The sequence below is a fragment of the uncultured Salinisphaera sp. genome (assembly GCF_964012375.1).
Taxonomy (GTDB): domain Bacteria; phylum Pseudomonadota; class Gammaproteobacteria; order Nevskiales; family Salinisphaeraceae; genus Salinisphaera.
In genome coordinates, this window is record NZ_CAXGSH010000008.1 from 1 (window position 1) to 57,671 (window position 57,671).

Below are 57,671 nucleotides of genomic sequence, written 5' to 3' on the forward strand. Positions count from 1 at the left end.
CGGCTGGCTGTTCGACGAAATCACCGCCTCCTCGCTGGTCAAGGTCGACGAGGACGGCCAGATCGTCGACCCGGGCGCGACCAACCGCGTTAACCCGGCGGGCTTTACCATTCATAGCGCCGTGCATATGGCACGCGAGGAAGCCGGCGCGGTGCTGCACCTGCACGCCGCCGATGGCGTGGCCGTCAGCGCGCATCCCGACGGCCTGCTGCCGCTGAGTCAGACCGCCATGCTGTGTATTCCGCATATCTGTTTTCACGAGTACGAAGGCGTGGCGCTGAACCTGGACGAGCGCGAACGTCTGGTCGCGGACCTCGGCGATCACGACATCATGCTGCTGCGCAATCACGGCACGCTCACCGTCGGCAAGAACGTGGGCGAAGCCTTCACCTATATGTATTTTCTGATGAAGGCCTGCCAGATCCAGGTGCGCACCCTGGCCATGGGCCCTGGGTACATGCCCTCGCAAGAGGCGTTGGATACCACCGCCCAGCAGGCCCAGAGCCTCGGCGCGGGCCATAAGCTGGCGTGGCCGGCACTGATTCGCAAGCTCGAGCGCATGGGCAGCGACTACGCGACCTGAGCGTTAACCGCGCACACGAAACGCAAACCCCGGCTCGGCGACGAGGCGGGGTTTTTTTATGGGCTAAGCGGCGGCTAGCGCATATCGCGCTCGGCAAAAACCTGGCGCAGACGCGTGCCGCAGGCTTCGAGACAGTCGCGGGCCGTATCCACAACGCCCGGCATGTTGATGAAGCCGTGGATCATGCCCGGATAATGCAGATGTTCCGCTGCGTTGCCATGCGCCCGTAGTTTTTCGTAATAGGCGATATCCTCGTCGCGCAGCGGGTCGTAACCGGCGGATACCACCAGCGCCGGCGGCAGGCCGCTGAGATCGTCGGCATGCAAGGGCGAGGAGTACGGGTCGTTTGGATCCGCCGGCGCGCCCTCGAAGTAGTGGTTCATGAACCAGTCCAGCAGCGAACGCGTGAGCCGATAGCCATCGGCGAGCTCGTTATGCGAAGGCTGACTGCGGGTACGGTCGGTGCCGGGATAGATCAGCATTTGGTAGATGAAGTCCGGCCCGCCTTCGGCACGGGCCTTCAAACAGGTCACCGTGGCCAGGTTGCCGCCCGCGCTGTCGCCGCCGATGGCGATCCGGTCGCGGCGCACGCCCAGCGCCTCGGCCTGATCGACGATCGCGTTCACCGCGGCCCAGCAGTCCTCGAGCGGGCCGGGATAGGGGTATTCCGGCGCCAGACGGTAATCCACCGATATCACCATGCAATCGCCGTTCAAGGCCAGATGGCGGCACGGAATATCGTGGCTATCGAGGCTGCCGATGACATAGCCGCCGCCATGGATATAGATCAGCAGCGGCATGGCCTCGCCGGCCGGATCGCGCGGCGTATAGACGCGCAGGCCGATATCGCCGCGCGGGCCGGCGACCGCGATATCGCGCACCGAAAACAACTGCGGGGCCCGCCCGCCCACCACGGCCGAGCCCTTCTCGTACTGGGCCCGGGCGGCTTCCGGCGACAGGGTTTCCAGCGGCGGCAGGCCGCTGTGGTCGGCGGCCTGCAATACGCGTGCGACTTGAGGATCCAGTGTCATGAGCAGTCTCGATGCGGCCGCACAGAAGCTGCGCTGCCGGTATGGAACAAATACGATTAGTCGATACGCTTGAGGAACGACTCGATCGCGGCGTTGACCGGCTGCGGATGGGTCAGGTTCGCGGCATGCCCCGCGCCCGGCACCGCGACCAGCTCGGCATCCGCGAGACTGCCGGCCAGCTGTTCGGCGCGTGCCATGGGAATGGCCATGTCGGCATCGCCGTGCACGACCAGCGCCGGCTGTTCGATCTCGCCAAGCCGGTCGCTGATGTCGTCGCGCGTGGTCAGGGTATGGAAAGCGGCCAGCAGGTTATGCGCCTGCCAGCCGCGCCACTTGCCCTGCCATTGCGCGGTTTGCTTGGCATCGGCGCCGAGGATGATGCCGGCGATGGTATCGGCGATCTCGTCGGGCAGGCCATGCGTGGCCCAGGTTTCGATCATCTGCGTATAGCCAGGCAGATGGTCCGGGTTTTCCAGCCCCGCCTGGGTATCGAGCAGAATCAGCGCGCGCACCCGATCGGGGTGGGTCAAGGCACAGCGCAGAGAAAGAAAACCGCCCTGGCTCATACCGGCCAGAATCGCGCTTTCGATGCCCAGATGATCGAGCAGGCCGGCCAGATCGTCGGCCGAGTCGTAGTAGCTGAAAGGCGCTGGGGTTTCGTCGCCCGCGGTACGCCCATGCGCGCGTTCGTCCCAGACGATACAGCGATAGCTGTCCTGAAAAGCCGCGACTTGGGGCGCGAACATTTCGTGGTCCATCAGCAGCCCGTGCGAGAACACGATCGCCGGCGCATCGCCGCCGCTGTCCTGATAGAAAATCTGCTGTCCGTTGATCGAAGCAAAAGGCATAGGGCTCTCCTCGTTGGTATCGGTTTTACTCGGGCGCGCGGGCATTGGCGCCCTGCTTGTAAGCCTGCTTGCAGGCCTGGCTGCAAAAACGTATTTCCGGCCAGGCGCGTGCCCATTTTTTGCGCCACGAAAACGGCCGCTGGCAGTAGAGACAGGTCTTGGACGGCAGATCCGCCTTTCTGCGCATTCGAGCCACGTCAGAGACCCTGCCCTCGCGCCGGTTTCATGGATAGCGCAATACGTCTTCGCCGTGAAAACGCTGGCCGGTATCGACAAAGCCGTAGCGTTCGTAAAGCCGGCGTGCGGCAGTATTGTCCGGCGTGAGGCTGATCAGAATCGGCGCCTCGGGGCGTTCATTCTTGAGCGTGTCGATGATGGCCTGCAAAGCCAGTCCGCCATAGCCGACGCCCTGCCAGGCGACATCGATCATGAAGCGCGGGATGTTGTAGGCCTCGTAGCCGGGCAGATATTCCGCCATGACGAAGCCGATGAGCGTTTCGTTGGCATAGATCGCATAAGGCGCACAGCGCGGCTGGACATAGGCTTCGGCCAGCGAATACAGGTTGGAGGCCACGCGCGTGGCCTGTTCGGGCGACAGGCGCAAATGAATGACCTGTTGCCAGTTGTGCAAATCCACGGCGCGCAGGGTGACGACGATTTCGGGGGTGTCGGTACGCATGCCTGGCTCATTCCATGTCGGCAAAAGCCGACCGATGGAATTCCGCGATTTCGGCGACTTCCTCGACCCCGGGCTCGCGCACGGTCGCAGGCGGCGCACCGGCCATCACCTCGAGCACGCGATGGGTGCAACGCGCCAGCGTATCCGGGTTGTAGCCACCTTCCAGCGCCATCACCAGCCGCCCATCGCAGTATTGATCGGCGAGGCGTTGCACGATGCCGGTCATCGCGCTGTAGCCGTCGTAGCTCATGTTCAGGCACAGCTCGGTACGGTGGGCGTCCATACCCGCCGAGACCAGAATCAACTCCGGCTGGAACCATTCGGACGCGGGCACGAGAATGTTCTCGAAGGCGTTGATGACCGCCAGATCGCCGGCGTCCTCGGGCAGCGGCACGTTAACCGTGGTGCCCTCGCCCAGGCCTTCGCCGATTTCTTCGAGATCGCCGGTGCCCGGGTAGAACGGCGCGGCGCGATGGGTATCGAAGAACATCACGCTCGGATCGGCGGCGAAGATATCCTGGGTCCCGTTGCCGTGGTGCGCGTCCCAGTCGATGATCAGCACGCGCTCGATATCCCAATGAAACTGCGCATGCGCGGCCGCCACCGCGATGTTGTTCAACAAACAGAAGCCACGTGCACGCACCGCGTTTGCGTGGTGCCCGGGCGGCCGGCAGATCACGAACGCCGACTGCGCCTTCTTTTCGAACACCGCGTCCACCGCGGCAATGGTCGAGCCGGCAGCCACCACGGCGGCTTCCAGGCTGCCGGCCGAAACGGCCGTGGTATCCACGTCGAGCCATGCCTGCTTGCCTTCCAGCTCATGCAGGCTTTCGAGGTAGGAGGTGGTATGCACGCGGTTGAGCTGCTCCTGCGTGGCGGGCTGGCCGGCGGCGATACGCACGCCGGCAATCGGCTCGGCCTCGAGCAGCTCCCTGACCGCGATCACCCGGCCGGGGTGTTCGGGATAGCTCCATTTGGCTTCCACGCCCAGGCCGTCAAGAATGCCGCGAATCCGTTTGTCCATGCGGCCCGGAAGAAACTCTTCGTTGGCCTCGGGCCGATGCGAAAGCACCCGCTCGTCATATATCACCAGCACATCACGATCGCCCACCACTATAGACACTCCTTGGCATACATCGCCTCAGACTAGCAGCCGCAGCAGGGAATTTAGCGTTTTCGGGCCCATACGCAAAAATATTTCGCTGTAACCACGCCTGTTTATCCGCGCCTATACGGCAGACCACGGCAAAACCATCGAATGCCGGGCAAGCCGACGAATCCGCGCCCGATCTCACTGTATCGCAGCCTTACGTCGGCATGGACAGCCTTATACGGGCTTTCATACTCAAGGTCGTAGGTAAGCGCCGACCTCGTCCGGCGACACCGGCCGGCTCAGATAGAAGCCCTGTGCCAGATCGCAGCCATAGCGGTTGAGCAGATCGAGCTGTTCCGCGGTTTCGATGCCTTCCACCACCACGGTCTTGCCCAGGCCATGCAGCATGTCGATAAGCGAGCGCATCACGATCGCTGCATCGCTGCCCGGCGTTTCGATGCCGTCGACGAAGCAACGGTCGATCTTGACCGTCTGCACCGGCAACTGACGCAGATAGCTGAACGAGGAATAACCGGTACCGAAGTCGTCCATCGACATCCGAACGCCCAGCGCGTTGAGTTCCCGTATCCGCGCGCTTGCCGTCGCCATATCGGTCAGCAACAGGTTTTCGGTGATTTCCAGCTCCAGACGTTCGCCCGGCAAACCGGTCTGTACGAGCGTACGTTGCACCATCTCGACAAAATCCTCGGTCCAGAACTGTTTGGGCGAAACGTTGACCGCAATACGTTCCGGCCGGGCCGACGCCGGGAACGCATGCAGATACTGGTGACAGGCCTGACGCAGTATCCACGCCCCGGCCGCGACGATGAGCCCCGAGCTCTCAAGCGCCGGAATGAACAGCCCCGGCGGCACGATTCCGCGCTCCGGATGGCGCCAGCGCACCAGCGCCTCCACCGCGCCCAGCCCGCCGTTGTCCATGCGTACCAGCGGCTGAAACTGCAGGAACAGCTCTTCGTTGTCGATCGCGTGACGCAGTTCCGCCTCGATCTGCACACGTTCGCGTATGCGCTCATTCATGCGCTTTTCGAAAAAGACATGCCGGCCGCGGCCGCCGTCCTTGGCCTGATACATCGCCGCATCCGCGTGCGCCAGTAGCGCTTCGGCGTCGCGACCGTCGGCGGGATACAGGGCCAGGCCGATGCTGGCACTGACCCGGTGTTCAAGACCGTTGATCACATACGTTTCAGACAGGCGATCGATAAGGCGTCGAGCACAGCGATCCAGGGCCGCGACATCGTCGGCACGCGGCAACAGGACTACGAATTCGTCGCCGCCCCAGCGGGCCACGGTGTCCATGTCGTCGAGCGCGTCAGCAAAGCGCTGGGCTGCCTCGACGAGCAGCGCATCACCGGCGCTGTGGCCTACCGAATCGTTGACGTTCTTGAAATGATCGAGATCGATGAACATGAGCGCGAGCGCCTGCTCGACGCCGGCGGCCAGCGCGATCTGGTGCTCAAGGCGGTCGATGAACAGCTGGCGGTTGGGCAGGCCAGTCAGTCCATCGTAGTGCGCCTGGCGATAGAGTTCCTTTTCGCGCCCCGAAGCGGCCAGCGCCACCGCCAGGCGATCGGCGACCGCCAGCGCCTGCTGTTCGTCCTCCGCGCTTGTATCCGTGCCGCGATAACCTGCGAACAGCGCCGCCCACAGGCGACCGTGCTCGCGTACCGGCGCTACCGTGACCCGGTCGATGTTGAGATCGCGTAACTGCTGCGTGTAGGACAACTCGGCCAGCGCGTCGTCGTCGAGATACAGCAGCCGCTCGTGGCGATCCAGCGCCTCGCGCTCGGTGGCGCCGGGCTGCACGCGATAGCTTTTCACGTGTTCGGGCCGGGCCAGCTCGACGACGTGCAAATGCGCGACCTGCGGCAGGTCGGGGTCGAACAACAGAATCGCCGCGACATCGGCCTGCATGATGCGGTGCAGGCTCTGCAGCATGTTCTCGACCACGGTTTCCGCACCCGCCGAGGTGAGAATGCCGCGGTCGGTCGCCGCCAGGACGTCCAGGGTATGAAACTGCGTGCCCAGGCGTTTCGCCATCGTATTGAAGGCGTCACCCAGCTCTTCGAATTCGTCGCTGCTGTCGATCTCGACCCGGGTCGCGAATTCGCCCTCGGCGATCCTTTGGACACCGGTACGCAGGCGCCGTAGCGGATCGCTGACCCGTCGAATCTGGCTCATTCCGAGCATGCCGGCCGCGATCAGGCTCAGCAGCACCACGAACGGCAGCAGCCGGTAGAACGTCACGGCCGGCTGAGCGGCAGCGGCCCAGGGCTTGAAGCCGATCACCCGCCAGCTCACGCCATCGAAATGGCTGGGAATGAACACGTCCCAGTAAGCCACCAGCGTATCTTCGCCGTCCACCGGTATCCGGCCCGGGGCGGTCAACGTGATAGCCCCGCCCTGTATACGTTCATCATAGACAGACTGCAGATTCGGGCAGTCGAGCATCCGCTGAGTCTGCTGTTCCACTACGCAAAAGCGCGTGTCATTGGGCCAGCGATCGGCGTTGCCGATCACATAGTCGGGGTCGAGCCGCCCCGCCACCATACGCGGCCGACCATCCACCGTCGTCAGCGCACGCAGCATGACCATACCGCCTTTGTTGAGCGGCTGGGCAACCAGGCGGGTCCGCGGCGGCGTCTTTGCCAGCGATGACGGCGACTCTTCGGCGAACGAAACCGGCAACAGCCGCGCGTCGCCGTAGAGCATACGGCGCTCGCCGTCCGAATACAGCGCGACTGCCTCGAAGGCGGGCACGCCGTTTTCAGTATGCCCCCGCGCGGCCGAATCCTCGGCAATGCGTATCAACAGTGCCTCGGCCACCTTGAGCCGGCTGAAAATGTCCAGCCCCTGGTTCTGGCTGTCGTTGGCCAGCCGCTGCGCGGCCTGCTGCGCCACCACACGGCTCGTGTTGAACCAGGCCAGTACGGCGACCGCCACCACCGGCACGAACGCCGCGAGCAGAAAGCGCAGAAAAAGGCGCCGCGCGAACGCGCCGCGGAACGGCCCGATGGTCAAACGCATCAACTGCGGCCCGCCAGCTCGGAGCCCATGCCGATGAATTCACCGTTGAGCCCGCGCACGATATCGTCGTGGCTGGCCTTTGCGGTCAACGGGCGCTGACTCTGTCCGTCCTTGCCCATGCTGTAGAGGTCGTAATCGGTATTGATGGGCACCGTACCCTTGTAGGAACGGAACTGACCCTTGCCTTTGGCGTTGGCGTGGTTGAGAAACTGGTATGGATTCCCCCAGGGATCCTGCTTGCCAGCCATACCGATATCGGCAAGGCTGTCCGGCAGCCGCTGGGTCGCGACGTAGAACCGCTCGATGAGGTTTTCCATCTCGCGGATATCGGCCATTGCCTGGGCACGATCGGCGCGGTCGGTATAGCCCACATACGCCGGATAGGCGATACCGGCGAGCAGGCCGAGTATCGCGAGCGCCATGAGCAATTCCACCAGGCTAAAGCCGCGGCCGCGCCCCATGCGTAGCTGGCGCCGCAGCAAGATATGGCGAAAAACGCGGCGCATGGCGGATCCGAAAATAGGCCTGGGTTTCTTTATCGACCGAACCGGCCAAAACATCAGCCCCCTTGCCTTGCGGCCGGTCGGCCAGCGTTAACTGCGCCGCGGGTGGAAAGTGCCGCCCGATTACGCCGGCATTCGCTGCGAATGCCAGCCGCGCCGGCAGTGGCGAGATTCGACCTACTCGCCACGGCTCGGCAGACCGGGCGAACGATGCGACGGCGACCGATTGAACGCATCATTCGCGAAGACAACGACTGGCCCTAGCCGGAGGCAGCCGCCAGCCGATCACGCATCGCCAGGGCGACCTGCATCGTGGTCAGCCGCGGCGTCGATACCCCGTGCTGTTCCGCGAGGGCCACGACGTTGCCCAGAATGGCCTGGATTTCCATCGGCCGCCCGTTGAGATAATCCAGCGCCATGCTATTGATATAGGCCGGCATCTTGCGCGTGCCGGCAATATTCTTGTCGATGGCGTCTTCGGGCATGGGATGGCCATCGGCCGCAGCCACCGCACAGACTTCGGCCATCATCGCCCGCGCCAGCGCCTCGCCGCCGGGCGTATCCAGCAGGGTCACGGTATCGGCGCCGCCCGCCAGCACCGACAACGGGTTGAACGGCGTATTCCATAGGCTCTTGCGCCAGCGCTCGCCGACCACGGCATCGGAGAGCTTCACGTCGATGCCGCCGGCTTCGAAGCGTTCGGCAATATCACGACACGCGTCGGTAATGCCCTCGGGCCAGGCACCCATCGTCAGCGAGCCGAATGCCTTGTGCTCGATCTTGCCCGGCGCGACACGGCTGACCGCAATGAACGCCAGACAGCTGATAATCGGGTTGTTCGGCAGCGCATCGGCGACTTCGCGTTCGATATCGATACCGTTTTCGATGAGCACGATGCGCGTGTGCTCGCCCACCCACGGCTTGATCAGCGCGCCGCGATCGATCGATGGCAGCACCTTCACACAGCAGATCACGTAGTCGGCTTCGCCCTCGGGCGTATCGCCGTCGCGATAGACCGCATCGGGGCGGTACGACAGCTCGCCCAGCGGGCTGTCGATCTGAAAGCCGTCGGCCTTGACCGCCTCGTATTCCGAACGCAGGACCACGCTCACATGACAGCCGGCGCGCTTGAGAATCGCGCCATAGAAACTGCCGATCGCGCCGGCCCCGACCACCACCACCCGTGTGCTCTGACTCATCGCAAATTCCTTGTTCAATAACGCCCGGCCAGATACCGGGCATCGGCCCTGACCGTCGGCTTACCCGTTCGACCCGGCCGAAAATCTAAAAAAAACGGGCTGCCAGCACCAGCCGACAACCCGTATCGAGCTAATCCGGCATCCGGATCACGCGGCCGCGTTCTCCTCGACCAGCAGGTCGATGAGACGGTCGGTGTGATAGTTGCCGTCGCCCAGGTAGTGGTCGATGAGCACGATCCGCTTGGCGTAATGGGAGATGGAGGATTCGTCCATCATGCCCATGCCGCCGAACAGCTGGATCGCCTCTTCGGCCACGTGCCGGCCGGCCTTGCTGACCATGGCCTTGGCCGCGGCCAGACGCTGGCGACGCTCGGCGTCGGGCGCATCCAGCGAACAGGCCGCCCACAGGGCCAGCGAACGCACCTTTTCGAGCGAGATACGCATATCGACCATGCGATGCTGCAGGGCCTGGAAGCTGCCGATCGGCACGCCGAACTGCTTGCGTTCCTTGATGTAGTCCAGGGTCAGATCGCAGGCCACTTCCATGGCGCCGGCGGCTTCCGCGCACAGGGCGATGATGCCGCGATCCAGCGCATACTGAAGCGGTGCGGCCGCGCCGCCCTCTTCGCCTACCAGCGCATCGGCACCGACCTTGACGTTATCGAGCACGATTTCGGCGGCGCGATGGCCATCGAAGGTGGTGTAACCGTCGCGCGACAAGCCATCGGCGTTGCCGTCGACCAGGAACGCGCTCAGGCCGTTCTTGCCCGGGTTGTCCCCGCTGCTGCGGGCAATCACCAGCAAGCGATCGGCGCTGTCGCCGCCGAGCACCACGGCCTTCTTGCCGGACAGCACGTAGCTGTCGCCGTCCTTCTGGGCGGTGGTTTCGATCCAGAACGGATCGTAGCGGCCGTTCGGCTCGTAGCAGGCCAGCGCATACTTCTGCTCGCCGGAGATGATCGGCTCCAGGGCCTCGGCCTTGGCATCGTCACCGAGGGCGGCGTCCAGGAAGGTGCCAGCAAGTACTACCGTGGACAGATAAGGCTCGACCACCAGACCGCGGCCAAAGCCTTCGGCCACCACCATCAGCTCGGCGCCACCGCCGTTGAAGCCGCCCGCGGCTTCCGAGAACGGCACCGCCAGCAGGCCCAGTTCGGCGAACTGCGACCACACCTCGGGCGAGTAGCCGGTGTCGGATTTGATGATCTTTTCGCGCTGCTCGAAGCTGTACTGGTCGGCCACCACGCGGTCGACCATGTCCTTGAGCATGCGCTGCTCGTCGCTATAGGAAAAATCCATTGTCTATTCCTTTTCCTGCGTACCGGACTACAGTCCGAGGATCGCCTTGGAAATGATGTTCTTCTGAATCTCGTTGGAGCCGCCGAAGATCGACAGCTTGCGCAGATTGAAGTACGTGGAGGAGGCCGAGGCCGAGAACTCGGGGCCGAAGGCGTCTTCGCCCACGTCGAGATCGGGGAACGGCAGCGCATAGGGGCCGGCCAGCTCGCGATAGAGATCCGAGATCTTCTGGCGCACTTCCGTGCCCATGACCTTCAGAAACGAGCTTTCCGCACCCGGCACGCCGCCGGCTTCAGCCGCCGACACCACGCGCAGGTTGGTCATTTCGACCGCCATCAGCTCAAGTTCGAGCTCGACCAGACGCTCGGCCACGCGCGGATGCTCGATCAGCGGCTTGCCTTCGGCCTGCTCGTTGCGTGCGATCTGCTTGAGGTGTTCGAGCGCAGCCTTGGAAATACCCACGCCGGCAATGCCGGTACGCTCGAAGGTGAGCAGGTACTTGGCACAGGTCCAGCCCTTGTTCTCTTCGCCGACGAGGTTCTCGACCGGCACCTTGACGTTGTCGAAGAACACTTCGTTGACTTCGTGCGCGCCGTCGAGGGTGATCAGCGGGCGCACGGTCACGCCGGGGGTGTTTTCCATGTCCACCAGCAAAAAGGAAATACCTTCCTGCTTCTTGACCGTGGTGTCGGTACGTACCAGCACGAAAATCATGTTCGCGTGCTGGCCGAGCGTGGTCCAGGTCTTCTGGCCGTTGACGATGTAGTGATCGCCATCGCGCTCGGCGCGGCACTTGAGGCTGGCCAGGTCGGAGCCGGCGCCCGGCTCGGAGTAACCCTGGGCCCACCAGTCCTCGCTTTTGAGGATACGCGGCAGGTAGTAGTCCTTCTGTTCCTGGGTGCCGAACTTGATGATCACCGGCGCGACCATGTTCAGACCGAACGGCAGGATCCGCGGTGCACCGGCTTCGGCGGTTTCTTCCTCGAAGATATGCTTCTGAATCGGGCTCCAGCCCGGGCCGCCATGCTCTTCGGGCCAGTTGATCGCCAGCCAGCCTTTTTCATACAGCGCGCGCTGCCAGGTGATCATGTCCTCAGGCGAGACGTGCTCGGAGGACTTCACCTTGTCGGAAATTTCCTTCGGCAGCTTCTCTGCCACGAAGGCCCGGACCTCGTCGCGGAATGCGAGTTCGGCTTCGTTATATTGAATATCCATTATTTACTCCGTAATACCCAGCGTTACAGGTCGCCGAACTTGCGGCCTTCGCTGGCCAGCTTTTCCAGCAGGGCCGACGGCTGCCAGACCGGGTCGCCCGATTCGTCGTAGAACTGTTTTACCTTGGCATGGATGGTGTCCAGACCCACCTGGTCGGCCCAGAACATCAGACCGCCGCGATAGACCGGGAAACCGTAGCCATAAATCCATACGATATCCACGTCCAGCGGACGCATGGCGATGCCTTCCTCGAGAATCTTGGCACCTTCGTTGACCATCACGTAAAGGCAGCGCTCCAGGATTTCCTGATCGCTGACTTCGCGGGTCTCGATGCCCTTCTCGGCGCGGTACTTCTCGATCTCGGCCATGGCCGTGTCGGACGGACGCGGGGTACGATCGCCTTCGGCGTAATCGAACACGCCGCCGCCGGTCTTCTGGCCCCAGCGTTCCTGCTCGGCCAGGGCGTCCATCCAGTCGCGCTCGGGTGCGTTTTCCGGATCGTCCTCGCGCAGGCCTTCACGAATACGCCAGCCCACGTCCAGGCCGGCCAGATCGGCCATGGCGAACGGGCCCATCGGCAGACCGAAGTCGAACAGCACCTTGTCGACCTGCGACGGCGTTGCGCCTTCATTGACCAGCTTGACGGCCTGGGCCTGGCGCTTGTGCAGGATGCGGTTGCCCACAAAGCCGTTGCACACACCGACCAGCACGCCGACCTTGCCGATACGCTTGGACAGATCCATCACCGTGGCGATGACTTCATCCGACGTGGCTTCGCCGCGCACGTTCTCGAGCAGCTTCATGACGTTGGCCGGCGAGAAGAAGTGCATGCCGATGACGTCTTCGGGGCGCTTGGTCGACTGCGCAATTTCGTCGACGTCGAGCGTGGAGGTGTTGGTGGCCAGGATCGCGCCGTCCTTGCAGACGCGATCAAGCTCGCCGAACACCTGCTTTTTGACCTTCATGTTCTCGAACACGGCCTCGATGACCAGATCCACATCCGACAGGTCGTCGTAGGACAGCGAGGTGCTGATCAGCGACATGCACTTTTCGACCTGCTCCTCGGTCATGCGGCCTTTCTTGGCGGTCGCTTCGTAGTTCTTGCGAATCAGGGCCACGCCTTTGTCGAGCGCTTCCTGCTTCATTTCCAGCATCTTCACGGGGATGCCGGCGGACAGGAAGTTCATGGCGATGCCGCCGCCCATGGTGCCGGCACCGATGATGCCGACCTGCTTGATTTCGCGCTGCGGCGTCTCCTTGGAAATGCCGGGCACCTTGCCCACTTCACGCTCGGCAAAGAACACGTGGCGCTGGGCCGCGGATTCCGGCGAATTCAGCAGTTCGGTGAACAGCTCGCGCTCGCGCTTCATGCCGGCCGCGAAATCCAGCTCGGTCGCGGCCTGGACGGCCTTGATGCAGTGGAACGGCGCCAGGAAGCCGCGCTTCTTGCGCGCGATCGACTGCTCGAACTCGGAGAAGACGTTGTCGCTTTCCTTCTCGACCGCCAGCTCGCTGACCTTACGCCGCGGGGCGCCGTCGGCAACCAGCTTCTCGGCATAGGCAATGGCTTCGGCCTTGAGATCGCCGGAAACGACTTCGTCGACCACGCCCATGTCCTTGAGCTTGGCCGCCTTCATCGGCTTGCCTTCGACAATCGCCTGCATGGCGGCCTTGGCGCCGATCAGGCGCGGCAGGCGCTGGGTACCGCCCGCGCCCGGCAGCAGGCCCAGGTTGACCTCGGGCAGGCCCATCTTGGCCGAATCCAGGGCCACGCGATAATCGCAGCCGAGGGTGATTTCCATACCGCCGCCGAGTGCGGTGCCGTGCACGGCCGCGATCAGCAGCTTGTCGCTGTTTTCCAGCGTCTGCACCACGTCGGGCAGGCTCGGTTCCTGCGGCGGCTTGCCGAATTCACGGATGTCTGCACCGGCGGGGAAGGTCCGGCCACCACCGATGATCATCAGCGCCTTGGCACCGTCATCGGCCAGGCCCTTGTCCAACGCATCGACGATGCCCTGGCGCACGGCATGCCCGAGGGCATTGACCGGCGGGTTATCGACGGTGATCACGCCGATGTCGCCATCGCGTTCGTAGGAAACCACTTCACTCATAACTACTCCTTGTCCAATTCGTGGGCCGCGCGCTCGGGCGCGGCGTGTTTATTCGTTGTCGAACTCGCCGGCCTTGCCCTAGCCGGTGGCCTGCGGCCACTCCTGTTCCTGTAGCGCGCGCCACATCAGCTTGCCGGTGGGCGAGCGCGGCAGGGTCTCGCAGATTTCGATCACACGCGGCACTTTATAGGCCGCCATGTTTTCCCGACACCATTCCCGAATGTCCTCGGCGCTGGCCGCGTCGGCACTGTTGAGTACCACGCAGGCCTTCACGCTTTCACCGCGGCGCGGATCGGGCGTGGAGATCACGCAGGCCTCGCGAATCGCCGGATGACGATACATCAGGCTTTCCACCTCCGCGGGCCATACCTTGTAGCCCGAGGCGTTGATCATGCGCTTGACCCGGTCGACGATGAAGAAATAGCCCTCGTCGTCGTAATAGCCGATATCGCCGGTACGAAAGAACGATTTGCCATCGAGGTCGATGAACGCGGCCTTGGTTTCCTCGGGCCGGCGCCAGTAGCCCGAAAACACCTGGGGCCCGTTGCTCACAATCTCGCCGACCTCGTTGGGCCCGAGTTCGGTCAGCGTTTCGGTATCGATGATGCGCGAATCCACATCGAACACCGGGATGCCCAGGCACTGGGCCTTGGGCGCGTCGAAGGGGTTGATATGGGTCGCCGCGATCGTCTCGGACAACCCGTACCCTTCGATGTAGTGCAGGCCGGTGAGCTTGAACAGCTTGTCGGACACCGCCGCCGGCATCGCTGCACCGCCGCCGCCGATGTTCTCCAGGCTCGACAGATCGTACTTCTCGATCTCGGGGTCGGAGAGCATGTCGATCGCCATGGTGACGATATTGGTCCAGCGGGTGATCTTGTACTGCTCGATGAGCTTCGCCGCCGTGCGCCGTTCCCAGCGCGTCATCAATACGACCGTGCTGCCGATGAAGATGGGCGCGTTCATGCCGTTCTGCATGCCCGTGACATGAAAATACGGCAGCGTGGCCAGGGATTTGCCTTCCGAGGTGCTACGGCTCCAGTAGACGCTGTGTACCGCCGAGGCCATGACCGTGCGATGGGTATGCACACAGCCCTTGGGCGCGCCGGTGGTACCCGAACTATAGGGCAGCACGCACAGATCGTCGGGCCCGGCCTCGTGGGCGCTCGGCGTGTGGCCGGCGTTCAGGGCGTCGGCCCAGAGCACGGCGTTGTCGCGACCGGTAGCCTGGGTTTCGGCCTTCACTTCGGCCGGCAGATCGAGATCGGTCGGAGCGCTCGCATATTCGCCGTAGTTGGCCACAATCGCGTGGCCAAGCTTGCCGCTATCCAGCAGCGGCGCCACCGCTTCGTAGCGCTCCTGACCACAGATGCATACGGTAGCCTCGGTGTCCTCGACATAGTGTTCGAGTTCGACGCTGCGGTTCATGGGGTTGACCGGCACCACCGCCGCATCGGCACGCAGAATGGCGTAGTAGCCGATCACGAACTGCGGCGCGTTCTGCATGAACAAAAGCACGCGATCGCCGCGCTTGACGCCCTGGGCCTGCAGATAGCCGGCCAGCGCACAGACCTGTTCATCGAGTTCGCGATAGCTCAGCGGCGTGTCGTAATAAACGATGGCCGGTCGCTCGGGATAGCGCCGCGCCGAGATTTCGAGGTTGGTGTAGAGGCTGGTCTGTGGCAGCCCCAGCGAATGGGGCAGGTTGGCAGGCCAGGCGGCATAATGCCGATCGAACATAGCAGTGGTCTCCTCGCTTTCCAGCGTTTGGCGCTGCCCCACTCTTGATCGGTGTTCGACAGGCCACGGTTTGCGTTGCCGGTGCCGCAACGCCGCCTGCGTCACGAATGATCGGTCGCAGGCGAGGCAGCAGCGTGGCGTCTTTAACTTGAAATACTATTTCGTTTTTTGAAGCCGCTTTTTTACTCCGCGCGTTGACTGATGTCCAGTCGCCAAGCGTCGGTCAGCGCTTGCTGTTCAAGCAGGGCTTCGTCGCAGCGGCTGCCGTGCAACGGCGTGGCCGAGACATAGCCGTCACGCAGCGCCACCACATCCGACGCTGGATCAGCGACGGTGGTGATATCGCGTTCGAAACTCAGCCAGTGATAAGCCAGTCCGCGACCGTCCGCTCCCGCGATCAGTCGCGGGCCGACGATCGTGCCCGTGGACTGGCGGGTAAAGCGTAGCCCTTGGATCGACTCCGCGGCCTGCATGGGGAAATTCAGGTTCCAACAACAGCGGCCGACTTCATCGCGCGCGCTCCACAGGCGTCGTATCGTCTCCGCTGCATAGGCTTCGGTGGCCGAAAAGTCGAGCGCGCCGCGATCGTGAAAGACCTGGCTCAGGGCGATCGCCGGCAAGCCCAGATGATCAGCCGCCAATACCGCGCCCACCGTGCCGGAATACATCACCGAGTCGGACAGATTCGCGCCCCAGTTGACCCCGGACAGCACCAGGTCCGGCGGCTCGTCGCGCAGCCAGTCGGCCATGGCGACCATCACGCAATCAGCGGGCGTGCCGGTCAGGGCGTAACGCTGGCTGCCGTATTCGGTCACCCGTAGCGGGTGGTGCATGGATATGCTCTGCCCCACGCCGCTCTGGTCGGCCATGGGGGCGACCACCCAGACGTCCTCGGCGAGCGCGGCAGCGATGCGTTCGGCCACGGCCAGCCCCGGCGCCTCGACGCCGTCGTCGTTGGTCAGCAGTATTCGGCGAATCGGCTTCATGGCGTTCTATGGCTGTCGGATATCGGCCCCGCCAGTCTCGCACGCGCCTGTAACCTTCGTTCAATCATGGGCACGCGCGACCGCCCAGCCGCGTTCGGCGATCAGGCCGGCACGGCGGCCAACGTTCAAGGCATCGCTGTTGCTCGCATTGCCCTGCAACGCCCGCGCATACACACCCTGCAGAATCGCCGCGGTACGAAACAGCGAGAACGCCACGAATACCGGCCAGTCGTCGATCGGCGCGAGCCCGCGAGCCTGGCGGTAGCGCTCGAGCTGTTCGGCTTCGGTGGGAATACCGTGGGCGGCCAGATCCAGCCCTTCGACCCCGCGCACACCGGCCACACCGTGCGGCAGGTGGTACGGCATGCAGGCATAGGCCAGATCCGCGAGCGGATGACCGATGGTGGCCAGCTCCCAGTCGAGCACCGCGGCCACGTCGGTCGAGTCCGGCGCAATCAGCAGATTGCCGATACGGAAGTCGCCATGGGCGATCGCCGGGGTGGTGTCCTCGGGAATATGGTCGGTCAGCCACTGGCCGAGCGCATCCATATTCGGGTCGGTCTCGGTCGCCGAGGCCTCGTACTGGCCGCGCCAGCGCTTGATCTGGCGTTCGACATAGCCGTTCGGCCGTCCGAACTCGTTCAGCCCGACGGCATCGACGTCCACGTCGTGAAGTGCGGCCAGCGCATCGATGAGCCCGCGATAGATCTCGCCGCGCTCGCTGGCCGCCAGTTCAGGCATGGCCGGATCGCCGAACACCCGGCCCGGCACATAGTCCATGACGTAGAACGGCGTGCCGATAACGTCGGCATCCTCGCAGTGCACGTGCATGCGCGGCACGGGCACGCCGGGCGCGTCGACCAGGGCCGACATCACCTTGTACTCGCGATCGATGCGATGCGCCGACGGCAGAATCTTGCCCGGCGGCTGTTTACGCAATACGTAGTGGCGCGGCGCGTCGGCGCTGCCCGTGGTCAGAAAATAGGTCGGGTTCGACTGACCGCCCTGGAACTGGCGAACCTCGAGTCCGCCCTCGAGGAGCCCATGGTCACGAAGATACTGTTCGAGCGCACCCTCATCGAAGCGGTGCGCCTCGCGCACCGCGACGATTTCCGGCGCGCCGGCCTGACTCTGATCCACCATGTTCAGCTGATCGTCTCGCCGCCGTCGGCGACGAGCGTCTGCCCGGTGACATAAGCACTGGCATCGGTGGCCAGGAACATCGCCACGCCGGCGATATCCACCGGCTCGCCGATACGGCGTACCGGCGTACGCTTTTCGGCCTGTTCTAGGCGTTTCGGGTCTTCGACCAGCGCCTTGGCGAAATCGGTACGCACCAATCCCGGTGCGATGGCGTTGACGCGAATATTCTGCGGGCCCCACTCGACCGCCAGATTACGCACCAGCGCCGCTTCGGCCGCCTTGGATACGCCATAGGCGCCGATCACGGTGTTGCCGCGCAAACCGGCGATCGACGACAGCACGATGACGTTGCCGCCGCCTTGCTCGGCCATGCCGGGCAGCACCATGTTGCACAGCCAGAACGTGCCGCGCACGTTGGTTTCCATGATCTTGTCCCAGGCCTCGTCGGACAGTTCCGCCGTGGTGCCATAGACCGGGTTGGTGGCGGCATTGCACACCAGCACGTCGATCTGGCCATAGGTTTGTTTCGTCTTGTCGACGAGGTTCTGCAGGTCTTCTTTCTTGCCCACGTGGCAGGCAATCGCGATGGCGTCGTGGCCGGCGTTGCGCAGTTCTTCGGCGACCGGTTCGCAGGCTTCGCTCTTGCGGCTGGAAATCACGACCTTGGCGCCGTGCTCGGCCATCTGCCAGGCAATCGCCTTGCCGATACCCCGGCTCGAGCCGGTGATCACGGCAACCTTGCCGCTCAAGTCAAACAGATTGGACATCAAATTCTCCTGACGTTAACGAACGCGTGCCGGCAGCCTGCGGGCCACCGGCACGGCGTGCATGAAGCTAGCCGCGGGCCGCGCGCTGACGGCGCAGCTCGAGCTTGGCGATGCTGTCCAAATGCACTTCGTCCGGGCCGTCGGCCATGCGCAGCGTGCGTACGTTCGCCCAGGCCGAGGCCAGGAAGGTGTCCTGGCACACGCCCATGGCACCGTGCGCCTGAATGGCGCGGTCGATGACGTTGAGGGCCATCTCGGGGGCAATCACCTTGATCATGGCGATTTCCTGACGGGCTTCCTTGTTGCCCACCTCATCCATCATCTTGGCGGCCTTGAGCGTAAGCAGGCGCGCCTGCTCGATTTCGATACGCGAACGCGCGATGTTCTTGCGGATGGAATCGAACTCCGAAATCTTGCGGCCGAAGGCCTCGCGATTTTCGACCCGCTCGCACATGGCTTCCAGCGCGCGCTCGGCGATGCCGATGGTGCGCATGCAGTGATGGATACGGCCCGGCCCGAGGCGGCCCTGGGCGATCTCGAAGCCACGGCCTTCACCCAGAATCAGGTTCTCGGCCGGTACGCGCACATTGTCGTAATGAATTTCGGCATGGCCCTTGGGGGCATGGTCGTAGCCGAACACATGCAGCGGCCGTTCGATGGTCACGCCCGGGGTGTCCAGGGGCACCAGAATCATCGACTGCTGACGATGCTTTTCTGCATTGGGGTCGTTCTTGCCCATGACGATGGCGATCTTGCAGTTGCGCGCCATCGCACCGGAGGACCACCACTTGCGGCCGTTGACGATGTACTCGTCGCCGTCGCGCTTGATTTCGGTGGCGATGTTGGTGGCATCCGAAGAGGCCACGGCCGGCTCGGTCATCGAGAAGCAGGACTTGATCTTGCCCTCGAGCAACGGCTCCAGCCACGCTTTCTTCTGCGCTTCGCTGCCGTAGCGTTCGAGCACTTCCATGTTGCCGGTATCCGGCGCGCTGCAGTTGAACACGATCGGCGCGATCGGCGAGCGGCCCATGATCTCGCACAGGTGCGCATAGTCGTAGTTGGACAGCCCGGCGCCGTAATCGCTTTCCGGCAGGAACAGGTTCCACAGCCCTTCGGCCTTGGCCTTGGCCTTGAGCTCTTCCATGATCGGCGGCCAGGCCCAGCGATCCTCGGCCTCCTGATGCTGCTGTTCATAGACCGATTCGGCCGGGTAGACGTGTGCGTCCATGAACGCGAGCAGCCGGGCGTGCAGATCCTCGGCCTGCTTGGATAGTGCAAGCATGATCTCTCCTCAATGTGGCGAATGTTGTGCTCGCACCCGCTCACCCCACGGCAAGCGAGCCCAAGCCTGTTCTTTTACCGAAGCGAAACTGACACAGCCGCAACCGACCGTCAATTTAATGAAACGCAGTTTCATACTCGGCATGAACGATCGTTCGTTTTTTACGCAAAGCTCGGCATGAGCGAGCCCTTTCCAGACCTTCCGCAATTGACCGAACGATCGTTCACCGAATTCGACCATACGCGCAGTCGCCACAAAAATCGACTCTTTATTGCGCACAAATAAGTGCGTGCACGCCTGCCTGCCGGCTCGTGCGTCGATCCCGGCGCGCCGCGCTTAAATCCTGCGCAACCGTGATGCGCAGCAGCGCGCACTGCCCGCGCCCGTTTCGTTATCAGCCCGGCCCCAAAAAAATGTTCAATAGAGGATTGTCGGGTTGCTAGCGCACAGGTGCGAAAGCATGCGCGCCACGGCCAACGGCGGTGAAGCCATTGCAGGAAACGACGGACACCTGCCGGCGTTGCGCTCGATGGCGTTGAAAACAGCTGATGGGGTCAGCGGTTTTCGTGCCCGATCAATAATCGATGGGAACGCCTTCCGGGCCTTCGCAGCCGCTGCGCAGCCGGTAGGTACCTTCGCCGATCGCGAGCAGGCGTTCGTCGGCATCGACGATATCGACCGTCGAATTGAAGATACGACGCCCGCCCGCGCGCCGCCGGCCGATCGCCCGCACCATGCCCTGGCTGGCCTGACCGGTGAAGGTGGTGGTCATCGACAGGGTGATGGCCTTGCGGATACGCCCCGGGTAGGGGCAATAACTGCCGGCCGCCGCACCCGCGATATCGAGCAGCGTGGCGAGGATACCGCCATGCAGCACGCCGGCGAGGTTGAGATGCCATGCCTGAATTTCGAGTTCGAGCGTGGCCCGATCCGGCACCCATTCGACGAACTCGAAGCCCAGATGCGCGGCGAAGCCGCGATCGTAGCGCGCGTTGGCGTCGGCCAGCGACAACCGATCGGCCTGGTTGCTATCGACCATCGATCAGTCGCCACCCACGACAAGCTGTCTGACCTGTTCGACCACCTGTTTGAGCCGCGGGCCGAGGTTTTCGACCAGTACATCGCGGGTCAGACGCTGTGCCGCCCCGCCGCAGTTGAACGACACCACCCGCTGACCGTTTTCCAGGATCAACGGCACCCCCACCCCACTGATGTCGCGGCTCCAGGTCCGGTCGGTCATACAGAAACCGTAATTGGCATAGTCTTCGTAGGCGCGTTCAAGCAACGGCTCGATGTCGGACCACGGCATGGCGCTTTCAGCACGAATGCGCTCGTAATAGGGCTCTCGAGCGGCCGGCTCGTGGGCGGCGAGAAACGCCAGTCCCATCGACGACAACCCCATCGGCACGCGCGAACCCACCTGCAGGCGCAGGATCAGCGGCCCCTTGCCCTGGCAGGCATGGGTATAGGTCAGGTGGGCGCCTTCGGGCACACCGAGTGCGACCATGCAGTCGGTGGCATCGGCGAGCTCCTGCATGAACGGCTGGGCGATATTGCCCACCCCCTCGCTGGCCAGATAGCGATAGCCCAGGTCGAGCACGCGCGGCCCGAGCCGGTACTTTTCCAGATGCGGCATGTAGAGCAGATAACCCAGCTGCGTGAGCGTGGCCGTCAGTCGCGACACGGTCGGCCGGGGAATGTCGGTTCGTTTGGCCAACTCGGCATTGCCCAGATATTCGGCCGCATCGCCGAAGCAGCGCAGCAGCTCCAGCCCCCGCGCAAGCGCGGTGACATAGTTATGACCCTTGGTGTCCGGGCTGTCCGGCGCCATCGTCTTTCGCATGATCTCAATTCCCAAGCCACAAATGTCTAGCGCCGCGTCGGCTATGCAACGCAGCTATGTCCGTTTTGTATTTGTCTGGTCGCGCCGTCGCACCGCGCCGGCGCCAAATAAAATGCGGGCTCGATCGAACGATAGAGCCGCTTTTAGAGAACACCCGCCCCCTGACTGGAACACAAGATAGTCATAACCGTAAGCAATCGCCATACCGAAAAAGTCGCATGGCAACAGCGTCATGACGCTGTCCTGCGCCGGGTCCGCCGAGGTGGCGCCCCCCGATATCCTGGATGGTCATTTTGGAAACGAACGAACGTTCGACAAATATTGCCTATCGCTGGCACAGAATCGTGAAATTAATCTTTTTTGATTTCGTCGGCAACGTTTATCGATTGTCACCTTCACCTGCCGGTTCAATCGCTAGCGCGCGACATGGCGCGAGAAAGCCGATGCAAGGGCCAGAACGCAATGACGAACAATAGCGCCAGCGCCACGAACGCATAATCGAAGCCGGCTTCGAAGACCCGCTGGGCAGGCTCGGCCGGATGGCGCAGCCGGTAGAAATCACTCGCATACTGCGCAAGCACCGCCGACAGGTTCACCCCAAGGGCACCGCCGATCTGGCGCCCGAAATTGATGATGCCGGAGCCCCGATCGAGTTGTTCTTCGGGCAACAGCCCCAGGCTCGCGGTGGTGATCGGCGGCATCATCAGACCCACGCCGAGTCGGCCGAATACGGCCCAGATCACCAGCCATGCGGCCGTGGTAGGAATTTCGGCCGCCGCCAGCAGCACCATGCTGGCAACGAAGAAAAGCAGCCCCCAAGACACGATCCGGCCAATCGGCACCCGGTCGGTCAAATGACCCGCTACGGGAAAAACGAACGCCATGGCCAGCCCGGCCGGCACCAGCATCAAACCGGAGGCCGAGGCGCTCATCCCCGCCGACTGCTGAAAATAAAGCGGCGCGAGATAGGTACTGGCGAAAAGCCCCGCCCCCATGACCATCGACAGCACGAAACCGCTGGCAAAGCCGGGCCTGGCCAGCACGCCCAGTTCAAGCAGCGGTTCGCGCACGCGCCGCTCCCAGGCCACGAAGACGACGGCGAGCAACAGGCCGCCGATCAGGGCCAGATCCACCAGCGGATCGAACACGCCGCGCCGATGCAACGAGGCGATCGACCACAGCAGCGCCACCAGCGAAATGCTCAACAAGGCCATGCCCACCCAGTCGAGCGAGGCCCGGCGCGTGCCCCGACCCGGCAGAAAACGCCAAGCCAGCGCGGCCGCCAGCGCACAGGCCGGCAGGACCACGATAAAGGTCGCCCGCCAGGAAAACCCGTCGACCAGCACACCGCCCAGCGCCGGCGCGATCGCCGGGCCGAGGATCACCCCCATGCCGTAAATGCCCATGGCCTGACCGCGCCGATGCACGGGAAAGACCTGAAAGATGGCCACCAGCGCATGGGGCTGGATCATGCCCGCGGTCAGCCCCTGACCGACACGGGCTGCGACCAGGGTGGGGAAATCGCCGCTCACGCCCCCAACCACGGAAGCGATGATGAACCCGCCCATGGCGAGCACGAACGCGCCGCGCGAACCGAAACGCGCCGCGGCCCAGGCGTTGAGCAGCATGCCCACGGTCATCGCAGCGAGAAACCCGGTCGCCAGCCAGTGGACCTGATCCTGGGCGACGTTGAAGCGGGTCATGATCGCCGGCACGGCGACGTTGATGATGGTGGCCGCGAGCACCACCGAAAACGTGCCGAGCATGACCGTGGCCGAGACATACCACTTGTAGCGCGCGCCGAAGCGCTCGCCGAGTACGGCATAGGTTCTTGGTGTCGGCGCGTCCTGCATCAACGCGTGGGGTCGGCTGCGACCTGTACCAGCAGTTTGCCGCGATTGCGCCCCTGCAAAAGTCCCTGGAAGGCGTCGACCGCGTTCTCGAGCCCGGCGACGATGTCTTCCTGATACTTGACCTCGCCGCTACGCACCCAGGCACTCATATCGCGCTGGAAATCACCGTAGCGATGGCGATAGTCGAACTGGATGAAGCCTTGCACGCGCAGGCGCTTGACCAGCACCTGACCCATGAACGCGATCAGACGATCGGGGCCGTCCGGCGCCTCGCTGTCGTTGTAATGGGCAATACGACCGCAGACCGGCATACGTGCAAAGTCGTTGAGCAGGCCCCGCACGGCGTCGAACACCTTGCCGCCCACGTTCTCGAAATAGACGTCGATACCATCCGGACAGGCAGCGGCGAGCTGCGCCTCGAAGTCGTCCTCTTTGTAATTCACGCAGGCATCGAAACCATAGTGGTCGACGACGTGCGCGCATTTGTCGGCCGCGCCCGCAACGCCCACCACGCGACAGCCCTTGATCTTGGCAATCTGGCCGACGACCTGGCCCACCGCGCCGGCGGCGGCCGATACCACCACCGTTTCGCCTGGCTGGGGCTGGCCTATCTCGTCGAGCCCGACATAGGCGGTAAAGCCCGGCATACCGAGCACCCCCACCGCCGTGCTAATCGGCGCCTGTGCAGGGTCGAGCTTGCGCACGGTCTTGGCCGCCTGCACGGCATATTCCTGCCAGCCACCATGCGCGAGCACGTAGTCGCCGACGGCGACGCTATCGTCGTTGGATTCGACCACCTCGCCGATGGTCGCACCTTCCATGACCGCGCCTTCGGCCACGCTCGCCGCATAGGACTTGGCCGCGCTCATGCGACCGCGCATATACGGGTCGAGCGACATGTATATCGTCTTGACGAGCACTTCGCCCTGGCCCGGTCGCGGTATTTCGCCCTGCTGCATCTGCAGATGCGTTTCGTCGGGCATGCCCTGCGGGCGTTGGGCAAGAATGATCTGGCGGTTGACGGTCATAGAGACACTCCTGGGTTGCGCCGGTTGTTTGCAAAAAGCTGCGACACAAATAAAACAGGGGCACCAAAGTGCCCCTGTTGCATGCGCGTTTTGTCGTCTGAAACTTACTCGGTATCGATATCGGACACGCGACGCAGTTCGACCTTGCCGTCGACCACTTCCGCGATCTCCACATCCACGGCCAGATTACCGCTATCGGTGATGCTCTGAACCTCATACGGGTTGTGGTTGGTTTCGACTTCTTTCAGCGCCTCGGGGATCGCCGCACGGATGGCCTTGGCATCCTCGACGGTGCCGGCCTTTTCCATGGCACGGGCGACCAGGAACATGGCGAAATAGTTGTACGCCGTTTCCGAGGTGGGAACGCCTTCGTGATTCTTCTTGTAAAGCTTCACGAATTCAGCCGCACCGGGGTTGTCGGAATACACCAGCGGGGTCACACCCACCGCGCCTTCAACCGCTTCCAGACCGCCGGCCACGTTGGCCACTTCATCGATCTTGGCCTGATCCATGATCACGAAGCCGCCCTTGAAGCCCAGCTCGCGCGCCTGACGCACCACCAGACCGGTCGGCTCCGATGCGCCGCCCACGAACAGCACGTCCGGGTTGGCTGCCAGCACCTTGCTTACGCCCGTATAGAAATCGGCGGACTTGTTGTAGTCCATCGGGTTGCTGGCCACGACTTCACCACCGGCAGCTTCCCAAGCCGGCACGAACGCCTTGGTCCAGTACTTGGCGTAGTCGTGGGTGGCGTTGGCCACGGCGAGCTTCTTGCCGTAACGCTCCATCGTGAGCTTGGTAAAGGGTTTGACGTAGTCGGTGAAGTTCGGCGGAATCTTGACCGTGAGCTCGTTACCCTTTTCCGTGACCGACGGAATCGAGGTGTAGGACATCACCAGGAAACCGTCGCGTTCGTTGAACGCCTGCAGCGCGAACGTACCGCCGGAATGCGGCGTGAACACCACCGGCGTGCTCGACTGCTGGACCAGCCGCTTGCCATTCACCGCCGCACGGCTCGGCGAATACATGTCGTCGAGGCTGACGATATTGATTTCGTAGTTGGTGCCGTCGACGTCGATGCCGCCGTTGCCGTTGATCTCCTTGGCGGCCATGCGCAGGCCTTCCAGGGTGTTTTCACCGTAGAGTGCCGCGCCGCCCGACAGCGGCCCGGTGAAGCCGATATTGACCTTCTCTGCCGCATGCGCCGCGCCGGCCACGCCCATGGCCAGAGCTGTCGCCACGGCGACCCGGCGAACCGTTTTTTTGAATGTCATTCTCTATCTCCCCTCTTTTATTCGGGTTGGTTGCTAGCACTCGTGGAATCACGAGATTTTGGAATTCCTAGGCGCCGATATAGGCCTTGCGCACCGCCTCGTTGCCGAGCATTTCTTCGCGGTCGCCCTGCATGACGAGCTTGCCGTTCTCGATCACATACGCACGGTTGGCGATCTTGAGCGCGGCATAGGCGTTCTGCTCGGCCAGCAGCACGGTCGTGCCTTCGGCATTGATCGACTTCACCGTCTCGAAGACCTGCTTGACCACCAGCGGCGCAAGGCCCAGCGACGGCTCGTCGAGCATGAGCAGCTTGGGCCGCCCCATCAGCGCACGCCCGACCGCGACCATCTGCTGCTGGCCGCCGGAAAGCGAACCCGCGGGCTGGTCCTTTTTTTCTTCAAGAATCGGGAACATCGCCAGAATATGCTCGAGCGTACGGTTCATGCCGGCACGATCGCGGCGATGCACATAGCCGCCCAGGCGCAGATTCTTGAGTACCGACATGCCGGGAAAGAGCTTGCGTCCTTCCGGACACTGCACCACACCCGCCTGAACCAGCGCCGAGGGCTTGCGTCCGGTGACGTCCTTGCCGTCGATGGTGATCCGGCCGGCCGCCGGCTTCATCAGCCCGCTGATGGTGTTGAACAGCGTCGTCTTGCCGGCGCCGTTGGCGCCCAGCAATACGACCAGCTCGCCGGCGTCGATTTCCAGCGATACCCCGTCGAGGGCCTTGAAACTGTCGTACTTGGCGTCGACGCCCTCAAGCTTCAGCATCTTCTTTCCCCAGATACGCTTCGATAACGACCGGATCGTTCTTGACCTGTTCCGGCGTGCCTTCGGAAATCTTCTCGCCGTGATCGAGCACGATGATCTTGTCGGCGATACGCATGATCATGTCCATCTTGTGTTCGATCAGACAGACCGTGATGCCGTGATCGACCATCTTGTGAATGAGATCGACCAGCCCGTCGGTTTCTTCAGGATTGACGCCGCCGGCCGGCTCGTCGAGCAGCACCAGCTCCGGTTCGGTCGCCAGCGCCAGGGCGAAGGCGATACGTTTGCGCTCTTCCTGACTGGTATCGGCGATATAGCGATGACCGATATGCGACAGCCCTACGAATTCCAGCGTTTCGGCGGCCTTGTCGCGGCAGCGTTTCTCGTCCGCCTTGAGGCGTTTGGAATTGACGATCACGTCCCATAGCCGCGATTCGGTGCGCAGCCGATGGCCGATGATGAGGTTGTCGAGCACGGTCGACTCTTCGAACAGCATGGTCGTCTGGAAGGTGCGTGCCACGCCCAATCGTGCGATCGAGTCCGGCGACTTGCCGGCCAGATCCTGACCCTTGTACTCGATCACCCCTTCCGTGGGCGGCATCGCGCCCGCGATGAGGTTGAAGAAGGTGGTCTTGCCGGCGCCGTTGGGGCCGATGATGGCATTGATCTGGTTGGCGCCGAATTCGACGCTTACATCGTTGACCGCGGCCAGCCCGCCAAAGCGCTTGGTGAGATTGCGGATATTAAGCATTGTTGCGCGCCTCCGTAGCGTCGGCACTGTTCGGGTCGGACGTATCCACGCGGGATTCGCGCGTCTTGCGTGGTGCCTGACGCGCCATGCGCCGACCGCGCCAGCCCAGGAAGCTGCCGACGATGCCGCGCGGGAAGAAGATCACCAGCAGCACCAGCATCGGCCCGAACACGATCATTCGATACTCTTCGAGCGACTGCACGGCCTGGGTCAGCCAGGTCACCAGCAGCGTGCCCAGCAGCGGCCCCATGAGCGTGCCGATACCGCCGACCAGCAGGTAGGCGATCATGTCGAAGGTATGGATGAAGTTCGCTTCCTCCGGGCCGATGAAGCGCACCACGCCGGCATACAGCCCACCGGCCGCCGCGGCATAGACGGTGGAAATCACGAAGGCCAGAATCTTGTTGCGCATCAGGTTGATGCCCAGCGACTGGGCCAGATCGTCACTGATACGAATAGCGCGAAAGGTGCGCCCGAGCAGCGATTCGGAAATACGGCGCGTCAGCCAGATCGCCAGCGCCAGGAAGGCCAGCACCAGATAGTAGAACGGGATCGTCTGGGTGAAATCGACCAGGCCGAAACCTTCCGGCGGGGCGATATTGATGATGCCCAGCGAGCCGTGGGTGAGTGCTTCCCACTTGTCGATCATCAGATAGATGATGTAGCCGACACACAGGGTGAAGATGGCGAAATAGTGCTCCTTGAGCCGCAACGACACGATACCCACCACGAACCCGAACACCGCGCCGAACAGCCCGGCCGCGGCGAAAGCGGGCCAGAACGGCCAGCCGTGATCGACGGTCAGAATGGCCACGACATAGGCGCCAATCGCAAAGAAGCCGCCGTGGGCCAGATTGAGCTGGCCGCAGTAGCCGGTGATGATGTTCATGCCGTAGACGGCGATCGCCCAGATGAAGGCCAGCGCCATCACATAGATGTGGTACTCGTTATCGGTGACCAGCGGGAAGACGACCGCCAGGGCCAGCAGCAGCCAGCGCATGGTCGAGCCGAGCAGAAAATCGATTGCACGGTTCATTAGCGCACCCCCTTGGTGAACAGACCGGTCGGCTTGATCGACAGGATCACGACCAGAAGCACGAAGGCGATGACGTCCTTGTAGGTGCTCGACAGATAGAAGCCGCCGAGCGCTTCGGAAAAGCCGATGATCAGGCCGCCGATGATCGCGCCCGGAATACTGCCCATGCCGCCCAGGATGATGATCACGAAGGCCTTGAGCAGCACCAGATGGCCCATGGCCGGATAAACCAGGTTGATCGGCGCGAACAGCCCGGCGGCGACCGCGGCCAGCGCGCCGGCGATGGCGAAGGTCATCATCGCGACGCGGTTGGCATCGATACCCACCAGGAACGCGCCTTCACGGTTCTGGGCCATGGCGACGATGGTCGCGCCGGTCATGGTCTTTTTCAGATACAGATGCAGCGCCCCCATGAGCGAAAACGCCCCGACGATGATCAGCAACCGCTGCGCAGGCAGCGTCAGGCCGCCGATCTGCAGAATCTGGTTATAGGGCGATGCAATACGGCGGAAGTCCGCACCCCAGTACATCTGCACCACCGCCTCGAGAAACAGCAGGATGCCGATCGCCGCGATCTTGTCGTGGATCGGCGGCGCGTTGCGAAGCGGATGAAACACCAGCCGTTCGCAGATCACCGACATGGCGGCCACCACCACCGCGGCGGCGGCGATCGCGACCCAGTAGTTCAGGCCCAGGTCGGCCATGGTGAAATAACAGACGTAGGCGCCAACCATGTACAGCGCGCCGTGGGCGAAGTTGGGCACGTGCAGGATGCCGTAAACCAGCGTCAGCCCCAGGGCGACGAGCCCGTAGATGCTGCCGAGCGTCAGGCCGTTTAGAACCTGCTGAAGGAACAAATCCAAGACGGTCTCTCCCTATTGAGCGAACGAAGGGCAAAAGCCGTACACGGCGAACACGCCGGGCACGAACAACAGAATCAAACCGGCGCTACGCACGACGGCCCGACCAAACCGGCAACAACAAAGGGAGGGTATACAGCGCAGCCTTGCCCCGGCACGAAGCTCGGCTGGGCTGGGCCATGCATTGCTGACCGACACAGGCGTATCGGCAACCGCGTATCGATCCGACGATCGCTCATGCGGTGATCTCCTCCGGTTGTATTTGCCGAATGTCCGGTAGCGTTTTTATGTTTGCGATCTGGGTCGCGTGCCCCGGCGGCATTTTTCTTTTCTACGGCTCAAAGCTGCCACGCCCGCACAGCCCCGTCAACAGCTTAGTGAAACCCCGTTTCACTTGACTGATACAGCAATCGAATACGCCCAAACGTATGAAAGTGGCGATAAAAACCGCAAACGCTTTACGCGTGTGGCCTTGACGATCGAACGTTCGTCCGATGGCTGTTCGTACCGATCTTCAGGCTTAGGACGAAAGCAGCACAATCCCGACCACCGCATCGCTCGCCACCGCGCCTGTCGGGCCGATACCGCGCAATCGGCGCGCACCAAAGTCGATTGGCTGGGCCAGCGGGCATGCAGTCACGGGCGCACGCACAGCGCAAGACGATACCCGTTACGCCCGGCGATCAAACCTCCAGCCACTCTCGCCGCACGCTGTCGTCGGCCTCCAGGTCGGCCGGCGTGCCTTCGAACACGATCCGGCCGTGGCCCATCACATAGACCCGATGCGACACCCGCATGGCGATACTCAAACGCTGTTCGACCAGTAGCACGGAAATGCCCTTGTCGGCGATCGCGAGCAGAAAGTCGCCCACCTGGGAGACAATCTGCGGTGCCAGCCCCTCGGTGGGCTCGTCGATCATGATCAGCTTGGGGTCGCCCATCAGCGTGCGACACATGGTCAGCATCTGTTGCTCGCCGCCAGAGAGCAGATCCGCCTTCACATCGGCGCGCTCGGACAGGCGCGGGAACAGTTCGTAGGCATCCTGTAGCGACCAGCCGGTTTTCGCGCCCACCTTCTTGGCCCCCATTTCGAGGTTTTCCCTGGTGGTGAGCCCGGAAAAGATCAGCCGATCTTCCGGCACGTAGCCGATACCGCGGCGCGCCACCTGGTGCGACTTGAGCCCGGCTACCGATTCGCCATCGAACTCGATCGTGCCGTGCGGCGCGACCAGGCCCATGATCGCCTTGCAGGTGGTCGAACGGCCCACGCCGTTACGCCCGAGCAGGCTCACGATCTCGCCGCGACCCACCTTGAAATCCACACCCTGGAGGACGTGGCTCTTGCCGTAATAGGCATGCAAATCCTTAACTTCCAGCATATTCGCACTCATCACTAATGCGCCTCGCCCAGATAGGCTTCCTGAACCGCCGCGTTGGCGCGGATGGCTTCCGGCGTATCGCTGGCGATAATCTGCCCGTAAACGAGCACGCTGATGCGATCAGCCAGTTCGAATACCACACCCATATCGTGCTCGACCATGAGCAGCGTCTTGTCCTGGGTGACTTCGCTGATCATCGCCATCGTATGGTCGCGCTCGGCCAGGCCCATGCCCGCCGTGGGTTCGTCCAGCAGAATCACGTCCGCGCCGCCGGCAATGGTGGTCCCGATTTCCAGGGTGCGTTGCTCGGCATAGGTCAGCAGCGAGGCCGGCACATCGCGGCGCGCCGACAGACCCAGCCGTTCCAGCCATTGTTCGGCGGCCTCGTTGAGTGCAGTCTGGCGGCCGACCAGATGCCAGAACGAGTACTTGTAGCCCTGGGCCCACAGCAGCGAGCAGCGCAGGTTTTCGAACACGGTCATGTTCTGGAACAGGTTGGTAATCTGAAAACTGCGGCTGAGCCCGCGCCGATTGATCTGATGCGGCGCCAACCCGCTGATGCGCTTGCCGTGCAGCGCGATCTCGCCTTCGCTTGGTGTATAGCGACCGCTGATCAGGTTGAACAAGGTGGACTTGCCGGCCCCGTTCGGTCCGATGATGGCATGCCGCTCCCCCGGGGCCACGGCCAGATCCACGCCGCGAATGATCGGCGTTTCGCCAAAACGCTTGTGCACGTTCGCCAGTTTGAGTGCATCGCTCATGTTTTCGCTCCCGTGGCCTGCATCGATCGGTTCACCCCGGCCCAGCGGGCACGCACCACGCGGGCCGTCGCGAGCACGCCGGCGATGCCCACCGCCAGGCCCAGCAGTGCCACCAGCCACGACCACAGACTCGTGGCGTTGATCTGCATATAGAACAGATCGATCGGGCTGGACGGATCGTAGGCGAGCGACAGCTGATAGCCCATCTCGACCACCGCCACCAGACCGGCGATCGCCAGCAGTGCCGGCAACAGGACCAGCAGATAGGACGGCAAGAGCCGCCAGAGCAGGCCGGCACGCCAGGGCGCGGCATGGGCATAGATCACGCCGGCAATCCCGCCCGGCGCATACATCACCATGAACACGAACATGAGGCCGAAATAAAGGATCCAGCCTTCCGAGAAACCACTCAGCGCGGTATGCATATAGGTCACCAGCACCGCGCCGATGATCGGCCCGAAGAACAGCCCCACCCCGCCGATGAACGTCATCAGCAGCACAGCCCCCGACTGCACCAGCCCCACGTTGGGCGCGGTCATGATCTCGAACATGATCGCGAACAGACCGCCCGCGATACCGGCAAAGAAGCCCGACAGCGAGAACTGGATGAAGCGAGCGATGGTGGTGTTGTAACCCACGAACTGGGCACGCTCGGGGTTGTCGCGTACCGCGTTGGAAATACGCCCGAGCGGCGTCTTGGTGAGCAGATACATCGCCACCGCAGCCATCACCGTCCATGCCCCGATCAGGTAATAGACCTCGATCGACGGCCCGTAGCTGAAGCCGAACAGGGTGACGTCGGTCACGCGATTGCCGGAGATGCCGCTTTCACCGCCGAAGAAGTCGGTGAACATGTTGGCGCTGGACTCGACCATGGAGCCGATGCCCAGCGTGATCATGGCGAACGTCACGCCGGCCCGGCGGGTCGAGATCGAGCCAAAGATGATGCCGAAGGCCAGCCCGCCAACGCCGCCAACCAGCGGCATCAGCTCCAGCGGAAACTGCCAGACCTCATCATTGACGGCACGAATCGCGTGCAGGGTGAAGAACCCGCCCAGACCGAAATACACCGCATGCCCGAAGGAGAGCATGCCCGCCTGGCCCAGGAGCATGTTGTAGGACAGCGCGAAGATGATGAAGACACCCATCTGGCTCATCATCGAAATCGAGCTGCTCGAGGTGAAGATATAGGGCAGCACGACGATCACCAGCGCAAACAGCGCCCAGACGCCGATATGCCATAAAAGCGCCGTGCGCGAAGATTGGGAATGACTCATGACTCGCGCGCCCCCATCAGCCCACGCGGGCGAAAGATCAGAATCAGCACCATCATCAGATAGGGCAGCATCTGGCCGATACGCGACAGATCGATATGGGCCAGCCCACCGGCGATGTTTGCACCGTCAAGCCCCAGCCCGACCGCAGCCAGCAGATCGGCAATGGAATAGTTCAGGCTTACGGCAAAGGTCGTCACCAGGCCGATGATCAGCGAGGCCGCAAGCGCGCCGCCGAGCGATCCCAGACCTCCGAATACGACCACCACGAACACGATCGGCCCCATGGAAAACGCCATGCCCGGTTCGGTGATGTAGTAGTTGCCGGCCATCACCCCGGCCAGCCCCGCCAGGCCGGTACCGAAGGCGAATACCAGCGTAAAGATACGCGGCACGTCGTGGCCGAGCGCGCCCACCATTTCGGGATGCGATAGCGCTGCACGAATGATCATGCCCACACGCGTACGCACCAGCAGCAGATAAATGGCCCCGAACATGGCAATGGCAACGAACAGGATGAACGCGCGATAAGCCGGGAAGCTGGTACCGAACAGCGTGAACAGGGTGAAATCGAGCGACGGCGGAATGGCGTAGTTGACCGGGATCTGGCCCCAGATCAGCACCACCAGCTCATCGATGACGTAGACCAGGCCAAAGGTCAGCAGCAGTTCAGCCACATGCCCATGCTTGTGCACGTTGCGCAGGCCGAAGCGCTCGGTAAGCGCGCCGAGAAACCCCACGAACAGGGGCGCGAGAATCAGCGCCACCCAGAAATTGGTATACGAGCTGATCGTATAGGCGCAGTAGGCGCCGAGCATGTAAAAGCTGGCATGGGCGAAATTGAGCACGCCCATCATGCCGAAGATCAGCGTCAGGCCGCTGGCCAGCATGAACAGCAACATGCCGTAGAGCAGGCCGTTCAAGACCGAAAAAACAATGGATTCGAGCATCACCGGGGACCCCGCGACGGCGAAATGGGAGAGCGTCGGGCGCACGAGGCACCCGGCGCTTGCGCCGGGGCCCCGCCACCGTCATGCCGGCCGGCTGCAAACGCACCGGCCGGCGATCAAGCGTGATCGCAGTCGATCAGCTCGAGGGACGCTTCATTTCGCAGACGCTGTCGACCGCGGTGCTGGCCGCATCGAGCTTGGCGTCCATGACCCAGCCCAGGCCGGTGCCTTCCGAGTCGTACTTGGGATAGTCTTCGGAGAAGGTCGAGATGAACAGCGGCTGGAGCAGCTGATGGTCCTGTTCGCGCATGGTCACCGTGCCGAACGGCGTTTCCATGGTCATGCCTTCCAGCGCCCGGGCCACGGCCAGCGGCTCGGTACTGCCGGCCTTTTCCATGGCTTTTTGCAGCATGTCCATCTGCGTCTTGATACGCAGGTAGTAGAACTCGATACCGTCGTAGCGCTGCTCGAATTCCTCGAGAATTTCACGCAGTTCCGGCGCTTCGTAATCCTCGACCAGATTCTCCTGCCATTCGGTGAGCATCTTCACGTGCTCGGCACCCGCCTTGCCCAGGGCCGTGGGCGTGCCCAGACCGCCGGCATAGTAGGTGAACCAGTCCACATCCAGACCTGCCTGTGCACCGGCCTTGACCAGCAGCGACAGATCGTTACCCCAGTTGCCGCTGATTACCGTATCCGCGCCCGAGGACTGAATCTGGGAAATATACGGCGAAAAGTCCTTCACCTTGCCGACCGGATGCAGCACATCGCCGACGATTTCGATATCCGGACGCTTCTCCTTGAGCATTTCCTTGGCGATACGCGAGATCGCCTGGCCATGCGAATAGTCCATGTTGATCAGGAAGACTTTCTTGATGTCGTCCTGCTCGGCCATGTAGTCGGTGATCGCCTGCAGCTTCATGGCGCTGTTGGCATCGAAACGAAAATGCCAGAACGAGCATTTCTCGCCGGTCAGGGCCGGGTCCACGGCCGCATAGTTCAAAAAGACCATGCGGTTGTCCGGGTTGCGGCGGTTATGCTTTTCCACGCCGTCCACCAGGGCCCCGCCCACGTGCGAGCCGTTGCCCTGGGTGATGTAGTGCACGCCTTCGTCCGCGGCTTCGCGCAGAATCTGCAGCGATTCCTGCGCGCTCGACTTGTTGTCGTAGCCGATGATCTCGACATCCTTGCCGAGGATGCCGCCGTCGGCGTTGATGCGCTCGGCCAGATACTTGAAGTGCTTTAGGCCGGCATCGCCGACGTTGGCGAACGGACCCGAGAGCGGATCGATATAGCCGATCTTGATGGTGTCGTCAGCTGCGCTGCCAAGCGTTGGCACAGCCAGCGCCGCTGCAACCCCTACTGCCGCCACGGCCCGTCGCACGAGCCCCTTGTAGTGCTTCATTGCGTCTCCTCCGGTTTGTTTTAGCGTGGCTTTTGCCACTTGTTATCGATGCCTCGCACATCGTGGAATTGAAACTAGCACCCTCTGATCGGCAACGCCAACAGTATGTGCTGCATACCGCTATTTGCCCGACAACCCAATGCCCGCAACTGCTTGAACGATCGTTCGCAATTTGCTGAAACACAGTTTCATCAACATTGACGCCCCCCGGGCCTTGTGTAGAATTCCACGCGCGATCAAAGGAGATAAAAATGACAACGGCCGCGATTAAACGATTCGACAACCGCACGGTGATCGTCACCGGTGCGGCCAGCGGCATCGGCCGCGCCAGCGCTATTCGCTTTGCCCAGGAGGGCGCCCGCGTGGTGCTTGTGGACCGCGAAGAAACCGCCCTGCAGGCGGTCATGAGCGAGCTTGCCGGTAGCGGTCACGAAATCGCTGCGCTGGATGTTCGCGACGAAGCTGCGGTCACCGCGCTGGCGGATCGGATTGCGGCCGAGCACGGCGCCATCCACGTCCTTTGCAACAATGCCGGCATCGCCGGCGGCGACTATGCCCCGGTGACCGATAACGATCTGGACACCTGGCGCGACGTGGTCGACGTGAATCTATTCGGAACCATGCATTTTACCCGCGCGGTCGGACGTCACATGCGTGATGCCGGCGCAGGCGCGATCGTGAACACCGCTTCGGTGGCAGGGGTGCGCTCGGGCGCAGGCGGCAATGCCTACAGCGCCTCGAAAGCCGCCGTGATCAACCTCACCCAGACCAGCGCCTGCGACCTGGGCCAGTACAACGTCCGTGTGAACGCGGTCTGCCCGGGGCTGGTCAAGACCGGCATGACCAAGTCGGTATTCGACTATGCAGAGGCCAACGACAAGGCCCACAAACTCGGCGCGCGCTGCGAACTGCGTCGCTATGGCCGGCCGGAAGAGCTGGCCGCGGCGATCACGTTTCTTGCCAGCGACGACGCCAGCTTCATTACCGGCCAGGCCCTGCCGGTCGACGGCGGCAATACCGCCTCGCTGAACATGCCGGGCATGAAGGTCTGATCGTGTTTCCCGTCATGTCGCATCGCCTGCAGTTGGCGCCACCGCGGTGGCTCCATACGGGATGGCGATGCGTAAACATCGGTGCCATCATGGCGCCCTTCGCTCGTCGCCGAGTGCGAGTTGCCGTTTCCACCGACGGCGTACGCGCTCACTAGTGGTGCGGCGAGCCAGCCGAGAGCAATAACGATATGAGTGAAGAAACAGAACGCGACGTCATGGAGTACGACGTACTCATCGTGGGCGCGGGCCCCGCGGGCCTGTCGGCCGCCTGCCGTCTCAAGCAGAAAAGTCCGGAACTGGAAGTCTGTATCGTCGAAAAAGGCTCCGAGGTCGGGGCCCATCTGCTGTCTGGCGCGGTCTTCGAGCCGCGCGCGCTCGACGAACTCTTCCCCGACTGGAAGGAAAAAGGCGCGCCGTTGAACGTGCCGGTCACGCGTGACGAAATCTATTTCTTCACCAGTGAAAGCAAGGCCACGAAGATGCCCAACGCCTTCGTGCCGGCACCGATGCACAACGAAGGCAACTATGTCATCTCGCTGGGCCAGCTCGGCCGCTGGCTGGGCGAACAGGCCGAAGCTCTGGGCGTGGAAATCTACCCCGGCTTCGCCGCGCAGACGCCTATCATCGAAGACGGCGTGGTCAAGGGCATCGTTACCGGCGAAATGGGCGTCGGCAAGAACGGCGAACCCAAGGACAGCCATGTCCCTGGCATGGAGCTGCGCGCCAAGTACACCTTCTTCAGCGAGGGCTGCCGTGGCCATATCGGCAAGCAGCTGATTCGCGAATTCGAGCTCGACAAGGACGTCGACCCGCAGCACTACGGCATCGGCCTCAAGGAAATCTGGGAAATCGACCCGGAGAAGCACGAGCCAGGCCTGGTGATTCACGGTGCCGGCTGGCCGATCCATCTGTCCGGCAGCGGCGGCTCCTTCCTGTATCACCTGGAAGACAACCGCGTGGCCGTCGGCCTGATCGTGGATCTGAACTACGAAAACCCCTATCTGTCGCCGTTCAAGGAATTCCAGCGCTTCAAGCACCACCCGAAGATCGCCCAGTATCTGGAAGGCGGCAAGCGCGTATCCTACGGCTCGCGCGCCATCACCAAGGGCGGACTCAATTCGCTGCCGAAGATGACCGTGCCCGGCGCGGTGCTGCTCGGCTGCGATGCCGGCACGCTGAACTTTGCCAAGATCAAGGGCAACCATACGGCCATGAAGTCCGGCATGCTCGCCGCCGAAGCCGCGGCCGAGGCACTGACGGGCGGCGGCGAAGGCCATGATGAGCTCACCGGCTACACCGACGCCTTCAAGGCCAGCTGGGTTTACGAAGAGCTCTATGCCAGCCGCAACTTCGGCGCCTCGCTGCACAAGTTCGGTACTTTCAAGGGCGGCGCGCTCAACTATATCGAGCAGAACTGGTTCAAGGGCAAGGCGCCGTGGAACTTCCACGACACCACGCCCGACTATGCGGCCACCAAGCCGGCCGACCAGTGCACCGAGATCGAGTATCCCAAACCCGACGGCAAGCTATCGTTCGATATCCTGTCGTCGGTGCATCTGTCGAACACCGGCCACGAGGAAGACCAGCCCTGTCACCTCAAGCTGACCGACCCGTCGATCCCGATCGAGCACAATCTGCCCAAGTACGCAGAACCGGCCCAGCGCTACTGCCCGGCGGGCGTATACGAAGTGGTCAACGGCGACGACGGCAAGCCGCGCTTCCAGATCAACTTCGCCAACTGCGTACACTGCAAGACCTGCGATATCAAGGATCCGTCCCAGAACATCACCTGGGTGCCGCCGGAAGGCGGCGGCGGGCCGAAATATTCGGCGATGTAGGCACGGGCGCTACGGTTTGTTCGTCGAACGATGCCGTGGCGACCGATTGTTTTTAGAGACATAGCGACAAGAGAACCGACACATGAAAGTACTGGTGAGCGTCAAGCGCGCGATCGACTACAACGTGCGCATCCAGATCAAGCCGGACGGCTCCGGCGTCGTCGAGAACGGCGTCAAGCACAGCATGAACCCGTTCGACGAAATCGCCGTCGAACAGGCCATGCGCTGGAAGGAAGCCGGCAGCGCGGATGAAGTCGTGGCCGTGACCATCGGCCCGGAAGCCGCCAAGGAACAGCTGCGCAGCGCGCTGGCCTTCGGCTGCGACCGCGCGATCCACGTCAAGACCGACGAGCCGGTACAGCCGCTCACCGCCGCGCGCGTGTTCGAAGCGCTGGCCAAGAAGGAAGAGCCCAAGGTCTTTCTCATGGGCAAACAGGCCATCGACGACGATTCCAACCAGACCGGCCAGATGACCGCCGCCCTGCTGGAATGGCCGCAGGCGACGTTCGCCTCCGAAATCGAACTCGACGGCGAAACCGCCAAGGTTACCCGCGAGATCGATGCCGGCCTGGAAACGCTGGATATCGACCTGCCCGGCGTGATCACCGCCGATCTGCGCCTGAACGAGCCGCGCTATCTCAAGCTGCCGGACATCATGAAGGCAAAGAAGAAACCGATCGAAGACACCAGCCTCGACGACCTCGGCGTGGAACGCGCCGCGATGCTCGAAACCGTCAAGACCGTGGCCCCGCCGGAGCGTGGCGGCGGCATCAAGGTTGAATCGGTCGACGAACTGGTCAGCAAACTCAAGGAAAAGGGCCTGCTATGAGCAACAAGATTCTGATCATCGCCGACTACCTCAACGGCGAACTCAACCAGTCCACCGCGCGCGCGGTCACCTGCGCCCAGCAGATGAGCCCCACCGCGATCGACGTGCTCGTGCTCTGCGACGACGGCGCCAATATCGCCGCCTCCGCGGCCAACATCGAAGGCGTGACCAAGGTGCTGCAGGCCGATAACGATGCCAACAAGCATCCGACCGCCGCCGCCCTGGCCCCGCAGATCGCCGCCGCCGCACAAAGCGGTGAATACAGCCACGTGCTGGGCCCGAACACCACCTTCGGCAAGGACCTGATGCCGCGCGTGGCTGCCAAGCTGGGTGTGGCCATGATCACCGACATCATGGCCGTGCATTCCGCGCATGAGTTCGATCGCCCGATCTATGCCGGCAACGCGATCATCACGGTGAAGGCACCGGAAGATCAGGTGCTGGTGGCCTCGGTACGCTGTGCCTCCTACCCGGCCGCGGCCGAGGGCGGCAATGCCGAGATCGAAACCCTGAGCCTGGACGCCGAGATTCCGTCGCATACCCGCTTCGTGAACCTCGAACAGGCCAAGAGCGATCGTCCCGATCTGCAGACCGCGCCCAAGGTCATCTCCGGCGGTCGCGGCGTCGGCAGCGAAGAGAACTTCAAGATCATCTACGACTTCGCCGACAAGATCGGCGCCGCCGTGGGTGCTTCGCGTGCCGCCGTCGATGCGGGCTTCGTGCCCAACGACATGCAGGTCGGCCAGACCGGCAAGATCATCTCGCCCGAGCTGTATATGTGCTTCGGCATCTCGGGTGCCATCCAGCATCTGGCCGGCATCAAGGACGCGGGCACGATCGTGGCCATCAACAAGGATGAAGAAGCCCCGATCTTCGAAGTGGCCGATATCGGCCTCGTCGGCGATCTGTTCGAAATCATCCCGGAACTCGACAACGCCGTCAGCTGACCCAAGCGTCCAGCATGGTTTGTCGACCGGTATCCACGGCGCTCATTTGCGGGCGTCGTGGGTACCGGTTTTTTATTGCGCGCGGCATCTGCCGCGAGAGGAGAATATCGTGCAGATCATAGAAAACATAGACGCATTACAGGCGCTGGTCGGCGAGGAAATCGGCGTCAGCGACTGGCTGCTGATCGACCAAGCCCGTATCAACCAGTTTGCCGATGCCACCGAAGATCATCAGTGGATTCATGTCGACGTCGAGCGCGCCAAGCGCGAATCGCCGTTCGGCGCGCCGATCGCGCACGGCTTTCTCACCCTGTCGCTGCTGCCGCAGCTGACCAGCCAGATCCGGCGTATCGAAGGCGTGACCACCACGGTCAACTACGGCCTGGACAAGGTCCGTTTCATCGCCCCCGTGCCGGTCGACTCGAAAGTGCGCGCCCGCCAGAAGCTCGAAGCCGTTGAGCCGCGCGGCGACAACCGCTATATGCTGCACAACACGGTCACCATCGAAATCGAAGGCAGCGACAAGCCGGCCTGTATCGCCCAGTCGCTGTCGCTCATCATTTTCTAATCACGAAGGGATTGCCCCATGGCCCAACCGGAACTCGACAGCGGTCATATCCGCGTCGCCCTCACCGACGGCGTGCTGCGCATGACGATCGACCGCGCCGACAAGCGCAACGCTCTCACCGGCGCGATGTATGCCGACATGCAGCGCGTGGTCGATCACGCCCGCAGCAACGACGAGGTACGCACGTTGCTCATCGATAGCGCCGGCGACATGTTCTGTGCCGGCAACGATATCGGCGATTTCGCCAACGCCACGCCCGAAAGCCGTGCCGAAAGCGGCGGCGGGCCGGCGATGAAGTTCATCAAGGCGCTGATTGCGCTGGACAAGCCGATCCTTATCGCCGTCCAGGGCCAGGCCACCGGTATCGGCACCACCATGCTGCTGCATGCCGACCTCGTCATCGCCAACGAAAGCGCGCGTTTCTATACCGCCTTCATCGATCTCGCCCTGGTCCCGGAAGCCGGCTCCAGCCTGCTGCTGCCGGCGCTGGTCGGACGCCAGAACGCGGCCCGTCTGCTGCTGGCCGGCGATACCGTCGACTCTGAAGAAGCCCTGCGCATGGGCCTGATTGCCTATCGCGTGCCCGATGCCGAACTCGCCGATCGCGCCACGGCGATTGCCGAAAAGCTCGCCGCCAAACCGCCAGAGGCCGTGCGCCTGAGCAAACAACTGCTGCGCCAGGGCATGGGCAGCGACGACCTGGGCGGCCAGATCGAGCGCGAAATCACCCACTTCAGCGAGCGCCTGTTCTCGGACGAAGTGCGCGGCATCATGAACAAATTCCTGCAGCGCAGGAAATAGGGTTTTCGCCCACCTGAGCCACCAAAGCCGCTCCCTTAACGGAGCGGCTTTTTTATAGCGGGAACCGGCTGTGGCAAACTCGGCCGGGTGGATGCGATCCAATCAGATCGCCCACGACTGGAAATTGTCATCCAGTTACGAGAAGCTTGTAAACGCCATCTTTTTCGAATAAGCGCCATGTCTTTCGCCGCCCGAGACGCCCTGGCCTCCGAGCTCACAGCCCTGTTCACGGCCGAGAGCCGGCTGTACCGTCTCGCCGGCAACGCCGGCCTGTCGGCGCTCATGGTCGAACGCTGGCAGGGACAGGAAGCGCTGTCTTCGGTGCATCCCACCCGGATCGTGGTGCTCTCGCCCGATGCCCAGCTTTCGCTCACCGATTTCCTTGGCGAACCGCTGACCCTGATCACCACGCTCGCCGACGGCAGTGACTGTGCGCGCACCGGGCTTGTACGCGACGCCGAGCTGTTGTCCTGCGACGGCGGGCTTGCCCGCTACCGACTGACCACCGTGCCCTGGCTGTGGTATCTCACCATCGGCCGCCACAACCGCGTGTTCCAGGACAAGAGCGTCATCGAGATCGTCGAACAGGTGTTTGCCGACTACGCCGCGATCGCCCACTGGCAGCTCGCCGACGATGTCAGCGAATTCCTGGCCGACACCCGGGCCCGCAGCTATTGCGTCCAGTATCGCGAATCCGATTACGACTTTATCGCTCGACTGCTCGCTGAAGAAGGGCTGGGCTTTCATTTCGTCACCGACGACGAAGCGCCCGCCGGCCACAGCCTCGTGCTGTTCGCCCAGTCTGCCCATCGCCCCGAAGATGCAACCTCCGCCAGCGGACTCGGCGACGCGGGCATTCGTTTTCATCGCGCCGCCAGCCAGGAACCCCAGGACGCCATCCAGCAGTTCGGCGCCACCCGGACGCTGCCCTATGCGCGGCTGTCCGCCACCAGCTTCGACTACAAGCGCAAGGCCAATGCCAGCGCCGGGCTGGCCACCCAGGCCCGCTACGGCGCCGACGACGCCCCCATGCTCGAAGCCTACGACTATGCCGGCCCATATGCCTGGGCCAGCGACGGCGAAGCCGAGCGCTATACCCGCCTGGCCCTGGAAGCCGCCGAAGCCCGCACCAAGACCTGGCACGGCGAGTCCAGCGTACGCACGCTCGCCTGTGGGCATGTGTTCACCCTGACCGAATCCAATCTCGATGCCCTGTCGAGCGCCACCGGCGAGGACGACGAACGCAAACGCCAGTTCCTGGTGCTCGACGTCAGCCATGTCGGCATCAACAACCTGCCCAACGACCTGGCCAAGCGCGTCGAGGCCCGGCTGGGCCGGATACCGGCTGCCCACGGCGAACACACCGATACCGAGCTGCTCGCCCAGGCCAAGAAGACCGGCTATGCCAACCGCTTCGACGCCATCCGTCGCGACGTGCCCTGGCGGCCGGTGCTGGCCGACGACACCGGCCTGCGCTTCAATCCGCGCCCGACCGCCCCGGGGGCCCAGACCGCCACCGTGGTCGGCCCCGACGGCGCGACCGCCCCGGCCGGCGCGGACGCGCTGCATACCGATGCGCTGGGGCGGATCAAGGTACGTTTTCACTGGCAACGTGGCGACACCCCCGACGACCGGCTGAGCTGCTGGATTCGCTGTGCCCAGCGCGACGCCGGGTCCGGCCATGGCCAGCAGTTCATCCCGCGTATCGGCCAGGAAGTGCTGGTACGTTTTCTCGGCGGCGATATCGACCGCCCCGTGATCACCGGCAGCCTCTACAACGGCCAGGGCGAAGCCGGCACCCCGACCACGCCGGGCGGCACCCAGCGTGAAAGCGATACCTCGGCCTATCAGCAAGCCAGCGATCACGCCCCCTCCGCCCAGGGCAACCTGGCCGGCGGCCAGGCCCCGGCCTGGCACGGGGCGGCATCCGCTGATGCCGATCATCGCAATGCCGCGGCCCTGTCCGGCACCAAGACCCAAGAGTTCGGCGGCACCGGGCATAACCAGCTCGTCTTCGACGATACCGATGGCCAACAGCGTATCCAACTGGCCACCACCCAGGCCCATAGCCAGCTCAACCTCGGCCATCTGATCCATCAGGCCGACAACTTCCGCGGCAGTTTTCGGGGCACCGGCTTCGAGCTTAGAACCGATGCCTATGGCGCCGTGCGCGGCGAACGCGGCGTATTGCTATCGACCTACGGCATCCAGCCCAACGAGCCGGCGGGCGACTTCACCGCCGGCCAGGCCCTGCTCAAACAGGCCAACCAGCTCGGTGCCAGCTATAGCCAGATCGCGAGTACGCATACCACCACGGCACTGGCGGCGCATCTAGGCGCAACCCAAGCCAATCAATCAACGATCGACGACAGCGCCAGCCCGCTGGCCGCCCTGCTGAAAACCGCGCAAGGGCAAGTGGACGCCGCCGACTGGACAAAAGCCACCGCCGACGCCGACAACAAGAACACCGCACTAGCCGACACCAAACGCCCCCACCCGGCCGATCCGATCCTGGCGATCGCCGCCAAGGCCGGCCTGGGCGTGGTCGCCGGCCAGGACGTGCACTGGCACGCGGATGAGACGCTCACCGTCGCCAGCGGCGCGGACAGCAACTGGGCCATCGGCGAACGCCTGCATGTCCACAGCGGCCAATCGATCGGCGTGCTGGCCGGTGTGCAGGGGTCGGGTGATGGTTTGAAGCTCATCGCCGGCCAGGGCGATCTGGACCTGCAGGCCCAGGCCGATCAGATGAAGGTACAGAGCAAGGACAGCCTCAAGATCGCCAGTGCCAACGCCGAAGGCGAGTTCGCGGGCAAGAAGGCGGTCAAGCTGGCTACCGCCGGTGGGGCATCCGTCACCCTCGAAGGCGGCAAGATTACTGTGGCCTGTCCGGGCACTCTGACCGTCCATGCGGGGAACAAGGTGTTTACGGGGCCGGGCCACGCTGAGCGTGGCTTGCCGCACATGGGCGGGCCCATTCAGCCGTTGCACTGGGTCGGCCTCAAAGGCCAATACGATGATCGCTGGCAAACACCCATCACCGACACGCAGACCTTTGCCGATATCAACGGCGAACGCGCCTTCGAAGGGCGTACGCGCCGTGCCGACGGCGTAAGCCCCAAGCCCGAGGGCGATAACCATGGCTGACGGTAGCCTCGCCGGCACTGCGCGCCAGAACTATGTGCCGGGCGGTCCCGTTACCGTCGGGTTCACGCCCGACCCGGATGCGGCCGACCAGATCGCGGCCCTTACCGAACAACTCGAAACCCAGCTGCGAGAGTACCGGGCGAGTATCGCCGAGCAGGTCAAGCCATGGTCCGATGAATGGGCCGCGGCACAAAACTGGGGCGCCAAGATCGCCTTGCTCCAAGACGCACGGGATCGCGGGCTGCGACGCGGGGCCAGCGCTTGGGGTGAAGATCAGGTCGGCTTTCTCGAACAGGTGGGCGGCTGGGCCTCTGACGCCGGTTCATGGGTCGTAGAGCAAGGCGAAGACCTGGTCGATTGGTACAGCGATCTGCCCATGCTCGGCAAGGTGTTTCCGGGGATCTACGCCGCTGGCGAAGGGATTGACGCCGCCGGCGAGGCCCTCGAAGACGCAAGCGAAGAAATCCAGCGGCTCTGGGCACAGCGTGAAGCACTCTTCGAGTTCTTCAAAGCGCTATACGAGCAGAGCGTCGACGCCGTCCAGATCACCATCGAAACCCTAGCGGCGATGGGCGGTGAACTCGGCGAGCTCATGCAGGCGATGTGGGACCAGGGCGCCGAATGGGTCCAGGGCCTGATCGAGATGTGTCGCGAAAGCGAGATATTGCAGAGAATATTCGCATCAGTCGGTGCACTGTTCGCCGCCCTTCCACCCAATCTCTGGGCCGAAGGCATCGGCGTTGGCGTAGGCTATATCGTGCCGGAACTGCTGATTTCGGTAGTACTGGCTGTGTTGGCGGCGATTAGCGCCGGGGCAGGCGCGGCGGCACTGGCCGCCCGGCTACTGGGCTACGGTGCAAGACTGCGCGAGGCCTTATCCCAACACGGCCGGCTCGGGCGCGTGCTGCTGGCCGTTTACGATGGCATCGGCCACCTCGCCGATAATATCGCCGCGTTGGTACGGGCGCTTTGGCGGAATATTAGCGAGACCGTTGAGGGGGCTGTTGATCGTACGAACCGAATTCTTCGAAATTCGAAGAGCTCTGTTCGACAGTCCACGCGTGCTCAAATGGAGACGTCCGCGCGCCTCGGCGTTCACCCTAGGTGGATCAAACCTAATGGCGACGTACTATGGCCGCCAAACAACGGCTTCTCCGGTTCAATAAGGACTGAGCAATTACAAAAAGGACAGCTCATCGATCGTTACGGCTCACCACGAGGCGGTTTTCTGTCCCCTGCCGGCACCGACTTCAACAGTCGCGCGCTTCCCGCCAACTCGGTCAATTCTGAGTTTCATACTTACCGCGTTGTGAAGCCCTTCGATGTAGACGCTGGCGAAGCAGCCCCGTGGTTTGATCAACCTGGAGGGGCAACGCAATATCAGCTGAAAAATACTAATGTCCAAGGCTTGTTGGACGACGGCTATATTCAAGAGGTTCCAAAATGAATAACGAATCGCCTTTACTTTCGCTTTTGCAATTCTCTTTGGACAAAAAAGGGATAAGCACGAATGAATATTTAATCGGCGAGCTAGGCGATGAGAAAAAGACTAATGACTCACTTTGCCTGCTGGCGAATGGTGACACGTGGATAGTTGCCTATGCCGAGCGAGGGATTATCTCCGAGCAATCAGTGCATTCTTCTTTAAGGGTGGCTATCAAAGATTTTTACGCGCGGCTAGCGATAACCGAGAACCCATGGACCTTCCGCGCTGAGTGGGAGTCCAAGACAGGGAAACAGCTATAGCCTAAAGCCTTATGATAGCTTTTCCCAATTCTGATAATAAATTCCGCGACCAATTCGACCACAACTGAATGCCATACAAGCTTGCAAAGCATCGCTTGCCTTCAATATTAGTACGCGTATTTTTCGACTACGCGATGAAATAATAACAACAGGCCCTCGTTGAATAGTCGATTCGAAGGATTTACAGCAAACCAGTATACGGCACAACGAAGAGTATTCCGATTTACACCACATTTCTTACGCGTATCGGATTTCTTCTCATACGACGCCCTATAAATAGCCTTCGCTGAACTGTTGCTCTCTGGTAACGAACGAGGCGGAACTACTCGGCGGCTTACAGGCAGCAAGACTTCAAGAAGCGTCCCTGAAGTAATTATAGACCCGCCAGACAAGAGCTCAGTTTCTTTCACAGATTTTTAGGAATTAAGATGACTCGACTTAATCAAGTCATCAAAGGACTAGGCTATATAGCTACCCGTGAATCTGCCGGATATGCCGTAACTTTCGATCCAGGATCACACAAACCTCAAGAGGTAACCGTAAAATTAACAGCGGAAGAGTTCGCAGCGATTCAAAACGATCCTAGCTCGTTTCATAAAATTGTCGTCGCGGCGATGGAGAGGCAACAGATCAGAGTCGAATAGAATACGACTTAGTTAACGGATATTTAGTACTGCCTCCACAAGATCCACATACCAGTATGAAATTCGTCACTACTGTTATTTGCGCATTGATCATTGATCGTCGTTAGAACACCTGTGTTGGCAGGGCAGACGAAAAGTCGCCCAGCAACGTATCAAACCGGCCAGCACCCAGGTCCATAGCCAACACCCTTTGGGCCATCTGATCCATCAGGCCGACAACTTCCGCGGCAGTTTTCGGGGCACCGGCTTCGAGCTTAGAACCGATGCCTATGGCGCCGTGCGCGGCGAACGCGGCGTATTGCTATCGACCTACGGCATCCAGCCCAACGAGCCGGCGGGCGACTTCACCGCCGGCCAGGCCCTGCTCAAACAGGCCAACCAGCTCGGTGCCAGCTATAGCCAGATCGCGAGTACGCATACGACGACTGCCCTGGCGGCGCATCTGGGCGCAACCAAAGCCAATCAATCGACAATCGACCCCGATCATCCGAGGCGGGCATCGGGAGTACAACGAGGAGCGACCGAAAAAAGAACTCAGCGGGCTGACGCCCGCTGACTATGCTGGGCAAATGGCCGCAGAGGCGGCCATTTAAACACTGGGACTCTGGATCGAAACGCTACTGAAACCGGGGTATGGTCGGCACCTCAGCAGGCTGAGATGTCGCCGACTTGGCCGAAACAGACTAATGAAACTGCAACTGTTCAGATATTACTGCGCACCTTGTGGCGCAACTACTTTAGCCCCCGAGCTTACAGGGGACGTTTACGGTTGCTTTTTGCTAAGAAGTCGGTTATCTGGCGAGCTTGCCTACGTAGAGGCACTAAGTGATAGCGTATATCAGGAAACCGAACACTTATTAGAAGCCATACCCGGCTACAGATATCTAAGCAAGTTCGAAAAAGCAGATGCGCTAAGAGCGGTTTTGGGTTTTACCTGCGACGCTGCTGAAGACGGCTCTCACTTTGAGATAGGCGCAGAGCCCGTTTGCGAGAGTTGCGGGGCCTTGTCTTCTATGGCGAGCTGGGAAGCAACCGAGCCTCCGGAATATGTTGAAAAACATGTGCCCCACGTAACCCATTACAGCTGGCATAACATGAACATTGACGAAAAGCGGCGCGTAGTAGCAGCTGGTTTCGATTCTTTTAGAAAATTAGCTCATTCTGAAGGATGATTTCATTGTGATCGTGATTATTTCGCGATCAGCTCATAACTCGCACGTTGGCTAAGATGATACGCGTTTGAGCTACCACAGCGAAATAGCCCCACGATTTCGTATCCACGATTCTGGAAGCGACTCATCTGACCCTTCGCGTCAACGACTTCCCAGCGGCACCGCTCGATAGCCTGTTCGCCGATGGCCGGCACGTCGGCGATTTCGACGACTGGGCCGTTGCCTGGATAAGGAAATCCGGGAGCTAACGAGCGGCCGCAGTTCGCCTGTGGGCAATCGCCATCAAAAAAGCGCGACTCGCCATGGACGAGCCGCGCTCTTGGTAGCCGGCATGCGTTTGCATGCATGCCGAACTTCAAGCCTTCATACCTTACGAGTCGATCTCGCCAAGCAGGTCGTCGCAGGCTTTTACGCAGCGGTTGCAGGCTTCGGCACACAGCGCGCAGTGCTGGTTCTGGTCGCCGTGGCCTTCACAATGCGCGGCGCACTTCTGGCAGGCGTCTCGGCAGGCCTTGACCTGCGTGGCGGCCGGCGACTCGCCGAAGGCCGTCTGGCGCGACAGCACGCGGGCCGTGGCGTTACAGATGTCGGCACAGTCGAGATCGGTACGGATGCAGCCGCGCAGGTCGGCCACATTGTCTTCGGCGAGACAGGCATCGGCACAGGCGGTGCAGTGATGCGCGCAGTCGAAGCAGGCTTCGACACAGGCGACGAGCTGTTTCTGCACCGACAGCGGGTTCGGGTGCGTCTTGAGCATGGCTTCTGCTTGCATGGTTTCGCTCCTTGGTTCGTCGGCGCATCGCGGCGCCGACGTTCGAATTCGTAGCGGCCGCCCCAAACGAGCGGCCACCGTTGAACTCGCATGGAAACGAAACCCGTGCTGCGGGTATATCAGCAGTCCTACGGACGGCGCGACGACGGCTGTCATGAGCGCGATACGTGTTCGCACTCAACCTGCAGACCCGCTTCTAACGCTTACAAGCGCGGTTGTTGGCGCCCGAGCAATCCGCTGCTCCGCTGGCAATCGTCATTGAAGCGATACGGCACCGACCCCTCGGCCGGTACCGCGACAACCCGGCCGGCTTAAGCGAACCGCTTGCGCGCGGCGGCGTATTCCGTGGCCAGACGATCGACGATTTCGCTGGCCGGAAGCACGCTGTCGATACTTCCCACGCCCTGCCCGGCGCCCCAGATATCCTTCCAGGCCTTCTTCTTCTCGCGGTCGCTGCCGAAGGTCATGGCTTCCTTGCCGGATTCGGGCAGCGCGTTCGGGTCCAGCCCGGCGTTTTCGATCGAACCGCGCAGGTAGTTACCGTGTACGCCAGTGAACAGGTTGGAGTAGATCACGTCCTTGGCCGTGGATTCGGTCACCATCGCTTTGTACTCGTCGACGGCATTGGCCTCGGCGCTGGCGATAAAGCGGGTGCCCATATAGGCAAAGTCCGCGCCCATGGCCTGGGCGGCCAGAATATGTTCGCCGCGGGTGATCGAGCCGGACAGAATCAGCGGACCGTCCCAGAACTGGCGAATCTCGGAGACCAGCGCGAACGGGCTGAGGGTGCCGGCATGGCCGCCCGCCCCCGCACAGACCACGATCAATCCGTCCACCCCGGCCTCGATCGCCTTCTCGGCATGACGCACGCTGATCACGTCGTGAAACACGTGGCCGCCGTAGTCGTGGGCCACTTCCACCGCCGCATGCGGCGCACGCAGGCTGGTGATCATCAGCGGCACCTTGAAGTCGGCACAGGCTTTTAGATCATGCTCGAGCCGATCGTTGGAAGCGTGCACGATCTGGTTGACCGCGAACGGCGCGATCTTCGCCTGCGGGTCGGCCGCGCGGGCCTCGTCCAGCGTCGTGGTAATCCGCTCGAGCCACACCGGCAGCTCCTCGGCCGGACGCGCGTTCAAAGCCGGAAAAGAACCAACGATGCCGCTCATGCACTGGGCGATCACAAGATCCGGATTGGACAGAATGAACATCGGCGAACCGATGACCGGCAGACGCATCTGCGCATTGAGTTGATCGACCAGCGACATGAAGACTCCTTTTTGTTCTCGCAATGGATGAGGAACGATACCGAACGATCGTTCGCCGTGTAAAAGATACCGGAGATACACCGCGAGGGGCAGCTGATATGCGCTGACGCCGCCGCAATCATGAAGCGCGCGCCCCGAATCGCAGGCGAGGCGCGATGAACGAATTCCGAGAGCGCCCGCTCTACCGCGCCATGCGCGGTTAGATGCGCGCCAATCAGCCGCGAGCCGCACGTTGACGACAAACACACAACGCGCGACTTGGTTGGGCGAGCGGCGAGCATCAGCTGACTTCGGCGCCTTATGCTTCGAGTTAACCGCGAAGCCAGGCCGAAATTCTGCGGCGCCCACATCCCCGTCCCACCCCCAATGCCTGCGCCAGCCACCGCTAACCGGCGCGCAGTCGATCATACGTCTGTAACAAAGCCGACGAGCGGTCAAACGCGACCAGCACTCGTACGACTCTCATACACCGATCCGAGACTCTCCAGATATTGCTCGCGGAATCAATCCGGTAAAACGCTTAGATATATTTTGAAACTGCGGCCAAGCGGCCGACTCACAAGACACCGCGCCCTACCCGAACCGATGCAACTGACAATCAGATTTTATTTAACGGGCGACGCGTGAAAGTATTTTGAGGGGGTGGCGGATTGCGGGGAGACTTACGCTATGAAGTGCAGCAACGCAAAAATCATTTTTGTCACAGACAGTAATTCGCAAAGTCGGCTATTCATAGAACATATCGAAGCACGCCTAAAGTGTGAAATATCCTTGCGATCGCCTGACGATTCGATCGAAGCGATTAAGACCAATAACGCTTTGATTTTGCTCGATGCTGCAGAGATGGATGACAGCCGCATGCAGAATTGGTACGTGGCGGCCGCAGGCAAACAAGGCCTCGTACTTGCGGCAATCAACTTGCGTGACGAAAACCACGCCACTCAGGTGTTGGCGTGCCTGTACTTGAAAGGCGTGTTCTACCGTCGCGACAGCATCGACCTCATCTGCAAAGGCATCAGCAAACTGCTGGACGACAATCTTTGGATGTCGCGCTCGCTGATGACACAGCTAATCGAGCGCTACCGTAATCAGCAACTCAATGCCTATCGCCCGGTGGGTGGACTGACGCAGCGCGAGCTCGAGATCATTTGCCTGCTGGGCTCGGGCGCCTCCAATAACGCGATTGCGCGCCAGCTTTTTGTGAGCGAACACACGGTCAAGTCGCATCTGTACAACATTTTTCGCAAGCTCGACGTTCGCAACCGAATACAAGCCACGAACTGGGCCCGACAGAACCTTGGCGTACTACCGAATATTTCAGCGTCAGCCGCTCGAAAGCCGGCGGAAACGCGCTCGGCCAAAAATGGTTTAGCCGGCACGGACGCCCCGGGGCTATAGCGCCGTACTCGCCTGAACCACTGGCGCGCTGGCACTCGCGCAGGGCGCAAGCGCTTCGTTGGCTTCATATTCGCTACGAGCTTACCCACGCTCTTTCTTTCGGCGCTCTGCGGGCGACAGCCGCGAGCACCGTTGCGTGCGTCCGGCACAAAGCACGCCCTCCCCTCGGCGAATGCACGAAGCATGAGAAAACTCATACCCACGGCGCCGCAAAGGTTTAAAAAAACAACCCATGGGATGGTTCTTTAGCCCGATGGGATTTGGTCGCGGGCGCTAGCACACTGGCCGAACGAAAATTCAGGGCGCTGCTTAAAAATTACTGGACGCGGCGCCACAAGGATCTGCCAATCGTCGCGCGTTTTATTGCCCGAATACATTTTTTATGTGTTTGGCAAGACGACTTACGGATGTCGAATACCAATAATGAACACACAAAATCGACGTTCAACCTATGCATACCGCCTGGCAGCTATTGCTCTGTTCATTCTTGCCGAACTTGGCCAGGCCCAGACAGAAGTCGACCCCGCGGAGCCAAGCCCAAAGTCCGTGAACGACACATCGTCCATCAATCGACTCGAGAGCGAGGATGGCCCTCGTCTCGAATCGGCCTACAACGGTAGCAGCGAGCTCACCGGCGTGTTGGTCGATCGAACCCTAACCGTCATCGGCCAGAACTTCTATCGCGCATTCAGCCAGATCGGGATGGGCCACCCGATCATCCGCGGGGCCACACTCACGATCCACGAACGCCCCGATGCCCGCTGGGGCATCCAGCTCTGGATAACCGACGGGCCCCGCGTGTACTTCGAAACACGACTATCACCGCGGCTCAGCGACGCCGACGATGTCGCACGGCAGGCCATCGACCTGGTCGAGAAAGCCATTCTCAAACGGCAGCTTTCGGCGGCACTCAATCCCAGTGCCGATCTCGGAAAAGAAGAACTTTAAACGGGGGCCTCATGAAACGCGCCAACATTATCGCCATCGCCGTGCTGGGTATGTCGCCTGTGGCTGGTGCCGGCGAGCTCGTTTATCAGCCCATCAACCCCTCGTTCGGGGGTGATCCATTCAACGGCAGCTACTTGCTCAACAAGGCCCAGGCCCAGGATACCCACGAACCACCAGGGCGTTCGCGCTACGAGCCGCTCTCGGCAACCGAGCGGCTGGTTCAGAACCTGCAAAGCCGGCTGATCTCGCAACTTATCTCGGATGTAGGGGCCGGCGAAATCAGCGAGGGCGTGTTCGACAGCGACGAGTTCGGCGTCGTAATCCGTGACGAGAACGGCCAGCTGAGCATAACGGTCACCGACAAGGCCACCGGCGATGTCACCACCATCAACGTAGGCGGCCTATCGGGCTTCTAATAAGCACAGCAGATAGAACAAAGGGCAGAGGGGGCAAGCCATGCGGTTTATTATTGTATTTCTGATGATTACGAGCCTGACCGGCTGCGCCGCGGTCGTCGCCAACTCACGCGGGCTCGAAGGCCAGCCTGCGACGCTCACGCCCCGGAGCGGAACGTACCAGGATCTGCTTGCGCTACCCCCACCGGCCGGGCAGATTTACGCGTCGATTTATGATTTTCGAGATCTGACCGGGCAGTACAAACCCGCCCCGGCCAGCACGTTCTCGACCGCCGTCACTCAAGGTGCCGCGTCAATGCTGACTGGCGCCCTCGCAGACTCCGGCTGGTTCATCCCCCTTGAGCGCGTGGGACTGCAGAACCTGCTAACGGAACGCCGTATCATCCGCGCAGAGTTCGAACGCTTTGGCCAGCCGGATACGCTGCCCTCGTTGAGGGCGGCCTCCGTAATGCTGGAGGGCGGCATCATCGCCTATGAATCGAACATCCGTACAGGTGGCGCGGGCGTTGAATATTTCGGCATTGGGACGTCCGGCCAGTATCAGGTCGATCAGGTGACCGTGAACCTACGCGCAATCGAGATTTCGACGGGCAAAATCCTTGCAAACGTAACAACCACCAAAACCATTTATTCCAGAGAGCTACGCGCCGGCTTTTACCGCTTTATCGATTTCAGCAGACTGCTGGAAGCCGAGGCCGGATACACCAATAACGAACCCGTACAGCTGGCAGTCATGGCTGCGATCGAGGCGTCGGTTATTCACCTGGTCGCGAAAGGCGTGACCGCAGGACTCTGGAAACTGCGCGAGGGCGTACAACTCGAGGGCACCATTCTGGACGTTTACCTCAACGCGCCCACCCCACTCCTCTAAGCACTCTCTAAATGATTAGGCCGCGAAAAAACTTTCTTGCGGCGCGTAAAGGGCACGCGTACGAGCACCTCCCCTCTACTGTAAAAACTATTAAAAAAGACTCGCACTCGCTCGTTTTCGGCTATCCCGACACCCGGGGACTGATTAAGCCTTTCTTGTGGCCGAATCAATCGTGCCTCATATCGTCCCGCGCCCTTTCAGCCTGCTCGTATGAAGCCAGCAGTCCAAGACTGAATAGCCAGCAATTTGTCTGCGATCAGCCCTCCGCTTGCGCTGTCGCAACAAACACGCTGCTCAACCACCTGAATTGAGCCGAGCCAGCCCAGTCCCTCGACATAAGGGCCCCGAAACCCGGTCGAGCCAATTAAAAAAATGGCCACCCCATGCCGTTGCCCGTGTATTCGCCGCGACGCAGACCGCTTACCACGACGCGTGATTTCTCGCTATTGCTTCCACGCTTTTTTCGCCATGCGATCAAACACGTACCGAAAGTCGCCCGGTCGTAAACGAGTGACCACACAGGAAACGGTGCCTCTGAACCTACCGACGCCGCGTTCTCGGCTCTGAGCACCCGCCTGGTCAATCGATAATCGGCCCCGTGGCGAGAGCGCTCGCCCGCCCAGGCGCCAGCCCACGCTTCCCATTGACGAGGTGCGACCCGGCCGCGTGGTACGACATCCGCAGACTCGGCTTCCCTCTTTTTGCCCCACCAAGCACTCGGCACAGGGGCGGCCGAGGGCATGTGCTTGAGCCCACGAGCACCGAGAAAATCCGAGTATCAGGAACCTAATACTTCATCCCGTGAACGAGTTCAGAAATTTCAGACTCAAGTTGGTTCTTTAGCCCTATACCGCCAAATCGAACAATCCTGCAGAGTTATTCAAACGCCAATCGGCATGGGATTTACGCACTCACCGAGTGCCTATTCAACATAGCGATGCGATGCCATGTTCAGCACAGCGCAACATAAGACAGAAACGGCATTCATTAACAGGGCGTTATATACGCTCGTGCTTTGCACCCTGTTGGTGTTCGCCATGCATGCACGAGCAGCCGCCAGCGAATCGATAGCCGATGGTGTTGCAAGCCAAAGTGTAATCCAGGCGTCAGCAGCCGGCGCCGTCGTGCCGAAGAATCCTAACGTTTCTTCAAAGCACGGACACGAAAGCGTGAGCGTCATTGCCCAGGTGGGCAGCAATAACGCCGCACATGTCGTGCAGTCGCGCAACAAGGCGGTATTTAGCTCGGGCAACTATGCCGCGATCTACCAGAACGGCAACTGGAACGAAGCCAATATCATCCAGTCAGGCGGCAACAACGCCGGCTTGATCGGCCAGATCGGCAATCACCACCAGGCAACGATCGAGCAGCGCGGCAATAGCTTCGACGCTCGAATCAACCAGACCGGCTACCACAGCGATATCGCAATTTCGCAATCGGGCAGCGGCTTGCGCAGTCTATCCGTGGGACAGGCCTCTGTCGCCGGCCGGGCGGCGCCAGTCGTTATTCGTATGTACTGAGCAGGCCTTAGCTCAGTCATTCAGGCATGACCAAGGCACCATCAAACCCAGGGGAACCCAAATGAAACTCCAACGCACCACTATCGCGACCGCGGTCGCTCTTGCTCTCGGCGCCAGCTCTGCGATGGCAAGCAACAGCTATTCGGATGTCCAACAGTCGGGGGACTACAACGACGCCACCGTCAGTCAGAACTCCTACGATACCTCCTACATCGACCAGTCCGGCGACGACAACGACGCAGTCGTCACCCAGACCGGTTATCGTTCGAACATGTCCACCGTTGATCAGATGGGCGACGACAATACCGCCACGGTCGATCAGGGCGGCTGGGGCTACAACGACTCGTATATCGAACAGGCCGGCAACTCCAATACCGCCACAGTCGACCAGGGCGGCGGCACGCTGCTGGGTGTTGCGCTCGCTTCCGAGAATAACGAGTCGACCATCTATCAGTCCGGGGATAACAACGACGCCTCGGTCGCTCAGGGTGGCCTGGGCTTCAACGACTCGTATATCGATCAGTCCGGCTACGACAACATGGCCAGCGTTACGCAGACCGGTGGCGGCTTCAACGGCTCCAACATCTTCCAGTCGGGCGACGACAACGAGGCCACCGTCACGCAAGGCGGTTTCGGCTTTAACGACTCGTACATCGATCAATCCGGCTCTGACAACACTGCCACGGTCGATCAGAGCGGCGCAGGCTTCAACGAGTCGATGATCGATCAGAGCGGCAACAACAACATCGCCAGCGTCGACCAGGACGCACTGCTGGTGGGTGACAGCTACTCCTTCATCGATCAGTCCGGTGACGGTAACGAAGCCGACGTGGAACAGCGCCGCTTCGACAACGAATCGGAAATCATCCAGTCCGGCAACGGCAACTTCGCCGACGTCGACCAGAGCGGCAACGGCGGGTTCTTCGGCCTGGGCGGCGGCGACAATGACTCGTACATCACGCAGAGCGGCAACTATAACGAGGCGTACGTGATGCAGTCGGGCAACGACAACCTGGCTCGTGTCACTCAGGCGAGCAACAGCAACTATTCGATGGTCGCACAGACCGGAAACAGCAATACCGCGACCGTCACGCAGTAAAAGCCCATCGCTTGCTGTTCTGTTCGGAGCCCCACTACGGTGGGGCTCTTCTGTTTGCGTGCTTTTCTTTCACCGATGCGCGGCGGCAGCCGAGCGCAGAACGCGGCAAGCACCACGCTACACGGCTAATTCGTATTAACCATCAAAACGTCGCTTTTTTTGCGCGATATCCGCGATCGATAGCGAATTAAAACGTTATGACCTCAAGCCGTCGCCGCTGCCTGGGTTAACACGGGCTCGAGGACGCTTGGCCAATGCAGGGGCGCCGCCGAACTCTCGCTCGCGAGAGAATCCTCGCCAACCTCGGTTCCAGAAGAAAAACCCGGTCGCGGCTACCATTGATCAGCGAATCACCGCACCGTCATACGCACAACGCTACCGCCGCCTTGGGTCGAAGAACGGGAGCGGTTGCCATTCTTTAGAATTTCGACTTCTAGCCGCCCGGTGGGGCTCAACACCGTAACGGTGCCCGATATTGCAACGCCCCGATACATATGAACGGCTGGCGCCTCGCCTGACGTCTCGAACTGTTCCTGCTCACCACTCTCGGCCGTGACCGTCCACGCAGCCGCGTAGCGGATGTCGTCCGATCCGTTGATCGACACTTGAATAGCGGCCGAGCTGTGTTTTTCCGGATCGGGCGCCATATCTTTTCCCCAAGCCAGGCTCGCCGGACCGGTGCAAATCGCGGCGACTACGCAAGCGGCGAGCAACGACTCTTTCGGCATGGCTGTTCCCCAGTATTGTTGTGATCAATACTATCTACGCAAACATCGTCCAGCCAATATCAAAAGGAAATATATTTTGTATTTTCAGCTTTTATTCTATCTATATTACTTTTATTGCCCTAACCGAATAATTTACGCGTATTCGAGAGGCGTCTTGGCAACGGGCAAACGCGAGCGCCGTGCTACGTATTTGGCAGGTATACCGGCAATAACTTCCGCCGGCGATCCGGCACATCAGTATCCTGCAGGGGCGTGCTGTTTGCGGCGATGTGCCCTGACGGCGGCCGCTTGTTCAAGGCGGCGCTGAACCAACTAGTACAGCTTGACGGGTCTGGCATCGCTTAACATACTGCACCGACCTTTTTGAAAGAGCATTTCAAAAAAGGCACTAGAAATAATCGTTACAGAGGGTCGCCGGCCGCGCCCCCTTATCAAAGCCATACCGCCGCGCCAGCCTCGCAGCCGCGACGTGTGGCGACTGACGACCACGAAAAATCATGAGGAGTCCCATGCGACAAGCAGTCATCGTTTCAACCGCGCGCACGCCGATCGGCAAGGCCTATCGCGGCGCCTTCAACAACACCCAGGCACAGGCGCTCGGCGGTCATGCCATCGAGCATGCCCTCAAGCGCGCCAAGCTGCAGGGCGAGAACATCGACGACGTGATCATGGGTGCGGCACTCCAGCAGGGCTCCACCGGTCAGAACGTGGCCCGCCAGTGTGCGATCCGTGCCGGCCTGCCGACTTCGGTGCCGGGCATGACCATCGACCGCCAGTGCGCCTCGGGCCTGATGGGCATCGCCACCGCGGCCAAGCAGATCGTCAACGACCGTATGAACATCGTCGTCGGCGGCGGCCTGGAATCGGTATCGCTGGTGCAGAACGAGCACCAGAACACCTTCCGGGCCCGCGACCCGTGGCTGGTCGAGCATCGCCCCGACATCTATATGTCCATGCTCGAAACCGCCGAAGTCGTAGCGGATCGCTACAACGTCTCGCGCGACGCCCAGGACGAATACGCCTACCAGTCGCAGATGCGGACCGCCGCCGCCCAGGAAGCCGGCAAGTTCGACGACGAGATCGTGCCGCTGACCACCATCAAGAAGCAGCAGGACAAGCAGACCGGGGAAATCAGCGAAGTCGAAGTCACCCTCGACAAGGACGAAGGCAACCGTCCGAGCACCACGCTGGAAG

At 61.9% G+C, this 57,671-nt stretch carries 53 protein-coding genes (1 of these 53 running past the window's edge); 20 read left to right on the top strand and 33 right to left on the bottom strand.

From position 1 onward, the window contains the following. The coding region (locus ABNU97_RS02620) for a class II aldolase/adducin family protein (protein WP_348765198.1) at positions 1 to 583 on the top strand (583 nt) is incomplete at its 5' end. 74 nt (positions 584 to 657) lie between these two features. On the opposite strand, the gene ABNU97_RS02625 is transcribed toward ABNU97_RS02620, so the two are convergent. From ABNU97_RS02625 to ABNU97_RS02770, 30 genes are all read right to left on the bottom strand, one after another. Next, positions 658 to 1,614, bottom strand: a complete 957-nt coding sequence (locus tag ABNU97_RS02625; RefSeq protein ID WP_348765199.1) for an alpha/beta hydrolase — start codon at positions 1,612 to 1,614, stop codon at positions 658 to 660. A 56-nt stretch (positions 1,615 to 1,670) separates the two neighbouring features. Continuing rightward, entirely contained in the window at positions 1,671 to 2,462 is a 792-nt protein-coding gene (locus ABNU97_RS02630) for an alpha/beta hydrolase (protein ID WP_348765200.1), read from the bottom strand. A 25-nt stretch (positions 2,463 to 2,487) separates the two neighbouring features. Further along, a complete protein-coding gene (locus ABNU97_RS02635) occupies positions 2,488 to 2,649 on the bottom strand; it encodes a DUF2256 domain-containing protein (RefSeq protein WP_348765201.1) in 162 nt (53 codons plus the stop codon). Positions 2,650 to 2,685: 36 nt separating this feature from the next. Further along, positions 2,686 to 3,141 carry a GNAT family N-acetyltransferase gene (locus ABNU97_RS02640; RefSeq protein ID WP_348765202.1) on the bottom strand — a complete coding sequence of 152 codons (456 nt, stop codon included), beginning with the start codon at positions 3,139 to 3,141 and terminating at the stop codon, positions 2,686 to 2,688. Between the two features lie 7 nt (positions 3,142 to 3,148). Further along, positions 3,149 to 4,255 (bottom strand): histone deacetylase, encoded by a 1,107-nt coding sequence (locus tag ABNU97_RS02645; protein ID WP_348765203.1) that lies wholly within the window; start codon positions 4,253 to 4,255, stop codon positions 3,149 to 3,151. 231 nt (positions 4,256 to 4,486) lie between these two features. Next, entirely contained in the window at positions 4,487 to 7,279 is a 2,793-nt protein-coding gene (locus tag ABNU97_RS02650) for an EAL domain-containing protein (RefSeq protein ID WP_348765204.1), read from the bottom strand. Further along, entirely contained in the window at positions 7,279 to 7,785 is a 507-nt protein-coding gene (locus tag ABNU97_RS02655) for a prepilin-type N-terminal cleavage/methylation domain-containing protein (protein ID WP_348765205.1), read from the bottom strand. Before ABNU97_RS02655 ends, ABNU97_RS02650 begins: the two co-directional genes overlap by 1 nt. A gap of 257 nt (positions 7,786 to 8,042) precedes the next feature. Then, positions 8,043 to 8,981, bottom strand: a complete 939-nt coding sequence (locus ABNU97_RS02660; protein ID WP_348765206.1) for a 2-dehydropantoate 2-reductase — start codon at positions 8,979 to 8,981, stop codon at positions 8,043 to 8,045. Between the two features lie 147 nt (positions 8,982 to 9,128). Beyond that, the gene (locus ABNU97_RS02665) at positions 9,129 to 10,280 is read right to left on the bottom strand and encodes an acyl-CoA dehydrogenase (RefSeq protein WP_348765207.1); all 1,152 of its coding nucleotides are present in this window, start codon (positions 10,278 to 10,280) and stop codon (positions 9,129 to 9,131) included. A 27-nt stretch (positions 10,281 to 10,307) separates the two neighbouring features. After that, a complete protein-coding gene (locus tag ABNU97_RS02670) occupies positions 10,308 to 11,495 on the bottom strand; it encodes an acyl-CoA dehydrogenase family protein (RefSeq protein ID WP_348765208.1) in 1,188 nt (395 codons plus the stop codon). Between the two features lie 23 nt (positions 11,496 to 11,518). Continuing rightward, positions 11,519 to 13,606 (bottom strand): 3-hydroxyacyl-CoA dehydrogenase NAD-binding domain-containing protein, encoded by a 2,088-nt coding sequence (locus ABNU97_RS02675; protein ID WP_348765209.1) that lies wholly within the window; start codon positions 13,604 to 13,606, stop codon positions 11,519 to 11,521. Between the two features lie 78 nt (positions 13,607 to 13,684). Continuing rightward, positions 13,685 to 15,346, bottom strand: coding sequence for a long-chain fatty acid--CoA ligase (locus ABNU97_RS02680; RefSeq protein ID WP_348765210.1), 1,662 nt, complete (start codon positions 15,344 to 15,346; stop codon positions 13,685 to 13,687). A 182-nt stretch (positions 15,347 to 15,528) separates the two neighbouring features. Further along, complete coding sequence (gene surE / locus ABNU97_RS02685) at positions 15,529 to 16,332, bottom strand: 5'/3'-nucleotidase SurE (RefSeq protein WP_348765211.1); 804 nt, start codon at positions 16,330 to 16,332, stop codon at positions 15,529 to 15,531. Between the two features lie 60 nt (positions 16,333 to 16,392). Next, the gene (locus tag ABNU97_RS02690; RefSeq protein WP_348765212.1) at positions 16,393 to 17,475 is read right to left on the bottom strand and encodes a phosphotransferase; all 1,083 of its coding nucleotides are present in this window, start codon (positions 17,473 to 17,475) and stop codon (positions 16,393 to 16,395) included. Between the two features lie 2 nt (positions 17,476 to 17,477). Further along, on the bottom strand, positions 17,478 to 18,242 hold the full coding sequence (locus ABNU97_RS02695; RefSeq protein ID WP_348765213.1) for an SDR family oxidoreductase: 765 nt from the start codon (positions 18,240 to 18,242) through the stop codon (positions 17,478 to 17,480). A gap of 67 nt (positions 18,243 to 18,309) precedes the next feature. Next, positions 18,310 to 19,524: an acyl-CoA dehydrogenase family protein gene (locus ABNU97_RS02700; protein WP_348765214.1), complete on the bottom strand. Its 1,215-nt coding sequence runs from the start codon at positions 19,522 to 19,524 to the stop codon at positions 18,310 to 18,312. Positions 19,525 to 20,098: 574 nt separating this feature from the next. Then, positions 20,099 to 20,563, bottom strand: a complete 465-nt coding sequence (locus ABNU97_RS02705; RefSeq protein ID WP_348765215.1) for a PaaI family thioesterase — start codon at positions 20,561 to 20,563, stop codon at positions 20,099 to 20,101. 3 nt (positions 20,564 to 20,566) lie between these two features. Then, a complete protein-coding gene (locus ABNU97_RS02710) occupies positions 20,567 to 21,367 on the bottom strand; it encodes an IclR family transcriptional regulator (protein ID WP_348765216.1) in 801 nt (266 codons plus the stop codon). Between the two features lie 407 nt (positions 21,368 to 21,774). Beyond that, complete coding sequence (locus ABNU97_RS02715) at positions 21,775 to 23,220, bottom strand: DHA2 family efflux MFS transporter permease subunit (protein WP_348765247.1); 1,446 nt, start codon at positions 23,218 to 23,220, stop codon at positions 21,775 to 21,777. Beyond that, on the bottom strand, positions 23,220 to 24,248 hold the full coding sequence (locus tag ABNU97_RS02720) for an NADP-dependent oxidoreductase (protein ID WP_348765217.1): 1,029 nt from the start codon (positions 24,246 to 24,248) through the stop codon (positions 23,220 to 23,222). Before ABNU97_RS02720 ends, ABNU97_RS02715 begins: the two co-directional genes overlap by 1 nt. A 104-nt stretch (positions 24,249 to 24,352) precedes the next feature. After that, complete coding sequence (locus tag ABNU97_RS02725; protein ID WP_348765218.1) at positions 24,353 to 25,522, bottom strand: ABC transporter substrate-binding protein; 1,170 nt, start codon at positions 25,520 to 25,522, stop codon at positions 24,353 to 24,355. A 67-nt stretch (positions 25,523 to 25,589) separates the two neighbouring features. Continuing rightward, positions 25,590 to 26,297, bottom strand: a complete 708-nt coding sequence (locus ABNU97_RS02730; RefSeq protein WP_348765219.1) for an ABC transporter ATP-binding protein — start codon at positions 26,295 to 26,297, stop codon at positions 25,590 to 25,592. Beyond that, positions 26,284 to 27,048 (bottom strand): ABC transporter ATP-binding protein, encoded by a 765-nt coding sequence (locus ABNU97_RS02735; protein ID WP_348765220.1) that lies wholly within the window; start codon positions 27,046 to 27,048, stop codon positions 26,284 to 26,286. The genes ABNU97_RS02730 and ABNU97_RS02735 overlap by 14 nt, the downstream gene beginning before the upstream one ends. Continuing rightward, complete coding sequence (locus ABNU97_RS02740; RefSeq protein WP_348765221.1) at positions 27,041 to 28,084, bottom strand: branched-chain amino acid ABC transporter permease; 1,044 nt, start codon at positions 28,082 to 28,084, stop codon at positions 27,041 to 27,043. Before ABNU97_RS02740 ends, ABNU97_RS02735 begins: the two co-directional genes overlap by 8 nt. Next, the gene (locus tag ABNU97_RS02745; protein ID WP_348765222.1) at positions 28,084 to 28,947 is read right to left on the bottom strand and encodes a branched-chain amino acid ABC transporter permease; all 864 of its coding nucleotides are present in this window, start codon (positions 28,945 to 28,947) and stop codon (positions 28,084 to 28,086) included. The genes ABNU97_RS02740 and ABNU97_RS02745 overlap by 1 nt, the downstream gene beginning before the upstream one ends. Before the next feature lie 680 nt (positions 28,948 to 29,627). Continuing rightward, the gene (locus ABNU97_RS02750) at positions 29,628 to 30,323 is read right to left on the bottom strand and encodes an ABC transporter ATP-binding protein (protein WP_348765248.1); all 696 of its coding nucleotides are present in this window, start codon (positions 30,321 to 30,323) and stop codon (positions 29,628 to 29,630) included. 14 nt (positions 30,324 to 30,337) lie between these two features. Next, positions 30,338 to 31,084: an ABC transporter ATP-binding protein gene (locus ABNU97_RS02755; RefSeq protein ID WP_348765223.1), complete on the bottom strand. Its 747-nt coding sequence runs from the start codon at positions 31,082 to 31,084 to the stop codon at positions 30,338 to 30,340. Beyond that, positions 31,081 to 32,361, bottom strand: a complete 1,281-nt coding sequence (locus ABNU97_RS02760; protein WP_348765224.1) for a branched-chain amino acid ABC transporter permease — start codon at positions 32,359 to 32,361, stop codon at positions 31,081 to 31,083. The genes ABNU97_RS02755 and ABNU97_RS02760 overlap by 4 nt, the downstream gene beginning before the upstream one ends. After that, positions 32,358 to 33,308, bottom strand: coding sequence for a branched-chain amino acid ABC transporter permease (locus tag ABNU97_RS02765; protein ID WP_348765225.1), 951 nt, complete (start codon positions 33,306 to 33,308; stop codon positions 32,358 to 32,360). The genes ABNU97_RS02760 and ABNU97_RS02765 overlap by 4 nt, the downstream gene beginning before the upstream one ends. A gap of 136 nt (positions 33,309 to 33,444) precedes the next feature. Continuing rightward, positions 33,445 to 34,713, bottom strand: a complete 1,269-nt coding sequence (locus ABNU97_RS02770) for a branched-chain amino acid ABC transporter substrate-binding protein (RefSeq protein WP_348765226.1) — start codon at positions 34,711 to 34,713, stop codon at positions 33,445 to 33,447. Between the two features lie 251 nt (positions 34,714 to 34,964). On the opposite strand from ABNU97_RS02770, the gene ABNU97_RS02775 reads away from it, so the two are divergent. The 12 genes from ABNU97_RS02775 to ABNU97_RS02830 all read left to right on the top strand — a co-directional run bounded on the left by ABNU97_RS02775 (position 34,965) and on the right by ABNU97_RS02830 (position 47,457). After that, the gene (locus tag ABNU97_RS02775; protein WP_348765227.1) at positions 34,965 to 35,765 is read left to right on the top strand and encodes an SDR family NAD(P)-dependent oxidoreductase; all 801 of its coding nucleotides are present in this window, start codon (positions 34,965 to 34,967) and stop codon (positions 35,763 to 35,765) included. Positions 35,766 to 35,953: 188 nt separating this feature from the next. Then, entirely contained in the window at positions 35,954 to 37,603 is a 1,650-nt protein-coding gene (locus tag ABNU97_RS02780) for an electron transfer flavoprotein-ubiquinone oxidoreductase (RefSeq protein WP_348765228.1), read from the top strand. Between the two features lie 82 nt (positions 37,604 to 37,685). Further along, entirely contained in the window at positions 37,686 to 38,432 is a 747-nt protein-coding gene (locus ABNU97_RS02785; RefSeq protein ID WP_293628002.1) for an electron transfer flavoprotein subunit beta/FixA family protein, read from the top strand. After that, positions 38,429 to 39,379: an FAD-binding protein gene (locus tag ABNU97_RS02790; protein ID WP_348765229.1), complete on the top strand. Its 951-nt coding sequence runs from the start codon at positions 38,429 to 38,431 to the stop codon at positions 39,377 to 39,379. The genes ABNU97_RS02785 and ABNU97_RS02790 overlap by 4 nt, the downstream gene beginning before the upstream one ends. Positions 39,380 to 39,488: 109 nt before the next feature. After that, the gene (locus tag ABNU97_RS02795) at positions 39,489 to 39,947 is read left to right on the top strand and encodes a MaoC family dehydratase (RefSeq protein WP_348765230.1); all 459 of its coding nucleotides are present in this window, start codon (positions 39,489 to 39,491) and stop codon (positions 39,945 to 39,947) included. A gap of 18 nt (positions 39,948 to 39,965) precedes the next feature. After that, positions 39,966 to 40,748: an enoyl-CoA hydratase-related protein gene (locus ABNU97_RS02800; RefSeq protein ID WP_348765231.1), complete on the top strand. Its 783-nt coding sequence runs from the start codon at positions 39,966 to 39,968 to the stop codon at positions 40,746 to 40,748. 177 nt (positions 40,749 to 40,925) lie between these two features. Beyond that, positions 40,926 to 43,895: a type VI secretion system Vgr family protein gene (locus ABNU97_RS02805; RefSeq protein WP_348765232.1), complete on the top strand. Its 2,970-nt coding sequence runs from the start codon at positions 40,926 to 40,928 to the stop codon at positions 43,893 to 43,895. Continuing rightward, the gene (locus ABNU97_RS02810; RefSeq protein WP_348765233.1) at positions 43,888 to 45,342 is read left to right on the top strand and encodes a TNT domain-containing protein; all 1,455 of its coding nucleotides are present in this window, start codon (positions 43,888 to 43,890) and stop codon (positions 45,340 to 45,342) included. The genes ABNU97_RS02805 and ABNU97_RS02810 overlap by 8 nt, the downstream gene beginning before the upstream one ends. Beyond that, positions 45,339 to 45,641 carry a hypothetical protein gene (locus ABNU97_RS02815; RefSeq protein WP_348765234.1) on the top strand — a complete coding sequence of 101 codons (303 nt, stop codon included), beginning with the start codon at positions 45,339 to 45,341 and terminating at the stop codon, positions 45,639 to 45,641. The genes ABNU97_RS02810 and ABNU97_RS02815 overlap by 4 nt, the downstream gene beginning before the upstream one ends. A 428-nt stretch (positions 45,642 to 46,069) precedes the next feature. Next, complete coding sequence (locus ABNU97_RS02820) at positions 46,070 to 46,285, top strand: hypothetical protein (RefSeq protein ID WP_348765235.1); 216 nt, start codon at positions 46,070 to 46,072, stop codon at positions 46,283 to 46,285. A gap of 151 nt (positions 46,286 to 46,436) precedes the next feature. Then, the gene (locus tag ABNU97_RS02825; protein ID WP_348765249.1) at positions 46,437 to 46,841 is read left to right on the top strand and encodes a type VI secretion system Vgr family protein; all 405 of its coding nucleotides are present in this window, start codon (positions 46,437 to 46,439) and stop codon (positions 46,839 to 46,841) included. Positions 46,842 to 46,971: 130 nt separating this feature from the next. Continuing rightward, positions 46,972 to 47,457, top strand: coding sequence for a hypothetical protein (locus ABNU97_RS02830; RefSeq protein WP_348765236.1), 486 nt, complete (start codon positions 46,972 to 46,974; stop codon positions 47,455 to 47,457). A 370-nt stretch (positions 47,458 to 47,827) separates the two neighbouring features. Here ABNU97_RS02830 and ABNU97_RS02835 read toward each other — a convergent pair whose 3' ends face one another. After that, positions 47,828 to 48,229 (bottom strand): four-helix bundle copper-binding protein, encoded by a 402-nt coding sequence (locus tag ABNU97_RS02835; protein WP_348765237.1) that lies wholly within the window; start codon positions 48,227 to 48,229, stop codon positions 47,828 to 47,830. A 311-nt stretch (positions 48,230 to 48,540) separates the two neighbouring features. After that, entirely contained in the window at positions 48,541 to 49,497 is a 957-nt protein-coding gene (locus ABNU97_RS02840; protein ID WP_348765238.1) for a nitronate monooxygenase family protein, read from the bottom strand. Positions 49,498 to 50,166: 669 nt separating this feature from the next. On the opposite strand from ABNU97_RS02840, the gene ABNU97_RS02845 reads away from it, so the two are divergent. From ABNU97_RS02845 to ABNU97_RS02870, 6 genes are all read left to right on the top strand, one after another. Further along, on the top strand, positions 50,167 to 50,895 hold the full coding sequence (locus ABNU97_RS02845; protein WP_348765239.1) for a LuxR C-terminal-related transcriptional regulator: 729 nt from the start codon (positions 50,167 to 50,169) through the stop codon (positions 50,893 to 50,895). Between the two features lie 423 nt (positions 50,896 to 51,318). After that, positions 51,319 to 51,843 carry a CsgE family curli-type amyloid fiber assembly protein gene (locus ABNU97_RS02850; protein ID WP_348765240.1) on the top strand — a complete coding sequence of 175 codons (525 nt, stop codon included), beginning with the start codon at positions 51,319 to 51,321 and terminating at the stop codon, positions 51,841 to 51,843. A gap of 11 nt (positions 51,844 to 51,854) precedes the next feature. Further along, positions 51,855 to 52,259 (top strand): curli assembly protein CsgF, encoded by a 405-nt coding sequence (locus ABNU97_RS02855; protein WP_348765241.1) that lies wholly within the window; start codon positions 51,855 to 51,857, stop codon positions 52,257 to 52,259. Between the two features lie 40 nt (positions 52,260 to 52,299). Next, a complete protein-coding gene (locus tag ABNU97_RS02860; protein ID WP_348765242.1) occupies positions 52,300 to 53,130 on the top strand; it encodes a CsgG/HfaB family protein in 831 nt (276 codons plus the stop codon). A 947-nt stretch (positions 53,131 to 54,077) separates the two neighbouring features. Continuing rightward, positions 54,078 to 54,650: a hypothetical protein gene (locus ABNU97_RS02865; protein ID WP_348765243.1), complete on the top strand. Its 573-nt coding sequence runs from the start codon at positions 54,078 to 54,080 to the stop codon at positions 54,648 to 54,650. Positions 54,651 to 54,711: 61 nt separating this feature from the next. Beyond that, positions 54,712 to 55,749 carry a hypothetical protein gene (locus ABNU97_RS02870; protein WP_348765244.1) on the top strand — a complete coding sequence of 346 codons (1,038 nt, stop codon included), beginning with the start codon at positions 54,712 to 54,714 and terminating at the stop codon, positions 55,747 to 55,749. Between the two features lie 350 nt (positions 55,750 to 56,099). Here the strand turns inward: ABNU97_RS02870 and ABNU97_RS02875 are convergent, their stop codons facing one another. Continuing rightward, positions 56,100 to 56,477, bottom strand: coding sequence for a hypothetical protein (locus ABNU97_RS02875; protein WP_348765245.1), 378 nt, complete (start codon positions 56,475 to 56,477; stop codon positions 56,100 to 56,102). Positions 56,478 to 56,986: 509 nt separating this feature from the next. Here ABNU97_RS02875 and ABNU97_RS02880 point away from each other — a divergent pair. After that, the coding region annotated (locus ABNU97_RS02880; protein ID WP_348765246.1) for an acetyl-CoA C-acyltransferase crosses the window boundary (this coding region is incomplete at its 3' end): on the top strand, positions 56,987 to 57,671 show 685 of its 1,192 nt. 507 nt of the annotated region lie beyond the right edge of the window.

Coding starts and splice junctions, on each gene's coding strand:
- ABNU97_RS02625 (WP_348765199.1), bottom strand. CDS start 1,614: ATGACACTGGATCCTCAAGTCGCACGCGTATTGCAGGCCGCCGACCAC.
- ABNU97_RS02630 (WP_348765200.1), bottom strand. CDS start 2,462: ATGCCTTTTGCTTCGATCAACGGACAGCAGATTTTCTATCAGGACAGC.
- ABNU97_RS02635 (WP_348765201.1), bottom strand. CDS start 2,649: ATGCGCAGAAAGGCGGATCTGCCGTCCAAGACCTGTCTCTACTGCCAG.
- ABNU97_RS02640 (WP_348765202.1), bottom strand. CDS start 3,141: ATGCGTACCGACACCCCCGAAATCGTCGTCACCCTGCGCGCCGTGGAT.
- ABNU97_RS02650 (WP_348765204.1), bottom strand. CDS start 7,279: ATGCGTTTGACCATCGGGCCGTTCCGCGGCGCGTTCGCGCGGCGCCTT.
- ABNU97_RS02655 (WP_348765205.1), bottom strand. CDS start 7,785: ATGCGCCGCGTTTTTCGCCATATCTTGCTGCGGCGCCAGCTACGCATG.
- ABNU97_RS02660 (WP_348765206.1), bottom strand. CDS start 8,981: ATGAGTCAGAGCACACGGGTGGTGGTGGTCGGGGCCGGCGCGATCGGC.
- ABNU97_RS02665 (WP_348765207.1), bottom strand. CDS start 10,280: ATGGATTTTTCCTATAGCGACGAGCAGCGCATGCTCAAGGACATGGTC.
- ABNU97_RS02670 (WP_348765208.1), bottom strand. CDS start 11,495: ATGGATATTCAATATAACGAAGCCGAACTCGCATTCCGCGACGAGGTC.
- ABNU97_RS02675 (WP_348765209.1), bottom strand. CDS start 13,606: ATGAGTGAAGTGGTTTCCTACGAACGCGATGGCGACATCGGCGTGATC.
- ABNU97_RS02680 (WP_348765210.1), bottom strand. CDS start 15,346: ATGTTCGATCGGCATTATGCCGCCTGGCCTGCCAACCTGCCCCATTCG.
- surE (WP_348765211.1), bottom strand. CDS start 16,332: ATGAAGCCGATTCGCCGAATACTGCTGACCAACGACGACGGCGTCGAG.
- ABNU97_RS02690 (WP_348765212.1), bottom strand. CDS start 17,475: ATGGTGGATCAGAGTCAGGCCGGCGCGCCGGAAATCGTCGCGGTGCGC.
- ABNU97_RS02695 (WP_348765213.1), bottom strand. CDS start 18,242: ATGTCCAATCTGTTTGACTTGAGCGGCAAGGTTGCCGTGATCACCGGC.
- ABNU97_RS02700 (WP_348765214.1), bottom strand. CDS start 19,524: ATGCTTGCACTATCCAAGCAGGCCGAGGATCTGCACGCCCGGCTGCTC.
- ABNU97_RS02705 (WP_348765215.1), bottom strand. CDS start 20,563: ATGGTCGATAGCAACCAGGCCGATCGGTTGTCGCTGGCCGACGCCAAC.
- ABNU97_RS02710 (WP_348765216.1), bottom strand. CDS start 21,367: ATGCGAAAGACGATGGCGCCGGACAGCCCGGACACCAAGGGTCATAAC.
- ABNU97_RS02715 (WP_348765247.1), bottom strand. CDS start 23,220: ATGCAGGACGCGCCGACACCAAGAACCTATGCCGTACTCGGCGAGCGC.
- ABNU97_RS02720 (WP_348765217.1), bottom strand. CDS start 24,248: ATGACCGTCAACCGCCAGATCATTCTTGCCCAACGCCCGCAGGGCATG.
- ABNU97_RS02725 (WP_348765218.1), bottom strand. CDS start 25,522: ATGACATTCAAAAAAACGGTTCGCCGGGTCGCCGTGGCGACAGCTCTG.
- ABNU97_RS02730 (WP_348765219.1), bottom strand. CDS start 26,297: ATGCTGAAGCTTGAGGGCGTCGACGCCAAGTACGACAGTTTCAAGGCC.
- ABNU97_RS02735 (WP_348765220.1), bottom strand. CDS start 27,048: ATGCTTAATATCCGCAATCTCACCAAGCGCTTTGGCGGGCTGGCCGCG.
- ABNU97_RS02740 (WP_348765221.1), bottom strand. CDS start 28,084: ATGAACCGTGCAATCGATTTTCTGCTCGGCTCGACCATGCGCTGGCTG.
- ABNU97_RS02750 (WP_348765248.1), bottom strand. CDS start 30,323: ATGCTGGAAGTTAAGGATTTGCATGCCTATTACGGCAAGAGCCACGTC.
- ABNU97_RS02755 (WP_348765223.1), bottom strand. CDS start 31,084: ATGAGCGATGCACTCAAACTGGCGAACGTGCACAAGCGTTTTGGCGAA.
- ABNU97_RS02760 (WP_348765224.1), bottom strand. CDS start 32,361: ATGAGTCATTCCCAATCTTCGCGCACGGCGCTTTTATGGCATATCGGC.
- ABNU97_RS02765 (WP_348765225.1), bottom strand. CDS start 33,308: ATGCTCGAATCCATTGTTTTTTCGGTCTTGAACGGCCTGCTCTACGGC.
- ABNU97_RS02770 (WP_348765226.1), bottom strand. CDS start 34,713: ATGAAGCACTACAAGGGGCTCGTGCGACGGGCCGTGGCGGCAGTAGGG.
- ABNU97_RS02775 (WP_348765227.1), top strand. CDS start 34,965: ATGACAACGGCCGCGATTAAACGATTCGACAACCGCACGGTGATCGTC.
- ABNU97_RS02780 (WP_348765228.1), top strand. CDS start 35,954: ATGAGTGAAGAAACAGAACGCGACGTCATGGAGTACGACGTACTCATC.
- ABNU97_RS02785 (WP_293628002.1), top strand. CDS start 37,686: ATGAAAGTACTGGTGAGCGTCAAGCGCGCGATCGACTACAACGTGCGC.
- ABNU97_RS02790 (WP_348765229.1), top strand. CDS start 38,429: ATGAGCAACAAGATTCTGATCATCGCCGACTACCTCAACGGCGAACTC.
- ABNU97_RS02800 (WP_348765231.1), top strand. CDS start 39,966: ATGGCCCAACCGGAACTCGACAGCGGTCATATCCGCGTCGCCCTCACC.
- ABNU97_RS02805 (WP_348765232.1), top strand. CDS start 40,926: ATGTCTTTCGCCGCCCGAGACGCCCTGGCCTCCGAGCTCACAGCCCTG.
- ABNU97_RS02810 (WP_348765233.1), top strand. CDS start 43,888: ATGGCTGACGGTAGCCTCGCCGGCACTGCGCGCCAGAACTATGTGCCG.
- ABNU97_RS02815 (WP_348765234.1), top strand. CDS start 45,339: ATGAATAACGAATCGCCTTTACTTTCGCTTTTGCAATTCTCTTTGGAC.
- ABNU97_RS02820 (WP_348765235.1), top strand. CDS start 46,070: ATGACTCGACTTAATCAAGTCATCAAAGGACTAGGCTATATAGCTACC.
- ABNU97_RS02830 (WP_348765236.1), top strand. CDS start 46,972: ATGAAACTGCAACTGTTCAGATATTACTGCGCACCTTGTGGCGCAACT.
- ABNU97_RS02835 (WP_348765237.1), bottom strand. CDS start 48,229: ATGCAAGCAGAAGCCATGCTCAAGACGCACCCGAACCCGCTGTCGGTG.
- ABNU97_RS02840 (WP_348765238.1), bottom strand. CDS start 49,497: ATGTCGCTGGTCGATCAACTCAATGCGCAGATGCGTCTGCCGGTCATC.
- ABNU97_RS02845 (WP_348765239.1), top strand. CDS start 50,167: ATGAAGTGCAGCAACGCAAAAATCATTTTTGTCACAGACAGTAATTCG.
- ABNU97_RS02850 (WP_348765240.1), top strand. CDS start 51,319: ATGAACACACAAAATCGACGTTCAACCTATGCATACCGCCTGGCAGCT.
- ABNU97_RS02855 (WP_348765241.1), top strand. CDS start 51,855: ATGAAACGCGCCAACATTATCGCCATCGCCGTGCTGGGTATGTCGCCT.
- ABNU97_RS02860 (WP_348765242.1), top strand. CDS start 52,300: ATGCGGTTTATTATTGTATTTCTGATGATTACGAGCCTGACCGGCTGC.
- ABNU97_RS02865 (WP_348765243.1), top strand. CDS start 54,078: ATGTTCAGCACAGCGCAACATAAGACAGAAACGGCATTCATTAACAGG.
- ABNU97_RS02870 (WP_348765244.1), top strand. CDS start 54,712: ATGAAACTCCAACGCACCACTATCGCGACCGCGGTCGCTCTTGCTCTC.
- ABNU97_RS02875 (WP_348765245.1), bottom strand. CDS start 56,477: ATGCCGAAAGAGTCGTTGCTCGCCGCTTGCGTAGTCGCCGCGATTTGC.